Origin of the sequence: uncultured Arcticibacterium sp., assembly GCF_964021845.1 — a bacterium.
Lineage (GTDB): Bacteria > Bacteroidota > Bacteroidia > Cytophagales > Spirosomataceae > Arcticibacterium.
The window spans coordinates 57,672-115,342 of the sequence record NZ_CAXHZC010000008.1; the positions used below are offsets into that span (position 1 = coordinate 57,672).

Here is a 57,671-nt window from a genome sequence, read left to right on the forward strand (position 1 = left end):
ATTATTATTCGTTCAGAGATATCCTTAAATTCTTTATTGAAGTATGATGGCGAGGAAAGCGAAGATTTTATATCTGTGAGGCTTGGTAAGGTTCCAGATTCGCTTTTAAAACCCGCTAGTGTTGAAAAACCTTTTACTATTTTCAATGAAAGGGAGTTGTTGTATCATTTACCAGATAGGCTGAAAATGTATGTTGCTAATGGGAATGAGGTAATTATAGAACCCCTTAATCAAAACATAGAGGAAGTCTTATTGTATTTCTACTCTAATGGTTTGGCCGCAGCTCTATATCAGAGAAACCTAATCCCATTCCATGTTTCAGGTGTTTGCCTTAATGAGTCGGAGGTGGTATTAGTAGCTGCACCCTCTCGAACAGGCAAGTCAACAATGGCAGTAAAGCTTCAAGAAAGAGGATTTCCTATTTTTACCGATGATACGGCTGTGCTGATTGTAGAAAATTCGCAAATTTTTGCTCGAGCTTCTTACCCGATGACGCGACTTTGGGAAGATAGTATTGAAGAGCAACACATTTTTAAGGATGGTGAAAAAATACAGGTTTACTGCCAGGCTGAATCTGACAAATATGGTTTTCATTTTCATGATAATTTTGCTAGTGGGAAGTACAAGGTAAAAGGTTTAGTTTTTCTGGAAATTTCTGGGATCGGAGTAGAGTTGGAGCCTTTATCAAAATCTAGAACAGTTAAGTTGCTAGGTCAAAATATATACAGAGGTCAATGGGTAGATGGAATGAAAATGGGTGATGAACAGTTTAGATTGCTGTTAAATATTGCGAATGCCGTTCCGTCGTTTTTGGCATCTAGGCCGGCAGGAGAGAAGTCTTTTGACGGTTTTACAGATTTGATAGTGAATGAGGTATGTCAGAAAGTAAACAAATAAAGAAAAGACTAGTTTGGTTAGTTTCTTATCCGAAATCTGGGAATACTTGGATTAGATTATTTTTATCGGCCCTATTAAATAAAGGGCAACCGGATATTAATGGAGGATTAGGTGCCATATATTCTTCTTATTTGCCAGAAAGTATTCTTGACCTAGATATGGATGGTTTATCTCTTTTTGATAAACACCATTATCGAATTAAAGCTTACGAATATTTAAATGAACAAATAAATTCTTACCAATTTATTAAGGTTCATGACTCATATATCGACCCAGATTTAGGTTTAGGGTTACTTCCTGTAAAGTCAACAAACCTTTGCGTTTATATCGTGAGAAATCCGCTTGCAATAGCTCCTTCTTTAGCAAACCATATGAATGAGAGTATAGATTTCGTTATAAAAAAATATTTAACTAACCCTAAGGCGAGATTGTCTATCAATACAAAAAAACCATCTGGCCAAATGGAGCAATTTTTAGGAACCTGGCAAAGCCATGTCAGATCTTGGACGTCTCAAACCGATGTGCCCGTGTTGGTTATAAAATATGAAGAGTTGAAAAGCGAGCCGCTCTCTACATTTCGGTCTCTAGTGGAGGCTTTAGGGCTAAGCTATGGTGACTCTCAAATTCAAGAGGCTATTGATAACTCGTCATTCGAAAAAATGCAAGATCTTGAGAGAAAGATAGGGTTTGTTGAAAGACCGTATACTTCAAGGTTTTTCTTTTATAAAGGTCAAAGCGATTATTGGAAGGAGGTATTGACTAAAAGTCAAATTGACAGTATAGTGGAATTTAACAGAGATATGATGTTTAAGTATGGTTATTTAAAACAATTTTAGAACTATGAATTATAAAGTCAATACCGAAAGAATCTTATTCTCTCCTTTGGGTGAAGAAGCGGTAGTGTTTGATCGTGAAAAGAATGAATATATAACTCTAAATGAAACAATGTTTAAAATTTTTCAATCAATACACAACAATGAAGAGCTAGAAGCTATAAAAAATATGCTCGTTAAAGAATATAATGTAGATATGGATATATGCAGTAAGGCGATAGAAAGGGCTCTTTCTGAGTTGTCTGAGAAAGGATTTATACTAAAATGTTAAAGAAAATTGGAACATTTTTCGAGTGCTCTAATCGAAAAAAAATATTATTCATACATGCCTGTATAGTAGGTTATTATGCTTGGCTTTTAGATGTTTTTTTTCAGAGGAGGCTGCGTTTAGGTGTGGAGTCCTTAAACAAGATTAGTGCTAGAAACTTGCCTAATTATTCTTCAGAGAATTCGTCGCAACTAGTTAAAGATATCGGTTGGAGTATAAAATTAGCTCATAAATACATTTTAGTTAATAATGCATGTCGTCATAATGCGTATCAGGCAAAAATTATGTGTAAGAAATACCGTCTGGATAGTACTATATATGTAGGGGCAAAGATAAACGAATTAGGGGAGGCCGAAGCTCATGCTTGGACCGTTGTGGATGATTATATGGTAACAGGTTTCTGCCAAGCGGAAGAGTATTTAGTTTTAAACACTTTTATAAATGAGATTAAATAGAAGAGATATAGGCTATCTTTATTTTCTGAAATAATGGATTTGTAAGAAAAATATGGAGCACACCAAAGAACGCAATTTTGTAATCCATCTGCTTAAACTTTTTTTGGGGAGAACTGATAAGCTTTATACAGAGCTTGAGGATTTAGACTGGAGTGCTGTTTTACAGATTGCTCGTTTTAATAAAATAAGACCTTCTATATATCATGTCTTAGCTAAATACTATACAGAGTTTACTAATACAGAAGTGGTAAGGTTAAAAATGGAGGTCTTGGGGATTACGGCTTTTAACTTACAGCAGCTAACGGAGCTAAGTGCTTTAATTAAGCTTTTAAAAGACAATAATATTGAGATAATACCCTATAAGGGATTGGTGCTGTCGAAGGCTGCATTTAATGGTTTTGGAATGCGTGAGTTTTCTGATATTGATTTTCTTTTTCAAAAGAAGGATTTTCATCAAGTGAAAAGACTATTATTGGAAAAGGGTTATCAAACAGAAAAAAAGATTCCTAGAACCTTTGAGAAGGTATACTTATATCATCATTGTGAGTACAATTTTTTATTTAAAGAACACAATCAAAGGAAGTTCTTTGTAGAGCCGCATTGGTTTTTGGGTACTAGAATGCTCCAAAATAACATTTCTTTTAAACAAGTAAAACAACTTACAGCTACTGGGACTTTATCGTCTGCGGATGCCACGAACCTATTAGGGCCGGAAGGGCTTTTACTTACAACTTGTATTCATCATACTTCCATAAGGTATCCTACTTTCAAGAGTATTATGGATGTTGCTACACTCTTGGCAAGGTATGCTGATGAAATAGATTGGAAGAAAATTCTAGCTGTCTCGAAGGAGTGGGGAATTCAAAATATACTTCTATTTTCAATTCATTTGGCTAGCACCGAACTGGAAGCACCACTTCCCGAAAAAGTAAAGGTTTTAGTAGGTGAAAAACTGTCTTCGCAATTATTGAGTAATTATAAAAAACATGTATTGGATACTGGGGTAAAACCTTTTACCGTAAAGTATCACTATAAGCGAATTCGACTGCAATTTCTCCTGAGAGATAGCCTATATACCAAGTCTAAAATCTTGTGGTTTACTTTTCTATACTATGCTACGTTTAAAGTCTTTTTCCGCAATAAGGAGATATAAATAATATTAAAACACTTAGGAAAAAATAGTTTTAGGATGGTAAGTATATATTTAGAGTATCACATGAAGTTAAATTGAGACCGTTGCAGAGAGTTAAGGATAATTAGGCATAAAATTCATGTCTTTTAGATATGGAATTAGTGCATCATCATACTCTAGTAGATAGCATTGGCGATCTTCGTTCTCGGAAAATAACGCGAACATTTTTTGTTCAAATCAGCACGTTAATTGACTGGAAATCTTTCGTTTCTATAATCAATCTTCATTACACGAAAGGTAAAAGTGGCAGAGGCAAACCAAGCTGTAGTGGCTTGCTGCTTTTAGAAATGAGAATCTAGTATGGTTTAAGTGATTACGAAGTAGAAGGCCGTGTAAATGCCTGTATTTTATTTAGTTATTTTTGTGGCTTAAGCATTGATAGTGTAGCCCCCTAAAATAGCACAATCGTCGATTTAGAAGTATAATGATTAAAGCCAAAGCTTATGAACCCTTATTCAAAGAAATAAATAGGCAGTATGAACTCATGGTATTACAGTAAAGACAGGGGCAATAATAGACGCTAGTGTAATAGATACGAAATTAAAACTTAGGGGAAAAACAAAGCATGAAGTAACCCAGGATAGAGAAAAAGAGGTAAAGGTTGAGAAATTATATGCTAAAAGGGTAGACCAGGACGCAGTATGGCTAAAGAAAGGGGTGAGTATAGGTATGGTTACAAGAAACATCATACGAGTGACCAAGAAGGTTTGGTTCTCGGTGTACTCACGACAATGGCGAGTACCAATGAAATAGCGAACTTGGAAGATGGGCAGACTTACCAGAAGGAATTCCTCTAAAAGCAGACAAAGGTTACCAATCAAAGAATAATGGGAAAGTTTTAGCAAAGCGAAAGCTAAAAAACACAATCTAAAAAGCTAAAATTCACCTCAATTTTTGAAAGCAAAATAAAAGCTCACAAACCTGACCGTTTTACAATGGTCTTAAATTCTGTTATTTTACTGCGGATTATAGAATTCCATATATTCTTTATTTTAAAGTAGGTTTTTCTATATTTTTGAAATCTTTCTAATTTTGATTAATCTAAGAATGAATAAACTCCCTAATAAAATTAAAATTTCCGAGGACGTCCTTATACAGGATTTAGTCAATGAATCTGTTATTCTTAATATGCCAACGGAACATTACTATGGCCTTAACGTGGTTGGTCAGTATCTATGGCAAATGTTTTCTAAATACGATGATGTAGAATACGTTTATAATTTAGCCCTCGAAGAGTTTGATGTGAAGCCAGAAGTTTTGAAGTCTGATATGTCTTCTTTTATTAAGGAACTTTCTGATGCAGGGTTGATTTCTATTTCTTAATGGGAAAGAAAAAAGACTTTGAACTATTTGAAACAACACTAAAAGGTCATAGTTGGCGACTTATTAAGTGTCATGGTCTTATTTCGTTAATTGAAGTTGGTCTATATTTTATTGGTTTAAAAAGTACCTCTAAAGTATTGCAGTTTTTTTCAAAAAAAGTAAATGACGATTATTCGAATAAAGCAGCATATTTAGATAGTTCAATTACAGTATTTAATCAAATTAAAGAAAGGGGCTTTTTTAAAGGTAAGTGCCTTTCTCAGTCGCTTGCTTTGCGATTTTTACTTCAGCGTAGAAGGATTAGCACAGACCTTGTTATTGGTACCTATATAAAAGAAGGGAATTTATTTGCTCATGCGTGGTTGGAGAAAGATGGTGAAGTTGTGAATGATCACCCATTTGTGATTGAACAATACAAAATATTAGCTAGGGATATAACCTCAGTTTTAATCAAATGAGTGGATATGTTGGATTCGTTGCACCGGTAGTTCTAGATCATCATTCAAAGACCCTAGACTATTGTCATCAGGAAATTATTAAAACCTGTAGTGATTTTAGTGGTTGTTGGAAAAGCGATAAGATTGAACTTCGTTTTGGCTTATTCAATGTTCTTGGTGATACAAGAAAAGAAGAACTGCCTTATACCCAAGATCAGAACTTAAGAATTGTTGGAGACGTTCGTCTTGATAATAGAGAACTTCTTATTGCTGATTTAAATAGAAAATTTCCGGAACTTAATAAATTATACCCAGACTCATATATTCTTTTGCATGCGTATATGCTTTGGGGAATAGATTGTGTTAATCGTATTAGTGGCGACTATTCATTTGCTATCTGGAATGAAGCGGAGAGTTCACTTTTCTGTGCAAGAGACCATTTTGGGCTTATTCCTTTCTATTATTCGGAAACAGAGGAAGGAGTTTATTTTTCCAATTATTATACGTCGCTTAGAAAGGTGCCCGGTCTTATGACCGAAATAAATGAAAAGGTACTTAAAAGTTATTTCATTAGAGGTAATGATGGCAGCTTTAGTCAAACTATTTATAAGAAAATATTTAAACTACCTCCGGCACACGTTTTAGTATTTAAAAATGGTGAACTTGTAATCAAAAGGTACTGGAATCCCAAACGGCCAGTAAAATTGGTAAGATATAAAAAGACGGAAGACTATATAGCACATTTTACACGACTTTTTGAGAAATCGGTATCGGAACGTTTACGAAACAATAGGGTCGCTTCACAACTTAGTGGTGGAATGGATAGTTCGTCAGTAACAGCAATGGCTAAACATGTTCTTGCCAACAATTATCTTCAGGATTATGAACTACAGGCGTATAATCTGACATATAAAAACCTTGTTAAAGAAAGTGAAGGGTATTACGCTAATATGATTGCAAGCCATCTGGATGTTGAGCTAAAACAATTTACTGCGGAAGAATATTTAAATAAATTAACACTTACGTTAGAACACTGGATACCTGAACCAGCAGGAGTGCCAAATGCTATTCCAGAAAGAGCAATGGTTAAGGATGCTTCAAATTCTTCTTTAAACGTGTTATTGACAGGTTTTGGGGCAGATGTCCTTTTTGATTATGACGGACAGCATTGGCTCAAAATGCTCAGGTCGAGACACTTTAGTCAGTTTTTTCTGGATGGTTTAGACTTTTTTAAAGCACATGGAGAATTGCCATCTATTGGTATAAAAAGAGTAATTAAGAGATTGATTATGGGAGGTAGGAAAAATCATAATCTTTTACCTACTTGGTTCTATCCTACGTTTATAAAAAATGATTACTTAGAACTACAAAAGAAGAATGGTTTATCTTCAAAATCTAAAGTATTTGCTTTGTTTACTAATAGTTTTTGGCAATCTATTCTTGAGACTGGTCATCAGGGATTTAGCGAAAATAGAGTGAAGCTTCGGCATCCCTTTTTCTCATTAGATCTTCAAGAGTTTTTATGGGCTATTCCGCCCCACTTACTTCATAACAAGTATTTACTTAGGCTCAGTATGCAATCCTTTTTACCTATAGAAGTGGTAAGGAGACCTAAAACACTTCTATTTGGAGGAGCTCACTTCAATAGTCTGAAATCAACTGGGGTTTTAAGTGAATTGGAAAATGTAATTGAGGAAGAAGATGAGTTTTTAAAGGATAAAATAGATGTTAAGGTTTTACTTAACATAATTCGAAAACCAGATAGTATATTATTAAGTGACCGTCGTTTAATATTATATCTTATTTATGTATTAGCGTGGAAAAAAAAGAACTAATTTTGGGTTTTATAAGAAAGTAGTTAATTTATGATATTACTTTTTGTGGTAATGCCGTTATTTAAAAAAGAGTAAATTCAATGAAAAAGAAGGAATATATTTCACCTGAATTAAAAGATTTTGGAAAGTTCGCAGATGTAACTAAAACTACGGGCTCTGGAGGTGTTGATGATGGTGGTGGAGTCACTGCTTATACTTCGTGATTGACTTTTAATTAATTGTTTAATTTAAAGTTTTTGAGTCTGGGCGATTTTTCTAGTCTTGTGGATAGAAAATATTTTGAGATTGTTCATAAATCTAGGCCACATAAAGGTTGGTATGAGCGAATATCTCAATGTTCAGAAAACGAAAAGGATTACCTGATTGAATATTGTTTTCATGATGAAGTTTGGCTTTCTTTCAATCTGAAAGCTAACAATAAACTGGTGTATTACGCCCAGAAAAAGTCAGTATCGCAAGAAACAATTGACGTAATATCAAAGGGAGCTGTTTTGAAATTATGGTTTCAGATTAATCAGATATATGCTTTGCACGCCAGTGGTATTAGAATTGGCTCTGAAATCATCCTATTTGTTGGCCCAAAAGGAGCTGGGAAGTCTACCACGGTGGCCTACTTCGGCTCAATGGGCTATCCAATTTGGTGTGATGATTATTGTGTTCTAGAGAAAAGGGAAGGACAGTTTTTTGCTTTTCCAGGTGAATCATCAGTTAAAGTAAAAAATGATACTATTGAGGGTTTATCGCTTCCCACTTGTCACATAAAGTCTTTATATCTTCCAGAACCTGAAATTGAATCCCTTACTATTCCAGTAGATACGTTTAAATTATTGTATCGCAACAATGTAGATTTAGTCGGGCGTATACCGCTAAAGGTTAGGAGTGTGTATTTTCTAAAAGAAAAGGGTGTAGAAACCGTAATTAGGCCTTACAATGTAATAGAAAGCCTGAAAATGCTAATGAAGGAAATTATGATTCCGGAAGTAGTCTCAAAAGAGTATAGAAGTTATTATTTCAGTGAAAGTATAAAGTTTTTAAATGAAACGGAATCTTATGAAGTACACGCATCAAACAATTTGAGGGAAATGCAGGTTTTGTTTAAATCTATTCTTGGAAGGAAATAGTAATGAATGGTATCGCTAAGTATAATTCACTTTCTAATTATCTTGATTCTTTTTGGTCAGAATTACCTGTTTCCTTAGTAAGTAAAGCTCAGTTAAGACGTTTGCGGGATAGGGCTCACTTTTTCCCTCCTATACTTCGTGTAGGATTGGAGTGTAGGTTGAATGAAGACACTCAGGTAGATTTACAACAATGCCTAATTAGTGGGGATAACACAGTTGTACTATTAGAATGGTTAGAGAGCCAGAAAATACCAGATAGCGAAGAATGGGCTTTGTTTTTTGATTTTTTTCGAATGTGGTTAAACAACTGCAATGAATACCATAAAAATATAGAGGAAATATTTTTTGAGATGGATGTTTTTTCAGAAGAGAGAAATGTTCCACTAATGTTTTTTTCTTTGTCTAAGAAATCAAAAAATAAGAATAATGCTTTTTTACATAACGTACTGAACGGAACATTAGGCAAGAACCGTCCCTTTTATCCTATTTTGGATACTTGTATGATTTGTTGTCCAGAAAACGCTTACATCTTCTTTGCTGGTATTCAATTTTCTAGAGAAGTTGATGTAATACGGATTAATATAAAAAATATGTATGCTGGTCAAGTCATTCCTTTTCTTGAGGCTGTAGGTTATAGGTATGAAACAGAGAATATTGAAGATTGGGTAGAATTTATTTTTAGTGTTTCTGATAGAGTTAGGTTATGTCTTGACCTAGGAGCGTCCGTTTGTAAAAAAATTGGCTTTGAGTGTTTTTGGGATGATCAACCTAATAAGGAAACAAGGTGGGCTTACTTTCTAGATGAGTGTGTTGGGAAAAAGATTTGTTTACAAGAAAAGGCCAAAGATGTTTTAGCTTGGGAAAAGGAAATGTTTCCAAGCTTATTGACAAATTGGCCAAAACCTCTTTGGTTAGAGTCCTTGAGAAGATCAGAGGAAGAGTTTAGCTATTTGAAAAGAGAAGTGTCTCATCTGAAGTTAAGTATAAAGCCCTCTGGTAAGCCTGAATTAAAGGCATATTTAGGTTATGGTAATCTTTGGCTAAATGTAAATAGCGATAAAAACAAAGGGATAGTATTTTCAAAAGCGGAAAACATAGAAAGTGCTAAAGAAAAGGGGGTTCAATTTTTGCTCGAGTCACAATTACAGTCAGGCTTTTGGATTGATTTTACATTGCCCGCAGGGAAAAGTGATGAATGGGTTACAGCTTATGTAGGATATTATCTTTCTTTTTTTGAAAGAGAGAGTGTAAAGGAAAGTCTTCAGCGGGCATGGTTAATTTTAAAAAAAAGATGTAGGACAGGTTCTGGGTTTGGATATAATGTATTGACTCCTGGGGATGCGGATAGTACCATTTGGGCTTATCTTTTTTCAAATCGTTTATCCAAGAATGACGATTTGCATCTCCAAGGCATTTTGAAATTATACTTTAAGGATGATAATGGGGTAACAACCTATCTTGAAAGGGATAAACTTCAGAAACTTACTAAGCTTGGGGAAAAAGCATCTTTTAGTGGTTGGCAAAGCCCGCATTTATGTGTTACGGCGGCTTATGCTTTATCTGGGAACAAAGTTGCATTAAGTGCAATTTTAAATAACCAAAATGAAGATGGCTCTCTTAAGTCCTACTGGTGGGCAACAGATGAATATGCCACTGCACTTGCAACTGAAGCTATGGCCTTAGATTTAGGAAATAACATAGAGGAAATTGGAAGAGCGGTTTTCTGGGCCAGAGGGAGAATAGTAAATGAACTTGATTCTTCTCAGCCCTCTCCGTTTAAAATTTCACTATTACTACGTATACTACTTTTTTCGGAGAATATGAGTTTGGATATGGTCAACATTACTTTAGGGAAGGATTATCTTTTAAGTAGCCAACTTAATGATGGTAGCTGGGGTTCTCATGCGAACCTTCAAGTCCCGATGCCTGGGACGATTAGCCCAGATAGTAGTGAGAATAATTGGTATGTTACCGACCAAAATAAAGTTTTTACAACTGTTACTATCCTTTATGCTTTATATAGGATTAAGGAAGTTTAAAAGGTTTCGGTTCTCCTTTTTAAGAATACCTACTTATATATATTCACTAAAAAATAGTTTTACAACTTTATTTAGTTTTTAAACTACTTTTTTGGCTTTTTATCCATCGCATTTTCCAATCAACATTAAAGGCCTTTTCTAGCTCTTCAACGCTACAAGTTAAGTTGTGGTTAGGACTTATGATTTGCAAATGTTCTAGTGAAATAGGATTTTCGACTAGATTTTCACTCCTCAGTTTTTTAATGAGTTTTAATGCGTTTTGGACAGACATAGAATACTTTTAAAGGGACGTAAGAAAGTTAGCTCGGCAGTTCTGAGCTAATCAAAACAAGTTAATTATCCAACAATTCCACTTTTCTATGCCACGTTTAAAGTGTTTTTCCCCATATATTAAACCCTCTTAGAAATATTATCGTGCATTTGACTCAAAGTAGTTTTTAAGTCATACTTCCAATCCCATGTTGGGTAATGTTCTTTAAATCTGCTTAAATCAGAAATGTACCAAATGTGGTCACCACTTCTGTTGTCATCAGATAAGCTGTAGTTCATTTTGTTTCCAGTGATTTCTTCGCAAAGAGCTATTCCCTCTTGCATAGAGCAGTTTGAGAATCTTCCGCCACCAGCGTTATAAACTTCTGCTACTCTTGGGTTTTGGTAGAAATGCCAGAACATGTTCACTAAATCCCACGAGTGGATGTTGTCACGAACTTGCTTTCCTTTATAACCAAAAATAGTGTAATGGTTTCCTGTAATGGCACACTTCATAAGATAAGCCAAGAAACCATGTAGCTGAGCACCGGAGTGATTAGGGCCTGTCAAACAACCACCTCGAAATACACCAGTTTTCATTCCAAAATAACGACCGTATTCCTGAACTAATACATCTGCCGCAACTTTAGAAGCTCCAAATAAAGAGTGTTTAGTATGGTCAATGCTCATTTGCTCATCAATACCATTCTTAAAGTAGGCGTGGTCTTCTGCTATTTCCCAACGAGTCTCATGTTCTACCAATGGAAGGAAGTTTGGATTGTCTCCATAAACCTTATTTGTAGAAGTAAATATGAAAACAGCTTCTGGGCAGTGTAGACGAGTCATTTCTAACATCACCAAAGTACCATTTGCATTTACCGTAAAATCCATGAATGGCTCCCGAGCAGCCCAGTCATGAGATGGCTGTGCAGCAGTGTGAATGATTAGTTTAATGTCTTTTCCATATTCTTGGAAAATTTTTCCAATCTCTTCTTCGGAACGAATATCTGCCTGATAGTGCTTGTAGTTGCTGAATTGGTCTTCAATTCTCTTTTTGTTCCACTCCGTAGAAGCTTCATCACCAAAGAAATACGCTCTAAGGTTATTGTCAATACCTATGACTAAATCAAACTTATCAGACATGAAGGCAACAGACTCACTACCAATTAAACCGGCCGAACCTGTAACTATAGCTATATTCATTTTTTATATTGGGTATATCAAAAAAAGCGAACTCCAAGACGTCGTTCGCAATTAATCGTTATCATTTTTTATGGGTGAGGTTTACTCACCGTAAATTTTTACTCTTAAAGCCGCTGCTCTAGCAATATCTTCCGGAGTAGCCTCATATTGTTTGGCAAGTTGACGTGCCGGTGCATCAGGACCATCACCATAAATTCTTTCGTCACCTTCGTGTACGTCGGCTTGTTTGATGGTGTTGTTTTTCTGATAGTTACAAGAACTAAGAACTGCGGTGGCCGCTACTAATAATAAAAAGCTGATTTTTTTCATTGCTTATCGCTCAATAAATAAATTTGCACAAATTTAAGATTGCCAGCCGAACGGGCAAAATATATTGTACTTAAACTTTAATAAGCATTTCATGAGATATGATGTAGTAGTGATTGGTGGAGGAATTGTTGGCCTAGCCACAGCTTTAAAAATAAAAGAGCAGAAACCTCGAACCAGGTTGTTGGTACTTGAAAAGGAATCTGGGCCAGCGAAGCATCAAACAGGAAATAATAGCGGCGTTATTCATTCAGGACTTTATTATAAACCAGGAAGTTTAAAGGCTTTGAACTGTATCTCTGGTTATAATGAATTGTTGAAATTTTGCGATAAAGAGGGTATAGAGTACGATTTATGCGGTAAAATAGTGGTGGCAACGCGTGAAGAGCAGTTGCCTATTTTAGATACACTTTTCCAACGAGGGGAAGAAAACAGTTTGAAAAACTTAGTATATCTGAGTGGTGATGAGATGAGAGAAATTGAACCTCATGTAGCAGGAATCAAAGGAATAAAAGTGCCGCAGACAGGTATCATTAATTATAAGAAAGTCAGTGAAAAGTATGCTGAGAAAATTTTAGAACTGGATGGGGATATAAGATATAACGAAAGAGTGACCTCGGTTTCTGAATTAAATGGAGTGTCTACCGTCGTAAGTTCTAAAGGAAGTTATGAAACCACTTTGGTGGTAAATTGCGGAGGTTTGTATTCTGATAAGGTCGCAGAAATGACTCAAGACGAAAAAGTAGATCTTAAAATAGTGCCTTTTAGGGGAGAGTACTATGAGCTAAAGCCTGAAAAACAGTATTTAGTTAAACATCTAATTTATCCAGTTCCTGACCCTAATTTTCCTTTTTTAGGAGTGCATTTTACTAGAATGATAAATGGAGGAGTAGAGGCTGGCCCTAATGCAGTTTTAGCTTTTAGAAGAGAGGGATACAAAAAGACAGATTTCAAATTTTCTGAATTGGCTGAGACTTTGATGTGGCCAGGCTTTCAGAAAGTAGCCGCTAAATATTGGAAAACGGGTATGGGGGAGTACTATAGGTCTTTTTCAAAGGCGGCATTTACCAAAGCTTTACAAGCCTTAATTCCAGAGCTGAAAGCAGATGATTTAATCCCAGGTGGAGCAGGGGTGAGAGCCCAGGCTTGTGACATTACGGGTGGCTTGCTAGATGACTTTAAGATTATTGAAAACACACAGTCTATCAATGTTTGTAATGCACCATCACCTGCGGCCACCAGTTCATTGGCTATTGGTCAAACGGTTAGTGAGATGGTTTTGAAAAGGTTAGATTAACCTATCTCACAGGTTCCCGCAAAATGGTTTTAAGCTTCTCCGGTGCAGTTTTTCTGAAATCAGAAAGATAGATTTCGTGGTGTTCGCCATTTTTCTGAAAACCATGTTGTTTACAAAAGTTTTGAATTTTAATTAAGGATTCAGGTTCTGTATCAAACGGGCCAACGTGTAACATCTGTACACATTTCCCTTCGTTCATGGTATGCCATGATAATTCTTGTAAAAAGGGGATGTCGCCTTTTTTGCCTTTGACAGTCTCTTTAGCTTTTGCTAACATTTCTTTCTTTACAAAATCTGGCATGCGAATTAATAGACGATAGAACCATTTGCTCCTTGGAATCTTTTTTGGAGCATTTTCCATGGTAATACCCTCGTACTTTTCTAGGTCAAAGGACCAAAGCCCTTCTAGTTTTGGTAGTACAAAGTCATTTCCATCGGCTTTACAGTCAAATTTTATGGTGTATGCTACTGGATAAAGAGCTGCTATTTTTTGAGCAAATTCTTCGCCAGATGGGTCCCCAACTCCTGTGATAGATAAGTAATTGACAGCGTCAAAATGTACTATCTCTGGCTTGGTCTTTGCCTTGTAATAGCTTTTGTAGGTTTTAATTAGGTCTAGTTTTTCCATTCTTTTTTTTGACAAAATTATTGACATGAAGTGACAGCCTTTTGTCAGCAGTCTTTTTGTTCTAGTCTTTCTAATCCTTTAAGAAGAAGGTGTTTTACATCTACTCTTAACTGGTCAGGCTCAATGATGTCAGCTACTTTTCCTAAGTATAAAAACCAATGTGCAAAGCCCATTAAGTTTCCTGTTAAAAAAGTCATTTCAATTTGTTCACCTAAATCTATTTGCGAAACAAAACCCATGTAATAATATTGGTCGCCCATGTACCTAAATCCTTTTTTGTCAATTCTCAAAACCACTTTGGTTAGGTTTTCTTTTGACCAGGTTTTATTTATGAAGGTTTTAAGTTTAGGATGCTTTTTGTCAAAACGTTCTGTTTGAACAGTTAGAGCCGTTATTTTGTCAACTCTAAAATTGCGATAATCTTCTCTTAGTCTACACCAAGCTATTAAATACCAGTTTCCATTGCTTGAAAATATGCCAATGGATTCTATATTTCTTTGGTTTGTTTCAAACCTGGAGCCAGTGAAATATTCTATTCTGATAATGTTTTTATTTAGAATAGCTTTTAAGATTTCTTTGATGTTCAGCTGCTCATTTCGTTCACTTGGTAAATATTCATTCTCTAAAACTTCAATGTGTTGATAAGCATCATCAAGCAATTCTTTGTCAGAATGTTTGAGAACAGATTTGATTTTGTACAAAGCTGAATCAAAAGACTTTTGGGTGTCATTATCAGTGAACTTGGAAACCAATTTACCTGCGGTCAAAAAGGAAAAAGCTTCATCTTCTGTGAATTGAACCGGTGGTAACCTGTATTCTTTCATAATAGAGTAACCTACACCAGCTTCGCTTAATATCGGAACTCCCGCTTCTTCCAAAGCCTTAATGTCTCGGTATACAGTTCTCAAACTAATGTCAAACCTATCTGCTATCTCTTGAGCCTTAATAATTCGTTTAGATTGTAGCTGAATAAGGATTTCTGTAAGTCTGTTAAGGCGGGGCATAAGGAGTACGGCTATTCTATTTTAGGTCAAATATACATTTTCCATTTTAGTTTAATATGACATAAAAAAGCCGCACTTTAATTAAAAAGTACGGCCTAGTGGTCTAGGTTATAGGTTAGATTTTAATAGGTCATCTTTTATGGCTGAGCGTAAACCCAACCATAAAGACGATTTTCATCAGGGTTAATTATTTCCAAAAGCCTTATCATGAAATTGATATCTAGCTTCTACAGTGGATTCAGCCGCCTTACTTTTTGTGTCTATTATCATATAAGATGGCGTGCTGTCAGTTGCTTCTATTGCTGGCCATTTAGGCAAGTCTGCTCCATTCGGTGTTCCCGTTTTTATAAAGTTAGCAAAGTAAGAAAACATTGTTTTTGACACTTTATGGTCGTCTTCTGTCCATGCAAACTCTTCTATTCTGTCTAAGTTGCCCATGGCATATTCTATCTCACATGCATGTGGTGCTCCTAAAGCTTTTGGTGCTGCTGGAGCTTTATCAGCTTTTACTGTTCCTCCCGCCAGACCAGTTGTCAAGTCTTTGTTGACCAAAGGAGGTCGAAGTTTGCTATACAAATATCTATAAACAGGTTGGTTACTGTGGTTTTTATGAAGGTCTATCCATTTCCAAGTGCTGTAAACTATAAACCTGTCTGCAGCTAAATCTGTGGCAGAACGAGCCACCTCAGCTTCTGTAGCATGAGGATATAGTTTTAATACTTCCTCATATTTCTCAGGGTAAGTTTTTTTGGTTTTTTCTATAAAAGCTGCCTTGGTGTATAGCTGACCTTGCATGTAGGCCATTCCCGGTATTTCGGCAGAGTTCCATCCAGCTAAAAGCGGGATTTGGGCCTGTTCTTCCGCTGCAAATATCTCCACTAAGCTTTTAGGTAAAAAGTAGCCATCTATCACTAGGGGAAAACCAAACCTTTTTGATTCATTGTAGATTTCATAAATATCTTTTGTGCTTAGACTTCTTAATTCGTTAATGCTTTTAATGCCGGCCTTCTCTAAAAACTCAGCTCCGTTTTTTTCCGCATCAAGTAATGTTACCGGACCCATGGTAGGAGGAATAGCCGCTCCACTTTCACCAATAGCTCCATTTATTAGCCCTTTAGCCAATGGCGATGCCATTTGAGTGCTCACGCCAATAGAACCCGCAGATTCTCCTGCTATGGTTACTTTAGAAGGGTCTCCGCCAAAAGTTTTAATGTTTTTCTGTACCCATTTTAACGCGGCTACTTGGTCTAGAGCTCCATAATTTCCTGATGCCTTATAAGAAGACTCGTTACTGAGCTCCTGATGGGCTAAATAGCCAAATATATTTAATCTGTAATTACAAGTTACTACTACGATACCTTCTTTGGCCATGTTTTCGCCGTCATATCTGGGCTCTGAAGCATCACCTGCTACGTTCCCTCCACCGTAAAAATATACTAACACGGGTAAGTTTTTTGTGTTTCTATCTGCAGGAGTCCAAACATTTAAGTACAGACAATCTTCGCTTACACCATTAGAGCGGGAGTTCATATCTCCAAATACATCTCTTTGCATAGGTCTTGGGCCAAATTCCTTTGTAATTTTTACACCATTCCAATTGTCTAGTGGCTGTGGTGCTTTCCACCTAAGTTGATTGACGGGTGGTTTGGCAAAAGGTATACCGAAGTATTTCTGAATACCTGTTTTGGTGTCGTAATTTCCTTCAATAATTCCATTTTCAATTTTAGCCTGAACGGCAAACCCATTTTTATTTTGGGCAATAAGTAAAGAAGGTGCTAATGCAAGAAGGAAAAGGAGCGTCCATCTTTTCGCTATAAGTATTTTGTATTGTCTCATTTTGTGACAATAATAATGGGCTTTGTCTAAAAATCCTATTATTTTGCAGAAAAATAATATTCACTTTGGCTGAATTAGACGGCATATCATTCTTACCAAACCTTGCTTTTGATTCTGTGGTTTTTGGCTTTTCTAACGGGAATTTGAAAATTCTTATCATGGAGTACCATAATACAGGTCTTTTTGCTTTGCCTGGTGGTTTTGTAAAGGTCAATGAGGATTTAAACGAGGCTGTTAAAAGAGGCTTGAAAGAAAGAACTGGCTTGAGGGATATTTATTTAGAGCAGTTTTACACCTTCGGAAACTTTAAAAGAAGCCAAACGGATGACATGCGGACTATTTTAAGGACAAATGAGGTTGATTTAGAGAAGTATGCTTGGCTCTTAGATAGAATGGTTTCTGTGGCTTATTACGCATTGATTAATTATGAAGAGGTAGTCCCAAAACCTGATCACCTCTCAGATTCTTGCGAATGGTATGATGTGGAACAATTGCCAGGTTTGATTCAAGACCATAAAGACATTGTAGAAAAGGCTCTTGAAACCCTTCGGGGCAATATTGATAGGAAATTAATAGGAGTTAATCTTTTACCTCAAAAGTTTACCATGAAAGAGCTCCAAAGTGTATATGAGGCTATTTTGGGTGAGAAACTTAGGCGAACTAGCTTTCAGCGTAAGGTTCTAGCATTGGGTATTTTAGAACGCCACGAAAAGCAATTTTCTGGAGCAGCTAATAAGGCTCCATTTTTATATAGTTTTAACACAAAAAAAGAGACTCCAAACCAAATTTGAAGTCTCCTCATTTATATCAAAAAAGGTATTTGATATTATTTAGCGGCAGTAGTATCTGTTTTTGCTTCAGATGTTTTTCCGTCTTTTTTATCTGCGTACTCTTTGTTAAGACCTTCTAAAACCTCGCTGGTAATTTCAAGGTTGTTTTTAGCGTATAAAACTCCACCACCTTTTGAGAAACCAATAACCATATCATAACGGTCATCTGCATTGAATTTCTCTAAGTAAGCTTGAATGTTAGAAAGAATTTCGTCTGTTTGTTTAGCTTGATCTTCAGCTAAACCGCCAGCTGCATTGTCTCTGTAAAGTAAAATGTCTTGCTCTTTTTTCTGAAGTTGTTGCTGTGTTGTTTCAGCTTGTTGCTGAGTCATTCCACCCGCTTGTATTCTACGTTGGAATAAAGCTACTTCGTTCTGAAAAGATTCAGACTTTTTCTTTAACTCATTCTCTAAAGCAAATTGCTTGTTTTGGAATTCATTAACTACGTCTTTGTAAAGTTCGTAATTGTTTAATAAGGTATCAGTATTGACATAGACAATTCTTCCCGAAGTTTGTCCGCCTGTTCCCTCTGAAGCTCCTTGCTTACACGATGCTAAAGCAGCTACCGCAAAAAGAATACATAAAATTTGTTTCATTAATATCAATAATTAGGTTCTTAAAAATGAGGTGCAAATATAGGATTTTTTTATCCCTCAGGCTTTTAAGCTGAATTAAAAAATAGCTAAGCCATGATGGAAGCTATATTTTCCTGAGTTTATAGCCTGCTAAGCCACCCAAGCCACCTATAATAATAGCTAAAATACTAGTGATAGCTAGGATGACTATTACATTGACGGGAGTTCCAAAACCTTCTGATGAGCTACTTAGCACTCCCATCATTTTATTTACCAAATTTACATCTGACTTTATGAAAACATAGCTTATATAAACTAACCAGAGTGTAAGCAAAGCTGCGGTTGATTGACCAAATGCTTGTTTTGCTGAGGTGGCTTTCCAGCGGCAAACTATGAAAGCTAAAGGTGCTGCTATCCACCAAGGACCAAAAACGCTTACAATGGCTCCAACTATTAAAATTATTAGGTATATCATTTTGATGGTTTTAATGTTTGAAGAGCCATAATTCTCTCAGAGCTTTCTTGTTCGTTTTTAAGAAAGAGTAATTCTTTCAATTCACCTTTTGACCATGGTTCTACCAAGTTGTCGTAATATTTACTTCCCGGATTTCCAGATTGACCGCCAGGGTATAAGCCATAAGCTTTTGGCCATTCCTTGTCTAATTCTACCACCATTCTCCATGATGGGCCCCATTTGTCCGTACTGGCATTCACTATTCTTTTACCACCTCCATTTTCAATGTTGAAAGTACTAAAAGCCTCAAAGGCAGGGATTAAGTGTCTAATGCCTGTTTGTTTCACTTTGTACCATTGCCATTCATCAGACTGAAGGCCATAGGTTTTATTTAAAGAATCAATAGTTTGAGTAAAGCTAGATAAAACAATATCTTCCAAAGTCTCTTTTTTGTCTTTTGTATTTATATTGTCAAACCATTTAGACTCAGGGTTATTGATAATCAAATCCAATGTTTTGTCTTCACTTGGGTGCATCAAGTTTTGGTTAGAAGGAAATTCATCATCCCAAACTTTATCCAAAAGAATGTTTATCCATGTCTCAAAAATACTTGGAGCTTTCTCGTGTGCATCGTTTCTATAGTTCCAGTTTTTCAATAAGGCTATTTCTTCGGAGTATTTGGATGGCGAGTTTTCAAGTATTTTCAGTAAAGGGGGTAAAAACCATTCGGCTGCTAGGCTATAATTGTCGTTTTGTACGCTTCTTAAGCTATCTGCAGTTCCCATGGTCATGGCGGCTAGTCGCTTATTTATTTGTGTACCTCTATATGGAGGTGCCGATATCCAATCTATGTAGTACGGGTAATCTTTAGGACTAACAATAGACTGATTTGCGGAGCTTACATAAGCTCTTTCTGGATTTTTGACATGAGGGTTTTGATTACTTGGGATAAAACCTTGCCAGTCGTGGTCTGCTCTGGTTCCGTCTAATAAGAACTTACCTTGGTCATTCCATTTTAAAGGTAGTTTTCCATTTGGAGTAATGGCGATGTCATTTTGATTACTAGCAAAAACAAAGTTTTGAGCAGGAGCTACGTAATAACTTAAGGCCTTTAAATAGTCGTCATAGTTTTTGGCTGCATTCAGACCTAAAAAACAATTTAAATCGGTAGGCGAACTGTCGTGCGTAATCCATTTCATGGCGTAACCAGCAGGAACAGATTTATTGAAATTATCTTTACTGTTTTCAAAATAGATAACCGGACCATGATGGGTAGACACCAAGGTGTCAATAACTGTTTTGCCATCTTTTAAAACATACTTTTCAGTTCTTTTCGTGGTCTTTTTCCACTGGTTATCATGCCAATATTCATCTCTATTATTGTTTTTAAAATTTATTTTATAAAAATCCATAACATCAGGGCCTACATTAGTTACGCCCCAAGCTATATCTTTATTAAAACCAATGGTGATACCAGGAGCACCTGGCAAACAAGAACCATATACGTTTACGTTAGGGGAGGTCAACTGCATTTGGTACCAAATAGAGGGGTAGGATAGGCCTAGGTGTGGGTCGTTAGCTAAAATAGGTAAGCCAGTGGCAGACTTTGAGCCAGCTATTGCCCAGTTATTACTGCCAATTTCGGGTCTTGGGTTCTGCAAACTCATAGCTACCGTTTTGTCTTCAGGAAAAGCGGTTATAGCATCTGGTGTAGCAGGAACAGGAAGTGGCTCAAATAATAGTGGACTTCCTTCCGGAATAATGGGGTCTGCCATTACGGGATAATCAGGGAAAAGCTCATTGACCACATCCATACCATACTTTTGAGCGAGCTGCGTCATTCTAAAATCAGTGCTACCTCCATTTAACTGATTACGCATGTTCATCATCATGAGCATGGTTTTTTTAGGTGACCAGGGTTCGGGCTTATAGCCTAATATTTTGTATTCTAGCGGATAATCTTTCTCGGTCAAAGTAGCCAAGTAAGCATTAACACCGTCTGCATAAGCTTCGAGGGTCTTTTTTAATTCCGGCTCTTCATCTAGTCTTGCCACTACATTTTCTGCAGCTAAGTTCATTCCGCTACGTCTATTATATTGGTCATAAGCTAAAGCTCTTTCTCCTACTATCTCTGTAAGTCTCCCGGCTGCCACTTTGGTGTAAAATTCCATTTGCCAAATTCTATCAGAGGCAATGGTATAGCCTTGAGCATAATAAAGGTCATGGTCGTTTTTTGCGAAAATATGTGGAATCCTGTTTTCATCATATTTAATGATGACTTCTTCTTGAAGCCCGCTTAAAGTCAGGTTTTCAGGTTTGTTAGGATTAGTTTCGGAGTTTTGCCAAAAACCAGTGAAAGGATTGAAGAGTTTTCCAATGGCGGGTACTGTACCGTGAGAGTTGCCAAGAAGATAGAGCAAAGCCACAAGTAATACAGTAGGCCAGAGAGCCTTTAGTATTTTCATAAAATTATATTAGTGTTAGTCTTGTTGATAATGCAAAATACTAAAAAACAATATCTTTAAGATCTCCAATAGCGAATAAGACGTTTATATATTATCTATGAAAAAACTACTAGTAGCCTTATTTTTTACCTTACTAAGCTATACTGAAAGTGTGGCTCAGGTAGAAAGTGGAACGTTTAATATTCTTCTTAAAACCATGCTTCATGAATCTGTTCCCACTATATCTGTAGCTGAACTGTCAAAGAAGAAAACAGAAAATATTGTTTTTTTAGATGCCCGAGAGAAGGGGGAATATAATGTGAGCCATTTAAAAAATGCCAGGTGGATTGGTTTTGAAGATTTTGACTTAAAACGGCTTAATGGAGTTGACAAAAAAGCAGAGATAGTTATTTACTGCTCCATAGGGGTAAGAAGCGAGAAGATAGGGGAGCGTTTATTAGAAGAAGGATATACCAATGTCAAAAACCTCTACGGAAGTATTTTTGAATGGGTTAATCAAGGAAATACTGTTTATGATTTAGCTGATAAGCCAACAAAAAAAGTACATGCCTATAACAGGAAGTGGGGTGTTTGGCTAAACGAAGGGGAGAAAGTATACGAATGAAAACGAAAAAAGGCCAAACACGTTTAGCGTTTGACCTTTTTCATAAATGTTATTTTGGCTTAAAGCTGATTAACAGATGTTGTAGTAACTACCTTTTGAGGTAGGTTAATGTTTAGCGTAAGTCTCCAAGTGTTAGCTAATGGATTTCCGGAGGTAGTAGGAATTAAATAAGCTAAATCTAAACCATATTGCTCTTTAAGCTTTAGTCCAGCTCCTACGGTTACATATTTTCTTCCTCCTTTTGAGATAGGCTCAAAAAAGTAACCAGCTCTAATGGCAAGCAAGTTTTCATAAATATATTCTGCACCTATGGAGCTTGTGATTTCTCTTAATTCTTCGTTAAAACCATCGGGAGCATCTCCAAAAGACTTGAAAATTGCTTCAAGCGTTCCATATTCTGGTAAGGTTCCATCTTCTTGCGGTGTAGCAACCAATAGTTTATTGAAGTCAAGCAAGAAGTTAAACTTGTTTTGAGCGTCGGGAGTCAAGGTAAAACAAGTACCCATTTTCAGATTCATTGGTAAAGAATACTCCAAATCATAACCATAGTTTACTTTACCGCCGACATTGCTTAGGGTCACGCCAAAAGCAATGTCCGTCTTTTTAAGTTCGTCTGTTGGTCTATCTTTATGGTAGTAGAAACTTAAATCCGCAGCGGCAGACCTTGCAGGCTTACTTGTTTGATTGTTAACTGCTGAGTTTCCAACAAGGTTGGAGTTGATGTACTTTAAATTAATACCTGCAGAGAAGTCTTGACCCAATTTCATGGCATATCCAAGAGCTAAAGCAAACTCACGTGACTGAAAACTTCCAGCGTCAGCACCGGTATTGGTAGTGAAATCAATTTGACCTTGATTAAAATAGGTAAATCCTCCAGTAATGGCTTTTCCTTCACCTAGGTTCTTATAGCCAGACAGGTTTAATAAACCCATATCGCCAACTAGGTCTCTTAGCCAAGGAGCATAAGAAAAGTTAACACCCGCACTTTTATCTATAAAGGCAAGCTTTGCGGTATTCCAATAAACGGAATTCACATCTGGAGTAGATGCTACACCCGCGTCACCCATAGCTGCAGAACGTGAGTCGGGAGATATGGTTAAAAATGGTACAGCAGAAGAAACTACTCTGTAGTCATTAGTAAGAGCCTGTCCGAACAGAATAGAAGGGAAAAGACCAATTAAAACAATCGCAGTGAAACGATTTTTCATATAATGCTTATTTATTATTAGGCTCAAGCGAGCCCCAAATTTACCACCTTTTTACAATTATTTCCAAAAGTACAATTTACCGCCTTTGCTGCTATTGTTTCTATTAGAAATTTGAGTGGCATTTATCTTATAAAAATACTTTCCTTGAATAGGGAAATAGGGTTCAAGATTCATACCAAAACTAATATTGGCTTCACAAGAATAACAATCTCTAATTTCTTGTGCCATTATTTTACCAGAAATATCTGAAAAAGAAATTTCAAAGTGTAAATCCTCGCCGGGTTTATTATGACTTATTTGTAATGTTACAATGTCAAAAGCTGGGTTTGGATATAGCAAATTATGGGTTAGAGTAAACGTTTCTTGCTCAACTGTAAAATCTAACGCCTCTTCGCTGCTGTTATTATAGACATCTGCCAATTTTAAGTAAGTGGTATAGTTTCCCTCCGGTAATTTGGAAAATTGATAGATAATTTGACCTGTTTTATAACTCTCGGTAGCCGTATAATGTTCGTTTAAGGGAATCTGCAAAGTATCATTAAGAACAAGGATCATGTTTCCATTTTCTTGATTGTTAGCGATATTGATACCGCTTTCATCAGACACGTTCACTGTTAAAGTTTGTGCTTCTTGGTCAAAAAACATTTCAAACAATGGAGGCTCAGTGTCAATTATAGGCTCGTTTGAGGAGTTGCCTATAAAAAAGTTATTATATCCACCCATAGCTTCTTTCGTGCTGTCGTTGTTTACAGCGTAAAAGTAGAGTTGAGCTTTTTCAAAGGCATCTGTGTTGCTTTTTGGAATTATAAATTCTGTTTGAAATGCTCCGTTGACAACTTTCGCCTTGCCTTCATAAAGCTTGTTTTCAATGCTTTGATAATTCATAGAAGGGTAGTTTTGCCCTCCAATAGTCTTCTTTTTTACAGCTTTATCGTATAACGAAATGTTTACCGTTCCATTAAAATTATTATCATTTACAATGCCTTCTAAAGAGACCTTCGACTGGCTAGATAAATTATAATTCTCTGGATTTTCTCGGTTTAGTGATAATAAGTTAGCTTCTAATGTAGGGTAGGCTATAGCCATAGAAGGGTCTCCCAAAAGTGAGAAGTTCCTATTGACCTCACCATCTATAGAGTTATTTTTGGTCACTTTGAAAACATCACCTAGTCTTACGGCTTCGGAAGTGTTTTTGAAAACCCTTTCATAAAAGGCTTGATTTATTTTAAAATTTGTGCTACTGAAAACGGGTCTAGTGGTAGTTAAGAGAGCTATGGGGCCACCATTTGGGTTTAGTAATGCTACTTCTGCACCAGATACTACACCTGGGTTGTCATATCTTCCAAATTCGCAAGTGGCTGTAAAAAGAATGGGCATCCTGTCTTTATTTCTCCATCTTAAAATTTGGTCAAGTGTAAGTAACTTTTCATCTGTCCAGCCGTCTTCTGAGCCATGGCCGTTATAATTTATAATTAATGAGCCGTCGTTCATTGCTTTTTCTAAAGCTTCTTTTGCTTTAGGAGAGCGGTCGCCTAAGTCGGTGCTTATTTGAGGATAGGCATCTAAATAAATTTTATTTGGTCTTATGGCTGGATTGTTTTGAAGACTTTGGTCTGAGAAAGCTTCGGCATCTCTTTGATGGATGTTTAAGTCGGCATCATCTGCCACAAAACTAATTTTCCTTTTCCAAGCACCAAGTGTGTTTTTAGAACTACTGTAGTATATCAGCTTGTCTACCAGTAGTTTTGCTTCAATTCTGTCTTTTACTGGTAGCCTACCTACTGCCACGTCGAGACTATGGTCTTTATTTGATGTGGACCGCCAAAAACCGTTCAGCGAGTACCCTTCTGGCCATTCGCCCTCATGGTCTTCTAAGAAACCGAAATAGTCGTCAGAAGAATAACTGTAGATAGGCTCTAAAGACTCTTTTCCTTCATAAGTGGGTATAAGTCGTTCTGTTTTGACATAGTTGAGGTTGTTAGAACCTTTATAGTCATAATTTGTATCGCCAAAGAGTAAGAGGTATTTGAATTTTTCAGGATTCTTTTTCCATAGTACTCTTGCAAAATCTCTAATGGCTGTGGGATCGGTTTTGCCACCTGAATACTCATTATAGATTGACTGTATTTCTGTATAAGCCACTTTTAGTCCATCATGTTTTTCTCTAAAATTGGCTAATTGGATAACTTCGTTTTCAAAGTATTTTGGGTAAATAATTAATAACTCTGGCGTTTCTATTTCGGCTATATTTTGATTTTTTACAACTTCTATTTTGGAAGGGGTAAAGACATTATCAATTTTAAAAAAGGCGAGTTTTCCTAGTTTACTATTTCTCTTAAAAGAGAATTTCGAATCAGTAGGCGGAAGCATACTAGGAGAGAAGAGATTACTTACGTCCCAAACGAATTCTCGGTCGGCCTGATGATTTAGGTCAAAAGAAACACTTTCCTTATTTATTAAATAGGCTTGATGCTGGTTAGGATAAAATGCGATAGCTCTTTCTAAAGTCAATTCGAAAAAATCTAAATAGACTCCTGAAGAAATGTCGATGTCATTCGGAAGGCTAAAGGTGTAATCAAGATTGTCTTGAATGTTAGAAATAGATTTTGTGGCTATTTCTCCTGCTCGATTATATCTTTTGTAATAGTCATTCCAGCGGTAATCTATTTTTCTTAGAGGAATGTTGTCTAAAACTTCACCTGCTGCAATTATCGAGAGTTCGGTGTTTTCAAAGGTTTGACCTACAAATTGCGAAGTAAGTTTTACTGGTTGGCTCTTTATGTGGCCATTTACGTCAAAAGAAAAATCCCACTCGGAGAAAAAATATTCCCCTAACCATTCTCTTCCAGAGTTTAGAATGTTGACAAACTCAGGCTCATAAAACTCAAAATGTGTTAATGAATTTACAGTTTCAGATGCGAGGCTTTTAGGGTTGTGGTTTTGAATCTTCTTTGATTCTGTTTGACCCATTTTCATGAAAACAAAGTTCTCATTGCTATATGGATGCTGTTGGTGTTTTAATTCAGCATTAAGGCTGTCATAGAATATTTGGTCGGGGTTTTCTGCGTAGAAAAGGATGTAATCGTTTGAGTCAAATTTACCGTCGGTATCATTTACCTTAATACTTAGTTCTTGTAATACTGCATTTCTAGGTTTTGCGTTTTCTTGAGCAAGCAGTTTGCTTGGGCTACTAAAAAGCTGAATGTGATTTGGATTGACATTTTCTGTAGCAATACCAAAACCTTCTAGCGTAGCTTTGTCTAGCTTGTAAACGCCATCTTTAGTGATTTCTATTTTGTACCAGTTACCCTCAGACAATATACTCTTCTGACTCCAAGATTTTGGAGCTAAAAAGAAAAGAGGAAGGAGTAAAAGGTAAACTTTTTTCAAATGTGTCTTTACTGAATTGCTATTAACTAACGTTCCTGTTCAAAAATCATTCTAAAGAACCTCGATTTCTGCCATCAGTGGAATGGTATATTTCCTTTTTGTTTCCAAATCAAGGCATAAGGCTCTAGTTCGCCTTTTTTCTATTTTCTGGAATTTACGGTTTTTGAAAATAAAAGATTGACCGTTAGGTACATTTTCTAAATAGACTACCTCAGAAAGGTCGCCTTTGTTAAAAGCTTTTATGGCTTTCATGAGTTTGGCATCTCTGGTAGAAGAAGCCGCTGGATTTAACATGTGAGCGGCCAAAGGCTTTAATATCTCTAAAGGAAAAACCGCTTCATTTAAAAGGGGAATCATTAAATGCTGAAAATTTGTCTTCCATTCCTTGCCATGCGGTGCGGGTCTTTTTTTTATGTTTTTCTGATATTTAATGAAAACGCGTTGGTGAGCTACTTCATGAATGTATGTAATAAGAAAATTATAAGGATTTAAATCATGATTAACAGATATGGTATGATGGCCATTTTGAAATTTATAGTTTCCTAAACAGCTGCTTCTTGTTTTACTAATTGAAAAAGAAAAGGGAGCTTCTTCCCATAGATTTGTACAATATTCCAATGCTGCAGAAGGTACTTTTTTACTTAAAGCGTCATTAAATATAGCTTTTGTCAAAACCGGTTTTGATGCCCTTTTGACAGTTCTAGGAGTGTTAGTGTTTTTTCTTTTTATAAAATCAAACATGATCGATGCAATGTTGCCAAAAGGCGTATGTCTTCTTCAAAGAATTTTTATTGCATCAAATTTAAGAACTCAAACTAGGATTGTTTGCCTTTTAGTGAAGTTCATTAATGTCAAATGACTTAGATTTGCATCGAATTTAAAAAGACCGAATGAGAGAGCTCAAGATTTACAACACGCTTAGCAGAGAAAAAGAAGTTTTTACACCTTTGACAGAGGGTTATGTAGGCATGTATGTTTGTGGACCTACTGTTTATAGTAATGCTCATTTGGGTAATGTGCGTACGTTTTTGACTTTTGATGTGCTGTTCAGGTTTTTGCGAAGCATAGGCTATAAGGTAAGATATGTAAGAAATATTACGGATGTAGGTCACCTGGTAGGAGATGGAGACGAAGGAGAAGATAAGATTGGTAAAATGGCTAAGCTACAGCAGATAGAGCCCATGGAAGTGGTACAGCGATATACCAACGATTTTCATGAGGTTTTGCAGCAGTTTAACTTTTTGCCGCCAAGTGTAGAGCCTACGGCCACGGGGCATTTGATTGAGCAGATAGAAGCCGTAAAGGATTTGATAGAAAAAGGTTTGGCGTATGAGTCAAACGGTTCGGTGTATTTTGATATTAATAAATACAATGAGCAAGGGGGTAATTATGGTAAGCTTTCTGGAAGAATTCTAGAAGACTTATTGAATGAAACCAGAACATTGGACGGTCAGTCTGAAAAAAGGAATCCTTTAGATTTCGCGATTTGGAAGAATGCTTCGCCAGAACATATCATGCAGTGGCCTAGCCCTTGGGGAATGGGATTCCCAGGTTGGCACCTAGAATGTAGCTGTATGAGTGCGAAGTATTTGGGTAATCAATTTGATATTCATGGCGGAGGTATGGACTTGAAATTTCCACACCATGAGTGTGAGATAGCTCAAGGAACCAGCCTCACAGGGCAGGAGCCAGTGCGATATTGGATGCATACTAATATGCTTACCGTTAACGGTCAAAAGATGTCGAAGTCTTTGGGTAATAGTTTTTTGCCGGCTCAGCTTTTTAAAGGAGACCATGAGCTTTTAGAACAGGCTTACAGCCCAATGACGGTTAGGTTTTTCATGCTTCAGTCGCAGTACAGAAGTACCCTAGACTTTTCAAATGATGCTCTTAAGGGTTCTCAAAAAGCTTTTAGAAGGTTACTTAATGGTTTTAGAATGATTAAGTCGATGACCTTTGAAAGTGCAGACGTAGAGATTGACGAAAAGAAAAAAGGAATTGTAGAAGATGCCATAGAAGGTTTTTATACTGCCTTGGGTGATGACCTAAATACTGCTGTGGGAATAGCTCATTTATTTACATTGCTGAAGTATATCAACATGATGTATATGAATCAGCTTCAATCTGCCGCATTAGGTGAAAACACCTTTAATAAGTTAAAGACAAAGTATCAGGAGTTTTTTGCTGATATTTTAGGCTTATCAGAAGAAGAAAATGGTACTGATGTTTCTGTTCTTAATGGAATGTTAGAACTGTATAAAGAATATAAAGCAAACAGGCAATTTGATAAAGTAGACCAAATTAGAGCCTACTTCAAAGAAAATGGCATGGTGATTAAAGATTTAAAGCACCGTATTGACTGGGCTTGGGAAGAGTAAAAGGATTAGCGAGAGCTATTATAGCTCTCGCTGTTTTTTAATTTTGGTTTTTAATGCCCTGGGCTATCCAATTAGCCATGGCTTGACGGTTATTAGGAATAAGAAGTCTTCTTTGGTCAAATTCATTAGTGATGTTTCCCAGTTCAATGTAAACTGCGGTGGGTTTTGTTTCATTCAACATCCACAAACCACGTGATTTAACTATCCCTTCATAGCCTCTGCTGCTCTGATGTTCGTCATATTTGTTTTTGACAGTATGGTAAATAGAGTTAGCTAAGTCTTTACCAGAAGAACTGTACTCATTATGATAGAAAAACACGTCTACCTTTTTGTCATGATACCTAGAGTCCACATGTGTAATGATAGTTCTTTGAGTATGATAGCCTTTGGCTTTGTTTTCGTCGTAAAGTCTATTGATGATTTCCGTTCTTTGACGGAGCCTAGCACCTTGATTTAAAGGCATGCTGGCCCCACCCCAAACGGTTTCGTCTTTATCTGGAGCAAGAATTTTCTCGTCTCTAATGCCGTCGTTTTCGTCGCGGGTAATCATGTAAACCCTAGCACCATGACCTATTAAGTTACGGGCTATTCTTAAACTTACGTCATACGCATATTCATCCTCGCAAAGCCAGTCTTCTCCTTTTTTTACCATAGCACCTGGGTCTGGTCCGCCATGGCCACTCACTATATAATAGGCGTGGTTTTTTAAGGTATTGTCTAAAATAGGTGTTTTGGCGTATTCTTTGCCAAAAATTGAATAATTGACGTATCTAATGACTGACTTTTCGTTAGGTTTGTCATCGAAAGCAGAAAGGAATAAAAGGCATGATAATGCGACAGCTGCCGCCATTGTCTTTTTCATAGAAACATGTTTTATTAGAAAAGCAAGTCCAATTAAGGACTGTATATTGTAATCAAAGTTAATTAGATGAAAGCAACAATCAAAATTTTAAGTTTTATTCTGGCAGTTTCTTTTTTTAGTTCTTGTACGTCAAACACAACGGAAGAGACTAAATCAAGTGTGGAGGATGTTAAAAAACCTAGCGTCTTAGCCCCTGATTTTAAGTCAGTTTTAGCTTATGAAAAAATTAAAGAACAGTTAGACTTTGGCGTCAGATTACCTAATACTCTAGGTCATAAGAAGTGTGGTGACTGGATAGTAGAGACTATGAGGTCTTATGGTTTGGAAGTAATCGAGCAAGAGTTTGAAGCATACTCTTTTAAAGGGACATCTTTAGATGCTAGAAATATTATAGCCTCTTATAATCCTACAGCCAAGAAAAGAGTTCTTTTGGCAGCACACTGGGATACTAGAGAAGTGGCCGACCAAGATGATGAGAGAAAAAATGAGCCAATTTTAGGTGCAAATGATGGTGCCAGTGGCGTGGCGATATTATTACAAATTGCAGAGACCATTGCTCAATCAGCTGATAAACCAAACATTGGTATTGATTATATATTTTTTGACGCTGAAGATGGCGGAAAACCAGAATCTTTTGAAGGAAATGCTTTAAACGATTATGGTGGATATTTGATGGGTTCGGATTATTGGGCGAAAAATCCTCATATTGAAAATTATACTGCTTTCTACGGAGTATTGCTCGATATGGTAGGAGCAAAGGGTGCTACTTTTTATAAAGACAAAATTTCAATGCGAGTAGCTCCATCTGTGGTTAATAAAATTTGGAATGTGGCTAGTGCTAAAGGTTACAGCTCTTTTTTCTTATCTGCAATTGGCGGTGATATCTTAGATGATCACATTCCTGTAATTCAACATAGAAATATCCCTATGATTGATATCATTGACCAAAAATTAGGAGGAAATCAAACGTTTTTTGACCATTGGCACACCCATGATGATAACTTAGATGCCATTGATGTGAATACATTAGAAGCAGTAGGTGAAACCATGATACAAACACTTTACGAAGAGAATGGCGTAATTCAGTAGAAAGGTTTAAGCATAAAAAAACGGGTCACTTAATTTCTTAAGGACCCGTTTTTTTTATGTTCTGAAAAGATTATTTAATGTCAAAAGTTGTTTGACCAATTCTATATCCTTCAGAGTATAATTCTACAGTGTAAGAGCCAGAGTTGTAAGCAGAACCACTGTCATAAATGAATTCAACAGTTTGACCATCATTACTGAACATAACTGTTTGCTTTGCTGTATAAACTGTTTCTTTTCCACCAAATTTGAAAGTTCCAGAACCTGTAGCCATATCAGAAATGACAGCACCAGTAGGGTCCATTAATCTCATAAAAATGTTTTTATTCTCTTTCTTGGTTAATGGATTTTCAGCAAGTTTGAAAGCTACTTTGATTTTTTCAACACGCTTTGCTTTAAACTCAGCACCATCTCTTTCTCTACCTCTAGAGTTAATAGCAGAAATAGCATAGTTCATAGGTCTTAATGCAGATGCTAAAGATACCTTTTCGCTTAATTCTGAGTTTTTAACATTGATAGCGTATACAGAATCAGATAAGGCTGTTTTGGTGTTTTCCAAAGCAGTATTAGTCTCAATCAATTCAGTTTTTTCACTTATCAAAGTCTCGTTTTCGTTGGTAAGAATAACGTTAGCTTCTCTTAATTTAGCTATTTCGTTGTCTTTTTCTGTAAGTACAAGCTCGTAGTTTGAAATTTTGTCTTGATAATCTTTTAGGCTTACGTTTTTAGAGTAAATAAGGTTTCTTTTATCTTTTTCAAGCTGAGCTTTAAGTACCTGAAGTTCGTCTACTTGGCCGCCTAAAGCTGAAATTTCCGCAATTTTGCTGTCTAACTGAGTACCGATAGAGTCAAGTTTAGAGCTAGCAAGCATTAAGTCTCTATTTACTTCACTTACTTCTACAGTCTTGGCATCTACTTTTTGTCGTTCTTGAAAATAAAGGTAGCCTAACACTGCTGCTAGAGCTAATGCTACAATTAGACCAGCTTTTAGTCCTGAATTGTTGCTTTTTTCTGAATGTTCCATTTTTTTGATTTTTTATTAGTCAATTTTTTTAGGGAAAAGGAATGCAAAGATAAGCTTTTATTTACCATTGATAGCTCGCTCATGGTAGCTCCTAGTCGATGAATCAGTTTTTCTATGTGACGAAACGGCTATTTTTTAAGTTAAAAGTGCATTTCCACTACATTAACTGTACTTTAGGTTCAATATTATATTAACGAAAGTTTTTTTAAGAAAAATTTAAGAAAAGCGAAAACTGTATGGCTTTAATATCAAAAAAGAAGATACCTTATAAAATAAATCCTCCCCTAAGATCTTATTTGGAAAGGTATGGTAGGGAGCGAGAATTGCCCTTGAAATACAAAGATTTGCTACGGTTTGATAATAGGATTCCTCTTTTAGATAAAAACAATAATGACACACTGTGGGAAACGGTCTTTTATTCGCAGTCTGACCTGAGAGAAATTTATGAGAACCTTAAAGTCATTTATGCCGATTTAAAAACAGATGGAGACGAGTCTGTAATTCAGCATTTAGTGGTAGACAGGGTAGATACTTGCACTTATGCCAATACTTCGCCTTTTAGAATTAGAATTATTAATAAGGTAAATGACAACTACGACTATTTCTATATAAAGAATGCTGATTCTTCAAGAGTTTATGGATTAGAACTGGAGCATTTACTTTCTCCAAATGTTTTGAGTTATATCACTCATGCTGATACTTTGGTAGAGGAGCATATTGCTGGAATTCCAGGAGATATTTTTATGGAGTTTCACTTAAACGATCTCAACCTTAATCCTATCAGACTAGCTAAAGAATTTATTAAGTTCAATGAGCGGTGCTTTGCCAGGCTTTTGGGAGATATGCACTCTGCCAATTTTGTTGTAATTATTACTCCTGACTTTGAAGACTTTCACTATAGAATTAGGGCTATTGATTTTGACCAACAGTCATATGAGGGGAGCAAGTCGGTTTACATGCCTCAATATTTCAGAGAAAATAATGCGATAATAGAATTAGGTATTAAATACATGACGCCTGAGTCTGTAAAACAATATCAAAAAGAAGAAAGAACCTTAATAGGAAACAGAATAAAATCTGAAAAGGAACGGCTTAATAATTTGATGGCTGTAATGCGAGAAGACAATAATTATTTGCCAGAGAACTTAGTTAAAATAAAAAAAGAGCTAAACGAGCATCATAAAACCAAGGTTTTTGCTAAATGCAAAAGCATGGCGGAGGTTTTGGAAACCAACTTAACGCTGCTAAGTACTTGAGCCTATTTTAAGAAAGACATAATTAAAAAGAACCAGCCTAATATTAAAAGAGAGCCACCTATGGGTGCTACGGCACCAAAAGTTTTAATGCCAGTAAAGCATATCAAATAAAGAGCTCCTGAAAATATTATAGTTCCCATAAAAAAGGAGTAACCGGCATAGTTGGAGTAATTGCTAGGAAATTCCTTGAAAAGTATTCCTGTCAAAACTAAAGCCAAGGCGTGGTAAAATTGATACTTTACTGCCGTTTCGAAAGTAGCCATGTTTCCCGCTTTTTCTAAGGTTTCTTTAAGTGCATGAGCACCAAAGGCTCCTACAAGTACACCCAAAAGGCCTAAAATTGCTCCAAAAATCAAAAAAGTCTTATTCATAATCTTTTACCAAAAATTGCACTACCTACCCTTATTAATGTACTACCGTTTTTTACAGCCAGCGGCCAATCCCCACTCATTCCCATAGATAATTCTGTCAGAGGAAGTTCTGGGTTGTTATCTTTTACTTCGTCAAAAAGGTTTTTTAATCCTTTAAATTCTGTTTCAATTTCGTTTTCGTCATTGGTTAAAGTACTCATTCCCATCAATCCTATAATTCGAACATTGGAAAATATATCTAAGCCAGTTTTTAAAGCCTCTATAAGTTCGTTTTTGTCAAAACCTGTTTTTGTAGATTCTTTCGCAATATGCACTTGAAGCAAGCAGTCAATCACACGTTCGTTTTTGAGAGCTTGTTTGTTAATTTCTTTCAGGAGCTTTAAAGAATCTACAGAATGGATAAGACTTATAAAAGGAGCAATGTATTTGACTTTATTGCTTTGCAAGTGGCCAATCATGTGCCATTCAATATCCTTAGGTAACTCTTCTTGTTTTGAAATTAATTCTTGAACATAGTTTTCGCCAAATCTTTTAAAACCAGTATTGTAAGCCTCTAGTATTTTATCATTACCTTGTCTTTTAGATACGGCAATAAGGCGAGCCTGATTATCTAATTGACTTTCTATTTCTTTTATTTGATGAGCTATTTGATTCATTAAGATAATAAGCTTTTTAAATCTGCAGGCGAGTAGTTTACACTTTTAAGAGTTTTGTGGTCCCCCTCTCTATAAACTAAAAATTTGTCACCGTCTTTTTTATAATAACTTTCTGTCCCTTTTTCTTTGTAATGCTTTTGGGTAGCAATAGCCTCTTCCTCAGAATTACAAGCTTTGCTCATATTGGAACGTTGTACCTCGTCAAAAAGAGCTTTAAATTTATCTCCCAAGCCAAATTCTAATATAGCACCAGAAAGTACATATTGAATATCACAAAGTGCATCAGCCACTTCAATAAGATCATCGTTTTCAATGGCTTCTTTTAACTCATTAAGCTCCTCCGAAATTAATTCTACCCTCAAATCACATCTTTTTTTTGCCGGAATAGCAGGTTTTTCAACTATCGGATGACGAAAGGTTTTATGGAATTCTGCTACTTGAGAGAGGGAATCTGGGGATTGCATTACTATATTATTTGTTTAACGTGCCGTAAAATAAATTATCAAGACTATTGTCTTGCAAAGTTCTTGAAATTCGCCTAATATTGCTAAGAAAACATAAAGTCAATTAAATCTTAAAACTTTAAAAAAATTATGAACAAAATAGTTAGGCTTTTTAGCGTGCTGGCCTTAGCTTCCACAGTAGCTTTTGTAGGATGTAAAGGAGATACTGGAGATCAAGGTCCTATCGGTCCAGCTGGTCCTACAGGACAAAATGGTGTTGATGGTCAAAATGGTACAGACGGTACAGATGGTGTTGATGGTGTTGATGGTGTTGATGGTAATGCAAATGTTAAAAGCTTTATGGCTACAGTTGCTGTAGCTGACTGGGCTAATGTAGAGCGTTCAGGAATAGGTACTTCTACTACAAGTACTTGGGGTGGAGCTGCTGTTTCTAGTGATTTAATTACTGCTGATAAAGCTGTTTTTGTGGCTTTAATTTCAGGTGAAGAAAAAATTTCATTGCCAGTTTCTTTATCTAAAGAAATTGATGGTTCTGTGGAATCTCTATTGTTCTCTTATAAAACTGGCCAAGTGAGCTTATACTATAAGAGTCAATCTCAACTTTTTGGTGGAAGCACTTCATATGCACCAGAGATGGACATTCAAGTTAAGGTAACGGTTGTTGAGGAAGTAGAAGTAGCTGCTCTTAAAGCTGCTGGAATTTCTCTTGATGATTATGATGCTGTAATGAATTATCTTGGAAGATCGGTACAACTACCGACCCAACAATAATATATATCATTTCTTTTTTAATAGCCTTTTCAGTTTACTGAGAAGGCTATTTTATTATATAGTAGTGTGAAGAAAATATTAGCCCTTATTCTATTTGTTTTTTCTCTATCTGGAGAAACTAATGCTCAGTTTTCTGATGATATCGCCAGCAAAAAGATTACTATTAATGGTTTAAATAAGCTTTATAACCTAGAGTATAGAGAAGCTGAAAGAATACTTAAACCAGTTTTACAGAAATATGAGGAGCACCCAGTTTCTTTTTTAATTAAGGCAACCTTACTACAGTATGAGTTTGCCCCGATAGAGCAAAATGTCACACATTTTAAAGAATATATAAGCAATCTAGAGAAGTGTATTAAATTAGCCAAAGAACAATATGATGCTGGTAAATATAAAACGGATGCTACATTTTATTTGCTAGCTGCCCATGGCAATATCAGTAGAGCATATCATTATAATAAAGATTACCTAAAAGCAGGATTAGAAGCTAAAAGAGCTTACTCCTATTTAAAAGAAGGTTATGGTTTAGCGAAAGAAAATAGTGAGTTTTATTTCACAAATGGACTTTACAAGTATTACAGAGTCCAATATCCAGAAACGCATCCTTCTATTAAGCCTATCATTTTCTTTTTTACAGACGGTAATAAAATGCAGGGTTTGGCGGACTTAAGACAGGCGAGTAAATCTAGTTTATTTAGCAGAATGGAAGCTTCGTTTTTCTTGGCGGGTATCTGTCTAAAATATGAAAGCCTCACTAAAGAAGCTGTTTCTATACTGAGGGTCTTGCATGAGAAGTATCCGAATAATCCAGATTTTCTTTTAAAGTATATTGAAGCTCTATTGATAGGAGGTGAATTAGAGTTGTCCTCACAAAAACTAAAGAAATTGGAAGTTTTCAAAGGAGGAGATTATGAAGTCGCTACTTTTGTGTTTCGCGGGGAAATTAGTTTTCTTAAGCGAGATTTCAACAAGGCAAGTATATCTTTTAAAAAGGCTGTTTCTCTAAAAAAAGAAGGTGCCGAAACATCAGACTTAAAGAGTATGGCTCTTTGTCGTTTAGGTGAGATAAGTTTAGGGCTGGGAGAAAACAAAAATGCAAAAGAGTATTTTAAGCAATGTTTGGATATAGCTGAATATTCAAGAATTATAAAAAAAGCGGAACTAGAATTGAAGAGATTATAATATGGAGAACATTTTAATAAAGAACGGGAAATTAGTCAATGAAGGTAAAAGCTTCGAAGCTGATATTTTAATCAAAAACGGAAGGATTGAAAAGATTGCGACTAGTATTTCTTCAGAAGATTCTAATAAAATTATTGACGCAAAAGATCAATACGTTTTACCAGGAGTAATAGACGACCAGGTTCATTTTAGAGAACCGGGTTTGACGCAAAAGGCCAATATCTACACAGAAGCTAGGGCCGCGGTGGCAGGTGGGACTACCAGTTTTATGGAGATGCCTAATACAGTGCCAAATGCTTTAACGCAAGAGCTTTTACAAGACAAGTATGATATAGCAGAGAAGACTTCGTTGGCAAATTATTCCTTCTATATGGGAGCCTCTAATGATAATTATGAGGAAGTAATGAAAACGGACTTAAAGGCTATCTGCGGATTGAAAATTTTCATGGGAAGTTCTACTGGTAATATGCTAGTAGATAATGAAAATACTTTGGCTAAAGTATTCTCTAGTTTTCCTTCATTAATAGCCACGCACTGTGAAGATGAAGAGACAGTAAAAAACAATTTTAATAGGTTTAAAGCGGAGTATGAAAACAAAGAAATACCTTACGATATACATGCTTTAATTAGAAATGAGGAGGGTTGTTATAAGTCTTCTTCTATGGCGGTTGATTTAGCTAAAAAATATGGGACAAGGCTTCATATCCTTCATATTTCTTCGTCACAAGAGATTCCTTTATTTGATAATAGCTTGCCTTTGGCTGAGAAAAAAATAACTGCGGAGGTTTGCGTACATCACCTTTGGTTTGATGCCAAAGACTATAAACAAAAAGGCACAAAAATAAAGTGTAACCCTGCCATTAAGCATGACCATAAAGAGAAGCTTTTTCAAGCATTATTAGATGACAGGTTTGATGTTATAGCCACAGACCATGCTCCACATCAATGGGAAGAAAAACAAAAGAGTTATTGGGAGGCACCTTCTGGTCTACCGTTGGTTCAGCATAGTTTACAAGCCATGTTAGACTTTAGAGCTCAAGGTAAAATTACCATAGAGCGTGTGGTAGAGAAAATGTGCCATGCACCTGCTGTTTGTTTTGAAGTGAAAGAGCGTGGATACTTAAGAGAAGGCTATTGGGCCGATATTGCCATCGTTGATGCTGATAAACCATCATTAGTTACTAAAGAAGGTTTGCATTATAAATGCGGGTGGTCTCCTTTTGAAGGGCACACCTTTGGTTCATCGGTAAGTCATACCATAGTTTCTGGGCATTTAGCTTATGAAAATGGCATGTTCAATGAAGAGAAAAAAGGAGAGCGTCTTAGCTTTAACAGATAAAAAAAAGCCCTTCGGTAAGAATTAGAACATTCTACATCGAAGGGCTTTTTTTATATGAATTGGGATCTTCTAAAAATTTTATTCAGAAGGGTTTTGTACAGGCTGCCATATTTTTCATAGCACCATTCTTTCAAGAGATTTACTTCTGTTGGAACAAGTTGCTTCATTCCTTTCATTAACTCTTTCTCAAACAATTTGCTGTCAAAACTTACCTTCTCCAATATCATTTTTATGTATTCTAACATTGACATAAGGATTAAAGGTTTTAGGTTACTTACAACATTAGTTAATAAACTGTCCAATAAATATACGCTATAAAGAGCAAAATGTCAAATTGATTTATCTCATCATAGCTATACATCTACCATCTTTATAACGCTTTCAATATCCGCCGTATTGTCAAAAAAGGAGACTAAACGCACTAAAACTTCTTCCATTACGGCATCTGGGCAGGATGCTCCACAGGTTAGTAATATTTTTACTTTTTCCTTTTTTGGGAAATAATCTTTTGATGTTATGACTTTTTTCGAGTGAAGATCGAAGTGGGAGACTTCTGTTTTTGAAAGAAGACTTTTGTCAGACTGAATAAAATAGGTTCTATGTTTTGTCTCGCAGAGCTCTACCAGGTGAGAGGTGTTTGAACTGTTATATCCTCCTACTACAATTGCTAAATCTGCAGTTTGGTCTATTAACGAATAGGTTGCATCTTGATTGTCGTTTGTAGCATAACACAGGGTATCTCTGGTGTTTGCAAAATGCTCTTTCTCACTTTCGTTAGAAAGGTCAAAGTGTTTAACAATAACTGATTTTAAATATTCTGAAATTTCTTGTGTCTCAGAAGCAAGCATGGTGGTTTGGTTAACTACACCAATTTTTTTGAGATCTTCTTTAGGGTTAAAACCTTCCGAATATTGATTCGCAAATTCAGTATAGAAGTCTTCTGAATTCTTTTCACCAGTAATATAACCGGCTAACTTTTCTGCTTCTTTTATATTTTTAATAACTAAGGTTGGCGTTTTTGCATTACTATGTGAAAACGTTGCTCTAGTTTCTTCATGGTTCGGTTTTCCGTGCACAATCACACTGTAGCCTCTTTCTCCAATTTGAGACGCCCTATTCCAAACCTTTTCTACAAAAGGGCAAGTGGTATCAAAAGCATAAGGATTAATGCCAATTTTGTTTAATTGTTCCTGAATCTCAATGGTCGTTCCAAAAGCAGGGACTATGACAATATCTTCTGTAGATAATTCAGCCCAATCAACTAATTGGTTTCCTCCGGTATCCATCAAAAAGCGAACACCTCGAGATAGAAGGTCATTATTAACATCGGGGTTATGAATCATCTCACTTAAAAGAAAGATTCGCTTATCTGGGTTTTCATTAAGGGTACGGTAGGCTATTTCTACTGCATTTTCTACGCCATAACAGAAACCAAAGTGGCGGGCTATATAAAACACGATAGGCCCAAAGTCTAGCTTGGTAGGAGAGAAGTCTTTTTTTAATTTATCTTTTACTCTTCTCTGCTCTTTGATAGAGCCAATTATAGTGCTTTTGTAAATTTCTGGTATATCAAACTTCTTCATATAAGGTTTGGAAAGTATATTTGAAAATCTTTGATGAATTATACTTTCATAACAAAAGTACTATTTATGAAAAGGAGACTTTAATAAAAATCTCTTTAAATTTGAGTTCATTTACCCATTTACGCATATTGAGTTTACTTAGACCCCTGGTCTTCCTAATCTTACTTTCACATTTTGTCAAGGCACAGAGTGGGTTCGTAACTTATGACGACGATTATTATCATAGAATTGAACGTTTGGAGGTAATATCGGGTAAGCTCGCGAATACCTTTCATGATAATGTAAAGCCTTTTGAGAGGAAGGATATTGTTCAGTATTTAGACTCTCTTAACTTTTCAGACAGTAGTTTAACGACTATCGACAAAGAAAACTTAAACTATCTGCGTTCAGATAGTTGGGCTTACAATAGCGATACCGCTGTAGGTAAGAATAAGAAACCTTTTTGGAAACACTTCTTTAAGTATAAAGCTGATTTTTACAGCGTAAAAAATGAAGATTTCAATATTCATGTTAATCCTATATTTCAATTTGGCGGAGGAAGTAATGCTGGAGATATTGAGACGGAAGGTCAGTTTATTAATACTAGGGGTATAAGTGTTCACGGTACAGTGAATAAAAAACTAGGCTTCTATACTTTCTTTACAGAAAATCAGGCATCCACCCCTTTTTATATTAAAGATTATCAAAGGCAAACGGGAGGGTTTCCATTTACAGGTTTCACAAAAATAATTAAAGATGATTCTGTGAAGCTTGGCAGAGATTATATGCAAGCAATGGGATACTTTGTTTTTAAGCCTTCAAAGAATATCAAATTGCGTTTTGGACATTCTACTAACTTTATTGGTTCAGGAATTAGGTCAATGATTTTGAGCGACTTTAGTGCTCCTTATCTTAACCTGATGGTTAATGTGAAAATGGGTAGGTTAGAGTATCAGACACTTATCGCCAGTATGAATAATACCCAGGTGGATGTAGGCGTGGCTACCTTGGAGGCGATTCCGCCAAAGTATATGGCATTTCACCATTTAAATGTTAATGTTTCAAAGAAATTGAATATTGGGCTTTTTGAAACAGTAATGTTTGGAGAAAGAGCTTTTGATTTGAACTATTTAAACCCTGTTATTTTTTACAGGTTTGTAGAGGGTTTGAGAGGGAGTAGAGATAACGCCATTGTGGGGGCCGACTTTAAATTCATTTTGGCCAAATCATTGTCTTTTTATGGGCAGTTTGTTTTAGACGAGTTTAATTCTGCTGAAAGCAAAGAAGAAGGTTGGTACGGAGAGAAGCATGCAGGTCAGTTAGGCCTAAAATATATTGACTTTTTGGGTTTAAAGCAGTTTGACCTTCAGGCTGAGTTTAATTATGCAAGACCATACACGTATAGTCATTTTAGTACTTATACCAATGCTGTTAACTATAATGTACCTCTAGCTCACCCTTTAGGGGCTAATTTTAAAGAGTTTCTTTTATTGGCTCGTTATCAGCCTACTCCTAAGTTGTTTCTTAAAGCTACTTGGATGAAAGCCATAAAAGGACTAGATACAGAAGAAGAAAATTGGGGTGGAGATGTCTTAAGAAATTACAGAGAAGATAGGCCAGACGATTTTGGTAATTTTATAGGACAAGGTATTGAACAAGACATCTCTTTATTAAGGTTTGAAGCATCTTATATGCTTGGACATAACTTCTTTTTGGATCTGGCATATCAAAATAGGTTAGAGTCATATCAAATACTGAATGATAAAAAAACTACGCTTTTAAATTTTGGACTGCGATGGAACCTTGCCAATAGAAAACCTTTACTCTAGATAAGGGTTTCGCATAATTTCCAAGGTGCTCAACTTTGGGTTGAGCATCTTAGTGCTTATTGTTACTTTAAAGAAAGTAGCTCCTTTGCTTTTGAAGGCTTTTACATAACTACCTCGGGTTTTTATAGTTCGGTACAGTGCGGTATAGTTAAAACCGTCTAGTTCCCATCCGTTAATTAGTAAAGATTCTTTTACTGATTCAAACGCCAATGTTAGGTTTGAAAAGTAATTAAAGGTAGAGGGACTGCCTTTAATGATTACTAGATCGTGCCTAAAGTTCACTTCCACCTGAATTATTTTCGTCGTTCTCATTCTTTTTGAGGGCTTTATCTCTGGCTTGTAAATATATTGAAAAATAGTGAGACTATTTTTCAACCATGAAACATTTTGCAGGGTGTTGGCGTTTAAAGGGCATGTTTGTTTTGCTGAACTAAGTGAAACTTTTCATAAAAGTAGGTTCGAAATTTCTTTAAGAAGATTTCTTTTTCGAGCCCGACCTAATACCATTTAAATTTACGTTTTAAGATATCTAATTTATTTAGACCACTTATAAATCTGTATGCCGCGGAACAGTAGGTGCACTTGTGCCGTTATGTTACTGAAATAAAACAATACCATATGATTAGTGAAAAAATGGAGCAGATGCTCAATGACCAATATAACAAAGAAGTGTTTTCTGCACATCTTTACCTTTCAATGTGTTCGTATTTTTTGGATAGAGACTTAGATGGCTTCGCTAATTATTTTAGAATTCAAGCGAAGGAAGAACTACAGCATGCTGAAAAGCAATTTGACTATGTACATGAAGTAGATGGCAAAATTACTATTGGTGCCATAGATGCTCCAGACAGTGGGTTTAAATCAATAATTGATTGTTTTGAACAAACATTGGCTCATGAGAAATTAGTTACTAAAAGTATTTATGGTTTAGTACGTCAAGCTTTAGATGAAGGAGATTTTGCAACACATACTTTTCTTCAGTGGTTTATTACCGAGCAGGTAGAAGAAGAAGCAAGTGTTAAGGCTCTTTTGAAAAAACTAGAGATGATAGGCGATAATTCATCTGCCTTATATCTTTTGAATGATGAATTGCTTAAGCGAGTTTTGGAAGAAGAAGCTTAAGGGTAGTATTATAGATTTTGAGAGGAGCCAAGTGCTCCTCTTTTTTTTGTCTAAAATATTTAAACCTTATTTAGACTTAGTATAAATAAATTCATTAGATTTGTATAATTAAATGCAAAACTGAATTGGAAAAGAACATACTTAGCGTTTTTGACGAATCTACAGAGAACCAGAAAAACCCGTTCATATCAATGCCTTTTGATAACGAGTGCTGTGTTTTGAAGAAGTGTTGCAAGGCCTTTAAGAAGAAAGGTCGTCATTGTAAGAAATGCCCGAAGATTTAGTTCGCCATTTTACCCACCATTGTTATTTAAATTAGCTTTTGCCAAGCTTTGACGGTCTATATGAGCAAAGCATTCTTAGACTTTCACGTTTAAACTCCAGCGTGTCTCCGTCAATTATTCTGAGAATTTTAGAATGTGATTTTTTAAGAGCTCTGATGTATTTGTTGGAGTTAAAGTTTTCTCTACCACGAATCTAGCTTTGTATTTTATGTCAAAATTGCACGAATTAAGTCCTTTAAGTATGATGATAGTTAATATCTCAATTTAGTCTAATTCCCTGTTTTGGTACATTTGACTATTGTAAGATTTAGTGTTTGTGAGGCGGTAGAATTTAGTCCTGTCTCCCTAGTGTTCGAAATATTTTCTTAAACCTAAGCAAAAAATTAAACTTACTTAATTTGTTTACCTTCTTCTGTATTCACGAAAAGTATATTACACAAATCACCGTAACCTTCAAAAACTCCTGTTCCGAATCGCTTTAAAGCTTCACTTAAGAAACCTAGGATAAGTAAATCAGCATCAGGTGAGTTTTGCATAATAATGCTATTTAAAGCCACACCTTCATCTCTATCTATAAACTCAATATTCTTAGAAGAAATAGGTAGTTGACCTGAAGAAATCATTTTGGATATTTTCTCTTTCTCTTGCTGAATAGTCGCTTTAGGGAAAACATAGAATACCTTGATGATACCGTTTTTCCAGTCTGGGTGAGCAGAAATTACGTAGGCCATTAAAATCATCAGGTTTGCATTTTCATAATCTGAACTAGTAATCCAGATATGTATTTCTTTCATGAGGCCAAACTGACGCTCAGAAGTAGAAAGAATACCAATGTCAAAATTCGCGGCTTGAATAAGTTTAAAATTGTCAACAATGGTTTGAATCTCCGATGGATTATTTCTAGCATGGTCAAAAAGCAACATGTTGTTTTCCGTACCAGAAATACTTGGTAACTGCACCACTTGAGAGATAGAACCCTCTAAGTTTTGATTTATAAGCGTGTCTATATAAACCTCACTTTTGGTGGCTTGAGCCATTTTTATAATACGGTTTTTCATCAATTTGGCATCTTGATTTGCCTGCTTTGACAAGTAACCGTCTATATGATGAATGTAGGTTCCAAAGCCATATTTATGTGAAATCCATCGGGTAAGATTAAAAGCATCTAATCTTTGGAAAGTATGCGGACTTAAAAACACGGCTGAAGGCCTCCAGCTAGTATTATCTTCTTTGTCAGATTTTTGTAAGAAAACGTGAATTTTTCTACTGATTTGATACATCACCCCTTGGAAAATTACGGCAATGTTCTTCTTATCTGTTGTGAAATAATTCAACGTAAAATATAAGGCGAGCATGAAGAATATTGAAATAAACGCATAACCCGAATTCATAAAGAACATTAGACCGAAACATGCAACTGCACCAAATAAGCTGATGAACCATTTAGACTTGAATCGAGGTCGGTAAGACGGGTCGCCTGCAAAGTGTTGCATAAATGAGATAAGGCAAAGCGAGCCATAAGTAACCATGAAAAACATGGAAATTACTTCCGCTACGGCATCAAGTTTACCCAAAATGATAAAGAAAAGAGCAATGGTTCCTGTAACTATGGAAGCATTGTATGGGTCGTCTCCCTTTCCTTTTCCTTGAGCTAACCAGGTGTTTATAGCCGGGCCTGGAAACACCCTATCCTTTGCCATAGCTTGTAATGTTCTGGGTGCCACTAGAATAGAACCAATGGCGGAAGAAATGGTGGCGGCGGCCAACCCTAAAGGAATTAACCACCATCCCTGAATGGCAATGTCTGCCATCACAAGTCTAGAGGTGTCTGCCAGCATAGGAAGTGGGGCGGAATTATATAATTTTAGAGCAATCAGAATGTATATGGTCATTCCGAAAAAAGTAGCTGCCAAAGTTCCCATTGGAATGGATTTGCCAGGGTCTTTTAAATCTCCTGATAAGCCTACGCCTGAAATAATACCCGTAAACGCGGGGAAAATAATGGCAAATACGGTGAAAATAGAAACCTCAGGAATAGGGGGTGGCGGTGTGGCCAGAGGATCTACCTCTATAGGTTTACCCATAAAAAAAGCCACCAAGGCTACCGTTAATATAGCTACTACCCAGTAAAGAGTCTGAATTCCTAACTTAGCTCCTTTAGTAAGTACTATAGAAGTTAGAGCAAATAAGGCTGGAATAGCCAAAGTTTGACTTTGATGTAAAAGCCAATCTGCCCAAGGCATAAATATATAATTATCAAAAAGCCAATCGAATACTGGACTAAAGGCTTCTGTAAATGCGATAATATAAAACGCCACGCTAATTGCTTGAGAGAGATAAAGAGCTACACCAATAGTGGAACCAATCACCAAACCAAAGGAGCGAGAGATAATATAATAAGCTCCACCACCTTCTACTTTAATATTGGTGGCTATTTCAGAAAGAGCCATGGCTGTCGGTATAGTTACCGCATGACCGATAAGTACAATAATTAAAGTACCTCCTAAGCCCACTGTACCAACGGAGTAGCCGAATCTTAAGAAAAGAATGGCACCTAAAATGGTAGAAATGGCAGTGAAAAAAACGGGAGCAGTCCCGAATTTGTTTTGATTCTCGGTCATATTTTGCTTTGGGCTGAGCCTCCAAATGTAAGGAAATACTTGATAGAAACTAAAAGCAGACTAGAATCTCAGACTTTCCTTTTTAATTCAAAGTGTTTTCCTAGGTAAACTCGTCTTACCATTTCGTCGGCCGCTAACTCTTCTGCGGTGCCATGTTTAAGTATTTTTCCTTCAAAAAGTAAATAAGCTCTATCGGTTATTGAAAGGGTTTCGTTTACGTTATGATCGGTTATTAAAATACCTATGTTTCTATGCTTTAATTTCGCTACAATAGTCTGAATTTCTTCTACGGCTATGGGGTCAACTCCTGCAAATGGTTCATCTAATAATATGAATTTTGGGTCTACAGCTAAAGCTCTAGCTATTTCACATCTTCTTCGTTCTCCACCTGAGAGTACTATTCCTTTACTTTTTCTTACATGCTCTAAAGAAAACTCCTCTAATAACTCTTCCGTCTTTTCTTTCTTTTCGGCCTTGCTTAGGCCGGGTACGGCCAACTCTAATACACCATATATGTTTTCATAAACTGTCAAATCTCTAAAAACAGAAGGCTCTTGTGCCAAATACCCTAAACCAAGTTTAGCTCTTTTATACATCGGTAAATGCGTGATGTCTTGTTCGCCGAGCCAAATTTTTCCAGAGTTGGGTTTGACTAAGCCTACCGCCATATAAAACGATGTTGTTTTTCCTGCACCGTTTGGCCCTAGTAAACCAACTATCTCGCCTTGCTCCACCTGATAGCTAACCTCCTTATTGACCATTCGCTGGCCATACTTTTTAATAAGATTTTCTGTTCTAAGTATCATTTATTCTTATGAGCTCTAAAGGACTTTACGTTTCAAATAGAAAGGGAAAAGGCTCTTTTTATTGTTGTAAAACAGAAGAACACTTGTCGTCGCTATTTGTTCAAAGATAAACCCTATTTATTTAATCAATACAGGTCATTAAAATTTTATGTCTTTCAAAAACAACTGTAGGGTACTTTGATCTCGGAAGGTGTTTTCTTCTAACGTATATGCAATTTTAAAACTATCGCATTTTTTCAGTTCGTCATAAAATGCTTCACGCATGCCAAAACCTAGGGCTGTCATGGTTGTTCCTGTTTCGGGCTCTACTAATTCTAGTTTTAAGTGCTTCTCTTTTAAAATTCTAGGCTCAGCAGCCAGCTGTAAATTATCGGTTTGAAAAATAGGATGCATGTTTTTGGGGCCAAAAGGTCCCATCTGCTTCATAATTCGATAAAATTTACGGCTGAGATTTTCAAGCTTAATTTTAAGGTCAATATTTATTTGAGCTACTAGCTGCTCTTCAGTAATGTTTTCAGAAACCACCTCATTAAACTTTTCTCTAAAAGCAGGAATATTGTTAATGGGTATGGTCATTCCTGCGGCGTGCATGTGCCCTCCAAATTGTTCTAAAAGCGGAGAACAACTTTCTATAGCATTGTACAGGTTAAAGCCTGAAACTGACCTTGCAGAACCTGCGGCCATTCCATCTTTAGTTTTTGTGAAAATAACGGTAGGCCTATAAAAGTGCTCAATACACCTAGATGCTACTATCCCAATTACCCCTTTGTGCCAATCTGGTCTAAAAAGAACGGTACTCTTGGCTTCATTTAGTAGCCAATCGTCCTCTTTAATTATGCTTAAGGCTTCTTCGGTAATTCTTGAGTCATGCGTTCTTCTTTCCACGTTATGTTCCTGAATAGCATATGCGAATTCCAAAGCTTCGCCATAATCGGAGGCTAATAAAAGTTGAACAGCGGCTTTGGCATGTTTTATTCTTCCCGCGGCATTTATTCGTGGTCCAATGGTGAACACCACATTTTCAATGTTCATTTCGCCCTTTGTTGCAGCTACTTCTTTTAGAGCTTTAAGGCCAATTCTCGGGTTGTCGTTAATCTTTTTTAGTCCATAAAATGCCAAGATTCTGTTTTCCCCAATTATCGGAACGATGTCCGACGCTATACTTACCATTGCAAAGTCAAGATATGCATATAGCCGGTCTAAGACAATGTCTTTTTTGAGGCAGTATGCCGTTAATAATTTAAAGCCTACGCCATTTCCGGTTAGTTCTTTGAAAGGGTATGGGCAGTCCTTTCTTTTTGGGTCAAGTACCGCTACAGCCTTTGGGAGTTTTTCACCAGGTTCATGGTGATCACAAATTATAAAGTCAATTCCTTTTTCTGTTGCGTAGTCTATTTTGTCAATTGATTTTATGCCACAATCTAAGGCAATTATTAGCGTAGCACTGATAGATTCGGCCCAGTCAATTCCTGTATCTGAAATACCATATCCCTCTTTATATCTATCAGGATTGTAGTATTCTATATTGTCATAAAATTCGCTAAGAAAACCATAAACTAATGCTACGGCGGTGGTTCCGTCCACATCATAATCGCCATAAATGACAATTTTCTCATTTTCGTCAATCGCCTTTATAAGACGATTAACAGCTATGTCCATGTCTTTCATTAAGAAAGGGTCATGCAAATTGTCAAGACTTGGTCTAAAGAAAAACTTAGCTTCGTCAAAGTTGTTTACTCCTCTTTGCCAGAGAAGCGTAGATAGTTCTTTGTCAATACCTAATGCGGTTTCTAAGGAAGAAATAATACTGTTTTCTTCGGGAGATTGTGGGTCAGGCAGAGGCTGCCATCGTTTTTCGGTCATGCCACAAAATTAGAAAAAGTATGGCATAGAATTTGAATTGAATCAAGATAGGAAATGGAAAATAACTAGCCATAGTAAGCTAGGTATCTAACGAGTTGCTTTTAGGTCATGAAGCGGAAGGTAATTTGTTAAGTTTGTCAAAACAATAGGGTGGGCGTCATAGAGACGTCCATTTTTTTGTACATCTACTTTTCTTTTTATTTCGTAGTTGGTACAATGAAATACTTGTTTACTTTCTTCTTATTGGTTTTGGGTACATCTATTTTTGCTCAAGAAAAAACGCCTTTGCTTAGAGATAAGTCTATTTTGGCACTTCCTGTAGTTTTTAGATTTCCAGAAACTGGTTGGGGAGGGGGAGTAGCAGGAACGGCTAGTTGGTCATGGGCCAGGGACAGCGTCTGGGCAAAACCGTCGCAAGCTTCTGTGGGTTTGACCTACACTCAAAATAAGCAAGTTTTAGCCTTTCTGCCTTTTCAAGTTTTCTTTGATAACAATAAGTACTATGCAAATGCAGACATAGGTTGGTTTAAGTACAATTTCTTCTATTACGGTATTGGTGAGAATGCCGTAGCTCAGGAAAAATATGATGTCAAGTTTCCACGTGTCAAACTCTTACTTGGTAAAGAACTAAAGCCAAATCTTTATGTTGGGGCTAGAATTAACTATGAAGAATATAAGGTCACAGGAACCGAAGAAAACGGTGAGTTAAGTACAGGTCAGATTAGTGGAAGTGATTATAGCAGAACTTCTGCTATAGGCCCTGCAGTAATGCGAGACACTAGAGATGCTGTGTTCTACCCAAGGAAAGGAATGTTTGGCGAGTTTAGTGTGCTGCCTTCTACCAAGATTTTTGGAGCAGACCAAGAATTTACTCAGGCTACACTCGACTTATCACTTTATAAATCACTTTCAAAAAAGCTTGTGTTAGCTTCAAATTACTATACGGTTTTCACATTTGGTGATAATGTTCCTTTTAGCCAGTTGGCACAATTAGGCGGCCCAAAGAAAATGAGAGGTATTTATCAAGGTTTTTTTAGAGATAAAAATACTGCTTTAATTCAGGCAGAACTTCGCTGGGAGGTTTGGAAGTTTATAGGTCTAGCTGGATTTGGCTCTATGGGCTTTTTGGGAGATAGCGACACGGTTTTACGTCTTAACCTACCAAAATACACGTACGGAGCAGGTTTAAGAATATCTACAAAGAAACATTTAAATCTTAGATTAGATTACGGCCTTTCCCCTTATGGAGACGGGAATTTCTATGCTACCATTGGCGAAGCATTTTAAGAAATTAATATTTAAAAAATACCATCTGTAATTGCAATTGGATAACCTTGAGGCGTAGTTTTAAAGGCGTCAATAAAAGAGTGGAATGGAGCACTTTTACCAAGAACGGCTTCATCTTTTCCTTTAAGGATAGTGAAATAGGTGTGGCCTTCTTTTTTTACCTCAAAGGCATTTGCATCGGCAATTTTTTGAAGCATTTCATTAAAACTTGCGTCTCTAGCTTTTTCACTTTCATAAGACAGTGATTTTAGATAAAGACTATCGTCATCATTATAAACAGCGTAGTAGAAAAGTCCGTTTGGAGGATTGAATTTGACATAGCCTGTATTATCTCCGTTTTCGTCTTTGACCCTTAATCTGCCTAAATATTCTTTGTCTTCTAAAAAGCTTTGAGGTTTTACTGTCTTTGGAAGCTCGGTTTGTACTTCTGTGGATGTAGTACCTAATGATAAAACTTTAGCTTTTAAGGCTTCGGTTTCTAAAGCTTTGGTAAACGGGCAGGAGCGAGCTATTTCTTGGTGATTTCCTGCTTTTATAATTAAGAAGTAGTTTTTACCTTCTTTAATTACTTTAAACCTTTTTTCAAGTTTAATATTCTTTAAAACCGATTTGATTCCGTTATCTCTAGACTTGACTTCTTTGTAGCCTTCACTTCTAAAAAGTATGGTATTCGGATTTTCAATAATAGCGAAGAAATGAAGCGACGATTTTTTATCAGTAAACTTGATGATTCCATTTTCGTCAACTTCTTCAAGGTTTTGTAAGTATCCTTCACATGGAAGGTAGTCATTCTGTTTTTCCATAAGGCTTTGTTTTATTATTCTTAATTTAAGTACTGGTAATGAATAATTTAAATACTAAATGTTAATGTTTAGAAAAACCTTGATAAACGGATATTCCAACTTGGAATTATTAAATATTGGTGTTAGAGAGTGAACGTATTGATGTAGTGCTATTTTTCGTTTTCAGTAGATTGCGAATGTTAAGGGGTAGCCCTAAAACAAAAAGAGCCCTCAAGCATGGCTTGAAGGCTCTTTAAAGTGTTTATCAAAGCTTAAACTTTATATACCCATCCATGAGTATCTTCTAATTTTCCTTTTCTAATTCCATCTAGTTTTTCTTTCAAAATACTAGAAATAGACTTTTCTGTGATTGCTGGTAGCGGGATATCCTCACCTTCATATCCTACACCAGAAAATGGAGAAACCACTACCGCAGTACCAGCTCCAAATACTTCTGTTACAGAACCGTCTTTTATACCTTCTACAATGTCTCTCACGTAAACATCTTGTTCTGAAACTTCATAGCCTGAGTCTCTGGCAATGTTAATTAAAGAGTCACGCGTAATACCCTTAAGAATGGTGGTACTTGTTTTTGGTGTTAAAAGTTTACCGTCCTTTACAAAGAAAACGTTCATGGTTCCTGATTCCTCAAACTTCGTATGTGTTTGAGCGTCAGTCCATAATAGTTGTGTATATCCTTGCTCTTGAGCTAATTTAGCTGGGTATAGAGAAGCTGCATAGTTACCTGCACATTTTGCGTAACCCACACCACCAGTGGCAGCTCTAATGTATTCTGTTTCTATTTTGACTTTAGGCGGCGTACTATAGTATTTTCCTGCAGGGCTCATGATAATCATAAACCTGTAGTTAAATGATGGCCTAACACCTAAATATACGTCAGATGCAAACATAAACGGACGAAGGTATAAAGAGTTGTCTTCTCCTTCTGGAACCCATGCAGCATCTAACTTTAAGATTTCTTTTAAGCCATCCATGAAAATCTCTTCTGGCACCTGTGCCATGCACATTCTCTCAGCAGATATGTTAAATCTTTTGAAGTTTTCTTCTGGTCTAAACATGACTACATCACCATCTACATTTTTAAAAGCTTTCATACCTTCAAAAATAGATTGTCCATAATGAAGAGAAGCTAAAGCAGGATTATATGCAATGTCGCCGTATGGTAAAATTTCTGGTGTTTGCCAGACGCCATTAATACAGTCTGCGACCAGCATGTGGTCAGTAAAGAGTGAACCAAAAACAATGTTTTCTTGGTCTAACTGTTTAATACGACTTTCTTTAACGTGCGTTATTTTAAACGCTGTGGCTTCTTCTACCATAATTGAAAATGTTATATAAATGAATATTCAAACATCGAACCAATTGTTTGATTCGGTTTGGTGATGCAATTATTGACAATAATAATTAGAGTATCAAACCTTTTGCAGAAAAATACTTGTCTTGACAACTAAAATCTTTTTTTACGGTGTCAGCACGATAAAAAAATGTCAAAAATAGGTTACTTATTTTCCCAAGGGAATTCGGTTAACCACATTTCCTTTCTATCTAAAATTTCACTACCATAAGTTGCCTCTGGGCTTACCGCTTGGAAAGTTCCAGTGGGTGTCTTTTTTGCTTTGCTTCTAATTCTAGCCATAGTGTCGCTGCCTAAGATATCAGATAATGCAGCGTATAAAAGTGTTTCGTCAGGATCTCCAAAGGCTTTATAAGGTAGAATGGCGTCCTGTACTTCTATGTCCACGGCAAAACCTTCTTTTGTTCCATAGTCAGATTCTCCAGCGGCATTAAATGTTTTTAAAACGATTGGTTGCATTCCCCATTCCCACCTTTTGGGCTCTTGGGTATCTTTTATAGTAATGGAACCTACGTTTTTTCCATAAGTGTGCTCACCTACTAGAATAACCTCCATATAAGGTTTCAGGTTATTGATAACCATTTCACTGGCAGAGGCCGTACCATTTGAAACCAAGAAGTATACACGATCCAATGTCTCCAAGGTATTTAGAGTGCCACCAGCACTGCTGTTCGAAGTTGAAAAATAGGTTTCAAAAGAGCTCGCGGGCTTACTGGCCATTTGTTCTTCATTCCAAACTTGGCGTGTCATTAAGTTTGAGGTGTTTATGTCTTTCACTATTAATGAGCTAATAATCTCGGCAGAAGAAATATATCCTCCAGGGTTATACCTAAAGTCCACTACTAGTTCATCTATGCCTTGGCTTTTAAATTCGCCAAAAGCTTGATTGACATCTTTATCACTTGATGTTAAGAATTGATTGTATGCAAAGTATCCAACTTTCTTTCCACCAATGTTTATGATTTCATAGTGTTGTACAGCTTTGGTCTGTGTAAGTTCCTTTGTGATTTCTAATGTTTTTTTAGAGTCTACTACCTCTTGACCAACATATACACCCATGGTTAGTGTAGCCGTTTCTAAATCTTTCAAGATTGTGCCGTAATTGTCTACAGTAATAGTTTCACCATTCACTTTGGTAATGAAATCTCCTCTTTTAATCTCTAACCTTTCTGCCGCACTGTTTTTTAGGGAGTTGCTTATGGAAAAGGTAATTCTTGTTCTAGCAACGTCGGCGTAAAAGGGTTTATAGCTAAAGCCAAAAATGCTGTTTAATCCGTTTAGAGAATTAGTGAGAGCATCGGCACTTGCATACATAACGGAGAATCGGTCGGTCTCGCCTTGTTCAAATAGCAGTGATTTAAAATATGAATCAGGCTCTATAGCAAGGTCTGTCTGGCTTAGGTCTACCATTTCTTTTTCCCAATAATAATAGCTCTTCATGCTGCTGTAGATCCAATTATTGACTGGCGAGTTAGCCAGAATAGGATTTTCCTCCTTAGGCTCCTCAGTTGGATCCGTTTTATCAATAGGCTCAGGATTTTTTTCTTTACAAGCTAAAGTAAGCAGGAAGGAAATTATAGGAAGTAGATAAAGCTTTTTATTCATAATGATATTTAAAACGAAAAGTCTCGTAATTTAATACGTAAAGTTTAAGGAAAAGGATGGTAAAAGACTTTTAAGTGAATTTTTGTAAAATTATCAGTTTAGTACTGTTATTGGCTTGGAAATCTTCTTTTTCAAATGTTTTATCTGAGACACGTCCAAACAATTGATTCAGACTTTTGCTAATTGACTAAAAAAATTATCTTTACACAAAATTGACAATTTCGATTCTAAACTGTAAGACAATATCAGGATTTCATGGGTAAATCTATACGCCTTAAAAAAGGCTACGACATTAAATTATTAGGGGAAGCTTCCAAAGAAATTGCAGAAATTCCTGCCGCTGAAATTTTTGCGGTAAAACCAACAGATTATCTTTCAATAACACCCAAACTGGTGGTTAAGGTTGGTGATGAGGTTTTGGCAGGTTCTTCTTTGTTTTTTGACAAAAAAAGACCCGATATAAATTTCCCGTCTCCTATTAGTGGAGAGGTGGTGGAAATAGTAAGGGGAGCCAAAAGAAAAGTTTTGGAGATAAGAATACTGGCAGATAAAACTACCAAATTTGTCAAAACTGCAATTCCTTCTAAATTAGAAGCTCAAAATATCAAGGACACCTTAATTAAAGGAAACTTGTGGTCACTATTAAAACAACGTCCTTTTTCAATTATCCCTTCTACAGAAGAGCAACCTAAAGCTATTTTCGTATCTACTTTCGACTCGGCACCACTTGCTCCAGATTTATCTTTTGTGATTGAGCAAAATAAGGCTGGCTTTGAAAAGGGCTTAGAAGTTTTGAACATTTTAGCTTCTGGCAATTTAGAAGTTGGAATGGAGGCGGGTGCTTCACTAACTGTAAGTTCTGGAAATAAAAATGAATTTAGTGGGCCTCATCCTGCAGGGAATGTGGGTATACAAATTCATCATGTTTCACCATTAAAAGCTGGAGAAAGCGTTTGGTATCTAGATGCACAAGACGTTATTATCTTAGGAGAGTTTTTTAAATCTGGTGAATATCATGCTGACAGGATAATAGCAGTAACAGGTTCAGAAGTAAGTAATCCGTCTTATGCTAAATTAAAAGTAGGACAGTCGCTTTCTAAATTATTAGCTGACCAAGTAAGTGAAAGTAACGTAAGGTACATTCAGGGGAATGTTCTTTCGGGTGCTACTTCACATAGCGAAGACTTCTTATCTTTTTATACTTCGCAACTGACTGTGATACCAGAAGGTAATAAAGCAGAGTTTTTAGGATGGTTATTGCCTTCTACTACAAAGCTAAGTTTATCTAGAACATACTTTTCATGGCTAACGCCAAATAAGAAGTATGAAATAGATACTAATACTCATGGAGAAGAGCGTGCTTTTGTAATGAGTGGTCAATACGAGAAAGTATTGCCAATGAATATTATGCCAGTTCAGCTTTTAAAAGCAATCATGGCTGGAGACATTGAAAGAATGGAAGCTTTAGGTATTTATGAAGTTGCAGAAGAAGATTTAGCTCTTTGTGAATTTGTGTGTACCTCAAAAATTGAAGTTCAGAAAATTGTACGTGAAGGTCTTGACCTGATACGTACAGAAGGTTAATAAATAAAAAAGCATATTTTAGTGAAGATATTACACGATTTTTTAGAATCTGTTAAGCCCAATTTTGAGAAAGGGGGCAAGTTAGAAAAGTGGCATCCAGCTTTTGAGGCCTTTGAAACCTTAGCGTTTGTTCCAGCCATTACCACTAAAAACGGAGTGCATATTAAAGACGCAATGGATATGAAGCGTACCATGATTACCGTGGTTATTGCTTTAATTCCTTGTTTGCTTTTTGGCATGTGGAATGTTGGTCATCAGCATTACTTAGCATTTGGAATGGAGGCTGATTTGTTAGACAAGTTTATGTTTGGCCTTTGGAAGGTACTGCCTATTGTGGTGGTTTCTTATGCCGTTGGTTTAGGTGTTGAGTTTATATTCTCTGTAGTTGCAGGACACCCAGTGAGTGAGGGCTATTTGGTTACAGGTTTATTGATTCCTTTAACGCTTCCTGTAACTGTTCCACTATGGATGGTGGCTCTTGGAGCTGTTTTCTGTACACTTTTAGGTAAAGAGATTTTTGGAGGAACTGGTTTCAACTTTATGAATCCTGCACTTTTAGCGAGAGCGTTTATGTTTTTTGCCTTCCCAGCATTTATGTCTGGAGAGGTTTGGACGGACCTTTCTGCTGAAGAAGGTCACACTGTTTTAGACGCATATTCAGGTGCTACTAACCTAGTGCCTTTTGATACGGATATATCGGCCATGCAGTCGGCATCGGATATGTTTATAGGTTTTGAACAAGGCTCCATTGGAGAAACTTCGGTGATTGCCTGCCTTATTGGTGCTGCCATATTAGTAATTACAGGTGTAGGTAGCTTACGTATTATTTTATCTGTTTTTGGAGGAGGTTTCTTAATGGGTTTACTTATGAATGTATTAGCTCCTGAAGCGGCTAACCACGCTATGCATATGCCAGCTCTTAATCACCTTTTAGTGGGTGGTTTTGCCTTTGGTGCAGTGTTTATGGCAACTGACCCAGTGACAGCCTCACATACAGGTAAAGGGAAAATTATTTATGGTTTACTGATTGGTGCATTCACGGTTATTTTAAGAGTATTTAATCCGGCTTACCCAGAGGGGATGATGCTGAGTATTTTATTGTTCAATGTTTTTGCCCCATTAATTGATCATATGGTGGTAGAATCTCACATCAAAAAAAGATTGAAACATGCATAGTAATAAATATACATTTATATATGCCATAGGTTTGTCAATGTTGACAGCCGTGGTGTTGGTGTTAACTTCGCAGCAGCTTAAACCTTTACAGGAAGCTAATTTAGCGTTAGATAGCAAACGAAGTGTTTTGAAGTCCGTTTTGGTGACTTCTGAAGAAGATGAGGTTATTGAAACTGCTTACGATGGTTCTGTAGAAGAAATGGTAGTGGACAGCGAAGGAAACGAAGTAACGGGTGTTGATGTAGCGGATGTAGACCTTAAAAGAGAAATTGCTAAAGAGCCTTCTGAAAGACAACTTCCTTTGTATGTTTACACAGAGGATAATGGCAGTAAAGCTTACATCGTTCCTATGCGAGGTGTAGGGCTTTGGGGGCCTGTTTGGGGATATTTAGCTCTGAGTGACGATTTTAATACAATCAAAGGAGCATTTTTTGACCATAAAGGGGAAACTCCTGGTCTTGGTGCAGAAATCACAGAACTAATTTTCCAAGAGCAGTTTCAAGGGAAAAAGATTTTAGACAGCAATGGAGATTTTGCCTCAGTTAACGTACTGAAAAGCACAATGAAATCTTCATTAGATTCAGAGAATAGGGTAGACGCAATTTCTGGTGGTACCATTACTTCAAATGGAGTAGATGATATGATTAAAAACTGTGTAGCTCCTTATTTGACTTATTTTAACAATCTTAAATCAAATTAATATGGCAGAAGAAGTAGCAGAATTAAAAGAAAAGAAAGAGCCATTATTTTCGAAGAAGAATTTACAGGTTTTAAAAGACCCACTTGACGACACCAACCCGGTTTCTGTTCAGGTTCTTGGAATATGTTCGGCTTTGGCAGTAACTGTACAGGTGAAGCCTGCTATTATAATGACTTTAGGGGTACTTTTTGTAAGTGCTTTTTCTAACCTTATTATAAGTTTACTTCGTAACGGAATTCCAGGAAGGGTTCGAATCATCGTTCAGCTTATAGTAGTGGCTACCTTGGTAACTATTGTTGACCAAGTGCTTAAAGCCTTTATGTTTGACGTAAGTAAGCAGCTTGCAGTTTTTGTGGGGCTTATTATTACCAACTGTATTATCATGGGACGTTTGGAGGCTTTTGCTCTAGGTCAAAAACCATGGCCAGCTTTCTTAGATGGTATTGGTAATGGTTTGGGTTATGGTCTTATTTTAATAGCGGTAGCTTTCTTTAGAGAATTATTTGGAGCAGGTTCTGTTCTAGGCTTTCAAGTTATTCCCGAATGGGCCTATGAGCATGGTTATGTGAATAATGGTTTGATGGTGCTTCCACCGGCGGCCCTTTTCTTAATCGGAGTTTATATTTGGATACAACGTAGCCGTAATCAGAAATTAATTAACGTTTCTTAATTAGTTTAAGAATATCTATATGGAAAATCTTTTAAGTCTTTTTGTAAAAGCAATTTTTGTCGAGAATGCGGTTTTCGCTTTCTTCTTAGGAATGTGTTCATTTCTCGCGGTTTCTAAGAAAATAAAAACTGCGTTTGGTCTTGGGTTGGCTGTAATCTTTGTGATGCTGCTTACCACTCCTTTAAATTATGTAATTCTTAATTACATGTTAGGAGAGGGAGCTTTAGCATGGATTCACCCATCATTAGCTGATGTAGATCTTACTTTCTTATCGTTTATTTTGTTTATTTCTACCATAGCTGGTGCGGTTCAGTTGGTAGAGATGGCTATTGAAAAATTTGCACCAGCACTTTACAGTGCTTTGGGTATCTTTTTGCCTCTGATTACGGTAAACTGTTCCATTCTTGGTGCGTCTCTTTTCATGCAAGAGAGAGAGTATAACTTCTCAGAAACCTTTGTGTTCTCCTTAGGTACAGGTATTGGATTCTTCTTAGCCATAGTTTTATTGGCTGCTATTAGAGAGCGACTTCAATATTCTAAAGTTCCTCCAGCACTCCAAGGTTTAGG

At 36.4% G+C, this 57,671-nt stretch carries 53 protein-coding genes (2 of these 53 cut by a window edge); 29 read left to right on the forward strand and 24 right to left on the reverse strand.

Annotated elements, in window-relative coordinates; all coding sequences use genetic code 11:
• The 12 genes from AADJ06_RS19245 to AADJ06_RS19300 all read left to right on the forward strand — a co-directional run.
• Window positions 1–897, forward strand: partial view of a hypothetical protein gene (locus AADJ06_RS19245; protein WP_341228122.1) — the 3' portion only. The gene continues 24 nt to the left of window position 1, outside the view; only the last 897 of its 921 coding nucleotides appear in the window; its start codon lies beyond the left edge, outside the window; the stop codon is at window positions 895–897.
• Entirely contained in the window at window positions 876–1,733 is an 858-nt protein-coding gene (locus tag AADJ06_RS19250) for a sulfotransferase domain-containing protein (RefSeq protein WP_341228123.1), read from the forward strand. The genes AADJ06_RS19245 and AADJ06_RS19250 overlap by 22 nt, the downstream gene beginning before the upstream one ends.
• Window positions 1,734–1,737: 4 nt before the next feature.
• Window positions 1,738–2,001 carry a PqqD family protein gene (locus AADJ06_RS19255; RefSeq protein ID WP_341228124.1) on the forward strand — a complete coding sequence of 88 codons (264 nt, stop codon included), beginning with the start codon at window positions 1,738–1,740 and terminating at the stop codon, window positions 1,999–2,001.
• Window positions 1,995–2,453: a lasso peptide biosynthesis B2 protein gene (locus AADJ06_RS19260; protein WP_341228125.1), complete on the forward strand. Its 459-nt coding sequence runs from the start codon at window positions 1,995–1,997 to the stop codon at window positions 2,451–2,453. Before AADJ06_RS19255 ends, AADJ06_RS19260 begins: the two co-directional genes overlap by 7 nt.
• Window positions 2,454–2,505: 52 nt before the next feature.
• The gene (locus tag AADJ06_RS19265; RefSeq protein WP_341228126.1) at window positions 2,506–3,606 is read left to right on the forward strand and encodes a nucleotidyltransferase family protein; all 1,101 of its coding nucleotides are present in this window, start codon (window positions 2,506–2,508) and stop codon (window positions 3,604–3,606) included.
• A gap of 680 nt (window positions 3,607–4,286) precedes the next feature.
• The gene (locus AADJ06_RS19270) at window positions 4,287–4,442 is read left to right on the forward strand and encodes a hypothetical protein (protein ID WP_341228127.1); all 156 of its coding nucleotides are present in this window, start codon (window positions 4,287–4,289) and stop codon (window positions 4,440–4,442) included.
• Between the two features lie 250 nt (window positions 4,443–4,692).
• Window positions 4,693–4,968 carry a PqqD family protein gene (locus AADJ06_RS19275; protein ID WP_341228128.1) on the forward strand — a complete coding sequence of 92 codons (276 nt, stop codon included), beginning with the start codon at window positions 4,693–4,695 and terminating at the stop codon, window positions 4,966–4,968.
• Window positions 4,968–5,426 (forward strand): lasso peptide biosynthesis B2 protein, encoded by a 459-nt coding sequence (locus AADJ06_RS19280; RefSeq protein ID WP_341228129.1) that lies wholly within the window; start codon window positions 4,968–4,970, stop codon window positions 5,424–5,426. The genes AADJ06_RS19275 and AADJ06_RS19280 overlap by 1 nt, the downstream gene beginning before the upstream one ends.
• Entirely contained in the window at window positions 5,423–7,240 is a 1,818-nt protein-coding gene (locus tag AADJ06_RS19285) for an asparagine synthase-related protein (protein WP_341228130.1), read from the forward strand. Before AADJ06_RS19280 ends, AADJ06_RS19285 begins: the two co-directional genes overlap by 4 nt.
• Window positions 7,241–7,320: 80 nt before the next feature.
• On the forward strand, window positions 7,321–7,443 hold the full coding sequence (locus AADJ06_RS19290) for a hypothetical protein (protein WP_341228131.1): 123 nt from the start codon (window positions 7,321–7,323) through the stop codon (window positions 7,441–7,443).
• 60 nt (window positions 7,444–7,503) lie between these two features.
• Window positions 7,504–8,361, forward strand: coding sequence for a hypothetical protein (locus AADJ06_RS19295; RefSeq protein ID WP_341228132.1), 858 nt, complete (start codon window positions 7,504–7,506; stop codon window positions 8,359–8,361).
• Window positions 8,362–8,363: 2 nt separating this feature from the next.
• Window positions 8,364–10,400, forward strand: coding sequence for a prenyltransferase/squalene oxidase repeat-containing protein (locus tag AADJ06_RS19300; RefSeq protein ID WP_341228133.1), 2,037 nt, complete (start codon window positions 8,364–8,366; stop codon window positions 10,398–10,400).
• 390 nt (window positions 10,401–10,790) lie between these two features.
• Here the strand turns inward: AADJ06_RS19300 and AADJ06_RS19305 are convergent, their stop codons facing one another.
• Both AADJ06_RS19305 and AADJ06_RS19310 read right to left on the reverse strand, forming a co-directional pair.
• On the reverse strand, window positions 10,791–11,852 hold the full coding sequence (locus AADJ06_RS19305) for an NAD-dependent epimerase/dehydratase family protein (RefSeq protein ID WP_341228134.1): 1,062 nt from the start codon (window positions 11,850–11,852) through the stop codon (window positions 10,791–10,793).
• A gap of 81 nt (window positions 11,853–11,933) precedes the next feature.
• Window positions 11,934–12,161 (reverse strand): hypothetical protein, encoded by a 228-nt coding sequence (locus AADJ06_RS19310; RefSeq protein WP_341228135.1) that lies wholly within the window; start codon window positions 12,159–12,161, stop codon window positions 11,934–11,936.
• Window positions 12,162–12,252: 91 nt separating this feature from the next.
• On the opposite strand from AADJ06_RS19310, the gene lhgO reads away from it, so the two are divergent.
• Window positions 12,253–13,455, forward strand: coding sequence for an L-2-hydroxyglutarate oxidase (gene lhgO, locus AADJ06_RS19315; RefSeq protein ID WP_341228136.1), 1,203 nt, complete (start codon window positions 12,253–12,255; stop codon window positions 13,453–13,455).
• Window position 13,456: 1 nt separating this feature from the next.
• Here the strand turns inward: lhgO and AADJ06_RS19320 are convergent, their stop codons facing one another.
• From AADJ06_RS19320 to AADJ06_RS19330, 3 genes are all read right to left on the reverse strand, one after another.
• Window positions 13,457–14,083 (reverse strand): GyrI-like domain-containing protein, encoded by a 627-nt coding sequence (locus AADJ06_RS19320; RefSeq protein WP_341228137.1) that lies wholly within the window; start codon window positions 14,081–14,083, stop codon window positions 13,457–13,459.
• A 44-nt stretch (window positions 14,084–14,127) separates the two neighbouring features.
• Window positions 14,128–15,087 (reverse strand): YafY family protein, encoded by a 960-nt coding sequence (locus tag AADJ06_RS19325; protein WP_341228138.1) that lies wholly within the window; start codon window positions 15,085–15,087, stop codon window positions 14,128–14,130.
• Window positions 15,088–15,270: 183 nt separating this feature from the next.
• The gene (locus tag AADJ06_RS19330; protein ID WP_341228139.1) at window positions 15,271–16,923 is read right to left on the reverse strand and encodes a carboxylesterase family protein; all 1,653 of its coding nucleotides are present in this window, start codon (window positions 16,921–16,923) and stop codon (window positions 15,271–15,273) included.
• Between the two features lie 65 nt (window positions 16,924–16,988).
• Here AADJ06_RS19330 and AADJ06_RS19335 point away from each other — a divergent pair, with 65 nt between their 5' ends.
• Window positions 16,989–17,714 (forward strand): NUDIX domain-containing protein, encoded by a 726-nt coding sequence (locus AADJ06_RS19335; RefSeq protein WP_341228140.1) that lies wholly within the window; start codon window positions 16,989–16,991, stop codon window positions 17,712–17,714.
• Window positions 17,715–17,749: 35 nt separating this feature from the next.
• On the opposite strand, the gene AADJ06_RS19340 is transcribed toward AADJ06_RS19335, so the two are convergent.
• The 3 genes from AADJ06_RS19340 to AADJ06_RS19350 form a co-directional block, all read right to left on the reverse strand.
• Window positions 17,750–18,349: an OmpH family outer membrane protein gene (locus tag AADJ06_RS19340; RefSeq protein WP_341228141.1), complete on the reverse strand. Its 600-nt coding sequence runs from the start codon at window positions 18,347–18,349 to the stop codon at window positions 17,750–17,752.
• 103 nt (window positions 18,350–18,452) lie between these two features.
• Window positions 18,453–18,803, reverse strand: a complete 351-nt coding sequence (locus AADJ06_RS19345; protein ID WP_341228142.1) for a hypothetical protein — start codon at window positions 18,801–18,803, stop codon at window positions 18,453–18,455.
• A complete protein-coding gene (locus tag AADJ06_RS19350; protein ID WP_341228143.1) occupies window positions 18,800–21,247 on the reverse strand; it encodes a penicillin acylase family protein in 2,448 nt (815 codons plus the stop codon). Before AADJ06_RS19350 ends, AADJ06_RS19345 begins: the two co-directional genes overlap by 4 nt.
• Before the next feature lie 97 nt (window positions 21,248–21,344).
• Here AADJ06_RS19350 and AADJ06_RS19355 point away from each other — a divergent pair, with 97 nt between their 5' ends.
• The gene (locus AADJ06_RS19355; protein WP_341228144.1) at window positions 21,345–21,851 is read left to right on the forward strand and encodes a rhodanese-like domain-containing protein; all 507 of its coding nucleotides are present in this window, start codon (window positions 21,345–21,347) and stop codon (window positions 21,849–21,851) included.
• A gap of 59 nt (window positions 21,852–21,910) precedes the next feature.
• Here the strand turns inward: AADJ06_RS19355 and porV are convergent, their stop codons facing one another.
• From porV to AADJ06_RS19370, 3 genes are read right to left on the reverse strand one after another with little or no spacing between them, the layout of a single operon-like run.
• A complete protein-coding gene (porV, locus tag AADJ06_RS19360; RefSeq protein WP_341228145.1) occupies window positions 21,911–23,059 on the reverse strand; it encodes a type IX secretion system outer membrane channel protein PorV in 1,149 nt (382 codons plus the stop codon).
• A 57-nt stretch (window positions 23,060–23,116) separates the two neighbouring features.
• On the reverse strand, window positions 23,117–26,449 hold the full coding sequence (gene porU / locus AADJ06_RS19365; protein WP_341228146.1) for a type IX secretion system sortase PorU: 3,333 nt from the start codon (window positions 26,447–26,449) through the stop codon (window positions 23,117–23,119).
• A 51-nt stretch (window positions 26,450–26,500) separates the two neighbouring features.
• The gene (locus AADJ06_RS19370) at window positions 26,501–27,190 is read right to left on the reverse strand and encodes a SprT-like domain-containing protein (RefSeq protein ID WP_341228147.1); all 690 of its coding nucleotides are present in this window, start codon (window positions 27,188–27,190) and stop codon (window positions 26,501–26,503) included.
• A gap of 149 nt (window positions 27,191–27,339) precedes the next feature.
• On the opposite strand from AADJ06_RS19370, the gene cysS reads away from it, so the two are divergent.
• A complete protein-coding gene (gene cysS, locus AADJ06_RS19375) occupies window positions 27,340–28,827 on the forward strand; it encodes a cysteine--tRNA ligase (RefSeq protein ID WP_341228148.1) in 1,488 nt (495 codons plus the stop codon).
• A gap of 37 nt (window positions 28,828–28,864) precedes the next feature.
• Here the strand turns inward: cysS and AADJ06_RS19380 are convergent, their stop codons facing one another.
• Complete coding sequence (locus AADJ06_RS19380) at window positions 28,865–29,689, reverse strand: N-acetylmuramoyl-L-alanine amidase (RefSeq protein WP_341228149.1); 825 nt, start codon at window positions 29,687–29,689, stop codon at window positions 28,865–28,867.
• Window positions 29,690–29,755: 66 nt separating this feature from the next.
• On the opposite strand from AADJ06_RS19380, the gene AADJ06_RS19385 reads away from it, so the two are divergent.
• A complete protein-coding gene (locus tag AADJ06_RS19385; protein WP_341228150.1) occupies window positions 29,756–30,778 on the forward strand; it encodes a M28 family peptidase in 1,023 nt (340 codons plus the stop codon).
• Window positions 30,779–30,848: 70 nt separating this feature from the next.
• Here the strand turns inward: AADJ06_RS19385 and AADJ06_RS19390 are convergent, their stop codons facing one another.
• Complete coding sequence (locus AADJ06_RS19390) at window positions 30,849–31,799, reverse strand: hypothetical protein (protein WP_341228151.1); 951 nt, start codon at window positions 31,797–31,799, stop codon at window positions 30,849–30,851.
• A 236-nt stretch (window positions 31,800–32,035) separates the two neighbouring features.
• Here AADJ06_RS19390 and AADJ06_RS19395 point away from each other — a divergent pair, with 236 nt between their 5' ends.
• Window positions 32,036–33,055 carry a hypothetical protein gene (locus tag AADJ06_RS19395; protein ID WP_341228152.1) on the forward strand — a complete coding sequence of 340 codons (1,020 nt, stop codon included), beginning with the start codon at window positions 32,036–32,038 and terminating at the stop codon, window positions 33,053–33,055.
• A 2-nt stretch (window positions 33,056–33,057) separates the two neighbouring features.
• Here AADJ06_RS19395 and AADJ06_RS19400 read toward each other — a convergent pair whose 3' ends face one another.
• Genes AADJ06_RS19400 through AADJ06_RS19410 form a run of 3 tightly spaced genes read right to left on the reverse strand, consistent with a single transcriptional unit; the run spans window position 33,058 to window position 34,546 of the window.
• Window positions 33,058–33,426 carry a DUF423 domain-containing protein gene (locus AADJ06_RS19400; protein ID WP_341228153.1) on the reverse strand — a complete coding sequence of 123 codons (369 nt, stop codon included), beginning with the start codon at window positions 33,424–33,426 and terminating at the stop codon, window positions 33,058–33,060.
• On the reverse strand, window positions 33,423–34,082 hold the full coding sequence (locus AADJ06_RS19405) for a YggS family pyridoxal phosphate-dependent enzyme (protein ID WP_341228154.1): 660 nt from the start codon (window positions 34,080–34,082) through the stop codon (window positions 33,423–33,425). The genes AADJ06_RS19400 and AADJ06_RS19405 overlap by 4 nt, the downstream gene beginning before the upstream one ends.
• Window positions 34,082–34,546: a nucleoside triphosphate pyrophosphohydrolase family protein gene (locus AADJ06_RS19410; RefSeq protein ID WP_341228155.1), complete on the reverse strand. Its 465-nt coding sequence runs from the start codon at window positions 34,544–34,546 to the stop codon at window positions 34,082–34,084. The genes AADJ06_RS19405 and AADJ06_RS19410 overlap by 1 nt, the downstream gene beginning before the upstream one ends.
• Window positions 34,547–34,675: 129 nt before the next feature.
• Between AADJ06_RS19410 and AADJ06_RS19415 the strand changes: the two genes are divergently transcribed.
• From AADJ06_RS19415 to AADJ06_RS19425, 3 genes are all read left to right on the forward strand, one after another.
• Complete coding sequence (locus tag AADJ06_RS19415; protein WP_341228156.1) at window positions 34,676–35,317, forward strand: hypothetical protein; 642 nt, start codon at window positions 34,676–34,678, stop codon at window positions 35,315–35,317.
• A 66-nt stretch (window positions 35,318–35,383) separates the two neighbouring features.
• Window positions 35,384–36,499: a hypothetical protein gene (locus AADJ06_RS19420; protein WP_341228157.1), complete on the forward strand. Its 1,116-nt coding sequence runs from the start codon at window positions 35,384–35,386 to the stop codon at window positions 36,497–36,499.
• Window position 36,500: 1 nt separating this feature from the next.
• Window positions 36,501–37,838 (forward strand): dihydroorotase, encoded by a 1,338-nt coding sequence (locus AADJ06_RS19425; RefSeq protein ID WP_341228158.1) that lies wholly within the window; start codon window positions 36,501–36,503, stop codon window positions 37,836–37,838.
• A 353-nt stretch (window positions 37,839–38,191) separates the two neighbouring features.
• Here the strand turns inward: AADJ06_RS19425 and AADJ06_RS19430 are convergent, their stop codons facing one another.
• Window positions 38,192–39,421: a 4-hydroxy-3-methylbut-2-enyl diphosphate reductase gene (locus AADJ06_RS19430; protein ID WP_341228159.1), complete on the reverse strand. Its 1,230-nt coding sequence runs from the start codon at window positions 39,419–39,421 to the stop codon at window positions 38,192–38,194.
• 128 nt (window positions 39,422–39,549) lie between these two features.
• Here AADJ06_RS19430 and AADJ06_RS19435 point away from each other — a divergent pair, with 128 nt between their 5' ends.
• A complete protein-coding gene (locus AADJ06_RS19435) occupies window positions 39,550–41,229 on the forward strand; it encodes a capsule assembly Wzi family protein (RefSeq protein WP_341228160.1) in 1,680 nt (559 codons plus the stop codon).
• Here the strand turns inward: AADJ06_RS19435 and AADJ06_RS19440 are convergent.
• Window positions 41,221–41,541, reverse strand: coding sequence for a hypothetical protein (locus AADJ06_RS19440; RefSeq protein ID WP_341228161.1), 321 nt, complete (start codon window positions 41,539–41,541; stop codon window positions 41,221–41,223). The genes AADJ06_RS19435 and AADJ06_RS19440 overlap by 9 nt on opposite strands.
• 306 nt (window positions 41,542–41,847) lie before the next feature.
• Between AADJ06_RS19440 and AADJ06_RS19445 the strand changes: the two genes are divergently transcribed.
• Complete coding sequence (locus AADJ06_RS19445; protein ID WP_341228162.1) at window positions 41,848–42,351, forward strand: ferritin; 504 nt, start codon at window positions 41,848–41,850, stop codon at window positions 42,349–42,351.
• A 673-nt stretch (window positions 42,352–43,024) separates the two neighbouring features.
• On the opposite strand, the gene AADJ06_RS19450 is transcribed toward AADJ06_RS19445, so the two are convergent.
• From AADJ06_RS19450 to recJ, 3 genes are all read right to left on the reverse strand, one after another.
• Window positions 43,025–45,256, reverse strand: a complete 2,232-nt coding sequence (locus AADJ06_RS19450) for an amino acid permease (protein WP_341228163.1) — start codon at window positions 45,254–45,256, stop codon at window positions 43,025–43,027.
• A 68-nt stretch (window positions 45,257–45,324) separates the two neighbouring features.
• Window positions 45,325–46,062, reverse strand: a complete 738-nt coding sequence (lptB, locus tag AADJ06_RS19455) for an LPS export ABC transporter ATP-binding protein (RefSeq protein WP_341228164.1) — start codon at window positions 46,060–46,062, stop codon at window positions 45,325–45,327.
• A 138-nt stretch (window positions 46,063–46,200) separates the two neighbouring features.
• On the reverse strand, window positions 46,201–47,925 hold the full coding sequence (gene recJ / locus AADJ06_RS19460; protein ID WP_341228165.1) for a single-stranded-DNA-specific exonuclease RecJ: 1,725 nt from the start codon (window positions 47,923–47,925) through the stop codon (window positions 46,201–46,203).
• 216 nt (window positions 47,926–48,141) lie between these two features.
• On the opposite strand from recJ, the gene AADJ06_RS19465 reads away from it, so the two are divergent.
• Complete coding sequence (locus AADJ06_RS19465) at window positions 48,142–49,212, forward strand: BamA/TamA family outer membrane protein (RefSeq protein ID WP_341228166.1); 1,071 nt, start codon at window positions 48,142–48,144, stop codon at window positions 49,210–49,212.
• An 11-nt stretch (window positions 49,213–49,223) separates the two neighbouring features.
• Here the strand turns inward: AADJ06_RS19465 and AADJ06_RS19470 are convergent, their stop codons facing one another.
• The 3 genes from AADJ06_RS19470 to AADJ06_RS19480 form a co-directional block, all read right to left on the reverse strand.
• Entirely contained in the window at window positions 49,224–50,015 is a 792-nt protein-coding gene (locus tag AADJ06_RS19470; RefSeq protein WP_341228167.1) for a hypothetical protein, read from the reverse strand.
• A 251-nt stretch (window positions 50,016–50,266) separates the two neighbouring features.
• Window positions 50,267–51,334 carry a branched-chain amino acid aminotransferase gene (locus tag AADJ06_RS19475; RefSeq protein WP_341228168.1) on the reverse strand — a complete coding sequence of 356 codons (1,068 nt, stop codon included), beginning with the start codon at window positions 51,332–51,334 and terminating at the stop codon, window positions 50,267–50,269.
• A 179-nt stretch (window positions 51,335–51,513) separates the two neighbouring features.
• Window positions 51,514–52,974 carry a S41 family peptidase gene (locus AADJ06_RS19480; protein WP_341228169.1) on the reverse strand — a complete coding sequence of 487 codons (1,461 nt, stop codon included), beginning with the start codon at window positions 52,972–52,974 and terminating at the stop codon, window positions 51,514–51,516.
• Window positions 52,975–53,229: 255 nt separating this feature from the next.
• On the opposite strand from AADJ06_RS19480, the gene AADJ06_RS19485 reads away from it, so the two are divergent.
• The 5 genes in view from AADJ06_RS19485 to nqrE are tightly spaced (at most 21 nt apart) and all read left to right on the forward strand, a layout consistent with a single transcriptional unit that may run on beyond the window.
• Window positions 53,230–54,558, forward strand: coding sequence for a Na(+)-translocating NADH-quinone reductase subunit A (locus tag AADJ06_RS19485; RefSeq protein ID WP_341228170.1), 1,329 nt, complete (start codon window positions 53,230–53,232; stop codon window positions 54,556–54,558).
• A gap of 21 nt (window positions 54,559–54,579) precedes the next feature.
• Window positions 54,580–55,734 carry an NADH:ubiquinone reductase (Na(+)-transporting) subunit B gene (locus tag AADJ06_RS19490; RefSeq protein ID WP_341228171.1) on the forward strand — a complete coding sequence of 385 codons (1,155 nt, stop codon included), beginning with the start codon at window positions 54,580–54,582 and terminating at the stop codon, window positions 55,732–55,734.
• A complete protein-coding gene (nqrC, locus tag AADJ06_RS19495; RefSeq protein ID WP_341228172.1) occupies window positions 55,727–56,434 on the forward strand; it encodes an NADH:ubiquinone reductase (Na(+)-transporting) subunit C in 708 nt (235 codons plus the stop codon). The genes AADJ06_RS19490 and nqrC overlap by 8 nt, the downstream gene beginning before the upstream one ends.
• Window position 56,435: 1 nt before the next feature.
• Entirely contained in the window at window positions 56,436–57,104 is a 669-nt protein-coding gene (locus AADJ06_RS19500) for an NADH:ubiquinone reductase (Na(+)-transporting) subunit D (protein ID WP_341228173.1), read from the forward strand.
• 19 nt (window positions 57,105–57,123) lie between these two features.
• Window positions 57,124–57,671 carry the 5' portion of an NADH:ubiquinone reductase (Na(+)-transporting) subunit E gene (gene nqrE, locus AADJ06_RS19505; RefSeq protein ID WP_341228174.1) on the forward strand. It continues 67 nt past the right edge of the window, so only the first 548 of its 615 coding nucleotides appear in the window; the start codon lies at window positions 57,124–57,126; its stop codon lies beyond the right edge, outside the window.

Bases quoted from the DNA above. Each gene is read 5' to 3' on its own strand.
- AADJ06_RS19250 (WP_341228123.1), top strand. From the start codon at position 876: ATGTCAGAAAGTAAACAAATAAAGAAAAGACTAGTTTGGTTAGTTTCT.
- AADJ06_RS19255 (WP_341228124.1), top strand. From the start codon at position 1,738: ATGAATTATAAAGTCAATACCGAAAGAATCTTATTCTCTCCTTTGGGT.
- AADJ06_RS19260 (WP_341228125.1), top strand. From the start codon at position 1,995: ATGTTAAAGAAAATTGGAACATTTTTCGAGTGCTCTAATCGAAAAAAA.
- AADJ06_RS19265 (WP_341228126.1), top strand. From the start codon at position 2,506: ATGGAGCACACCAAAGAACGCAATTTTGTAATCCATCTGCTTAAACTT.
- AADJ06_RS19270 (WP_341228127.1), top strand. From the start codon at position 4,287: ATGGCTAAAGAAAGGGGTGAGTATAGGTATGGTTACAAGAAACATCAT.
- AADJ06_RS19275 (WP_341228128.1), top strand. From the start codon at position 4,693: ATGAATAAACTCCCTAATAAAATTAAAATTTCCGAGGACGTCCTTATA.
- AADJ06_RS19280 (WP_341228129.1), top strand. From the start codon at position 4,968: ATGGGAAAGAAAAAAGACTTTGAACTATTTGAAACAACACTAAAAGGT.
- AADJ06_RS19285 (WP_341228130.1), top strand. From the start codon at position 5,423: ATGAGTGGATATGTTGGATTCGTTGCACCGGTAGTTCTAGATCATCAT.
- AADJ06_RS19290 (WP_341228131.1), top strand. From the start codon at position 7,321: ATGAAAAAGAAGGAATATATTTCACCTGAATTAAAAGATTTTGGAAAG.
- AADJ06_RS19300 (WP_341228133.1), top strand. From the start codon at position 8,364: ATGAATGGTATCGCTAAGTATAATTCACTTTCTAATTATCTTGATTCT.
- AADJ06_RS19305 (WP_341228134.1), bottom strand. From the start codon at position 11,852: ATGAATATAGCTATAGTTACAGGTTCGGCCGGTTTAATTGGTAGTGAG.
- AADJ06_RS19310 (WP_341228135.1), bottom strand. From the start codon at position 12,161: ATGAAAAAAATCAGCTTTTTATTATTAGTAGCGGCCACCGCAGTTCTT.
- lhgO (WP_341228136.1), top strand. From the start codon at position 12,253: ATGAGATATGATGTAGTAGTGATTGGTGGAGGAATTGTTGGCCTAGCC.
- AADJ06_RS19320 (WP_341228137.1), bottom strand. From the start codon at position 14,083: ATGGAAAAACTAGACCTAATTAAAACCTACAAAAGCTATTACAAGGCA.
- AADJ06_RS19325 (WP_341228138.1), bottom strand. From the start codon at position 15,087: ATGCCCCGCCTTAACAGACTTACAGAAATCCTTATTCAGCTACAATCT.
- AADJ06_RS19330 (WP_341228139.1), bottom strand. From the start codon at position 16,923: ATGAGACAATACAAAATACTTATAGCGAAAAGATGGACGCTCCTTTTC.
- AADJ06_RS19340 (WP_341228141.1), bottom strand. From the start codon at position 18,349: ATGAAACAAATTTTATGTATTCTTTTTGCGGTAGCTGCTTTAGCATCG.
- AADJ06_RS19345 (WP_341228142.1), bottom strand. From the start codon at position 18,803: ATGATATACCTAATAATTTTAATAGTTGGAGCCATTGTAAGCGTTTTT.
- AADJ06_RS19350 (WP_341228143.1), bottom strand. From the start codon at position 21,247: ATGAAAATACTAAAGGCTCTCTGGCCTACTGTATTACTTGTGGCTTTG.
- AADJ06_RS19355 (WP_341228144.1), top strand. From the start codon at position 21,345: ATGAAAAAACTACTAGTAGCCTTATTTTTTACCTTACTAAGCTATACT.
- porV (WP_341228145.1), bottom strand. From the start codon at position 23,059: ATGAAAAATCGTTTCACTGCGATTGTTTTAATTGGTCTTTTCCCTTCT.
- AADJ06_RS19370 (WP_341228147.1), bottom strand. From the start codon at position 27,190: ATGTTTGATTTTATAAAAAGAAAAAACACTAACACTCCTAGAACTGTC.
- cysS (WP_341228148.1), top strand. From the start codon at position 27,340: ATGAGAGAGCTCAAGATTTACAACACGCTTAGCAGAGAAAAAGAAGTT.
- AADJ06_RS19380 (WP_341228149.1), bottom strand. From the start codon at position 29,689: ATGAAAAAGACAATGGCGGCAGCTGTCGCATTATCATGCCTTTTATTC.
- AADJ06_RS19385 (WP_341228150.1), top strand. From the start codon at position 29,756: ATGAAAGCAACAATCAAAATTTTAAGTTTTATTCTGGCAGTTTCTTTT.
- AADJ06_RS19390 (WP_341228151.1), bottom strand. From the start codon at position 31,799: ATGGAACATTCAGAAAAAAGCAACAATTCAGGACTAAAAGCTGGTCTA.
- AADJ06_RS19395 (WP_341228152.1), top strand. From the start codon at position 32,036: ATGGCTTTAATATCAAAAAAGAAGATACCTTATAAAATAAATCCTCCC.
- AADJ06_RS19400 (WP_341228153.1), bottom strand. From the start codon at position 33,426: ATGAATAAGACTTTTTTGATTTTTGGAGCAATTTTAGGCCTTTTGGGT.
- AADJ06_RS19405 (WP_341228154.1), bottom strand. From the start codon at position 34,082: ATGAATCAAATAGCTCATCAAATAAAAGAAATAGAAAGTCAATTAGAT.
- AADJ06_RS19410 (WP_341228155.1), bottom strand. From the start codon at position 34,546: ATGCAATCCCCAGATTCCCTCTCTCAAGTAGCAGAATTCCATAAAACC.
- AADJ06_RS19415 (WP_341228156.1), top strand. From the start codon at position 34,676: ATGAACAAAATAGTTAGGCTTTTTAGCGTGCTGGCCTTAGCTTCCACA.
- AADJ06_RS19425 (WP_341228158.1), top strand. From the start codon at position 36,501: ATGGAGAACATTTTAATAAAGAACGGGAAATTAGTCAATGAAGGTAAA.
- AADJ06_RS19430 (WP_341228159.1), bottom strand. From the start codon at position 39,421: ATGAAGAAGTTTGATATACCAGAAATTTACAAAAGCACTATAATTGGC.
- AADJ06_RS19440 (WP_341228161.1), bottom strand. From the start codon at position 41,541: ATGAGAACGACGAAAATAATTCAGGTGGAAGTGAACTTTAGGCACGAT.
- AADJ06_RS19445 (WP_341228162.1), top strand. From the start codon at position 41,848: ATGATTAGTGAAAAAATGGAGCAGATGCTCAATGACCAATATAACAAA.
- AADJ06_RS19450 (WP_341228163.1), bottom strand. From the start codon at position 45,256: ATGACCGAGAATCAAAACAAATTCGGGACTGCTCCCGTTTTTTTCACT.
- lptB (WP_341228164.1), bottom strand. From the start codon at position 46,062: ATGATACTTAGAACAGAAAATCTTATTAAAAAGTATGGCCAGCGAATG.
- recJ (WP_341228165.1), bottom strand. From the start codon at position 47,925: ATGACCGAAAAACGATGGCAGCCTCTGCCTGACCCACAATCTCCCGAA.
- AADJ06_RS19465 (WP_341228166.1), top strand. From the start codon at position 48,142: ATGAAATACTTGTTTACTTTCTTCTTATTGGTTTTGGGTACATCTATT.
- AADJ06_RS19470 (WP_341228167.1), bottom strand. From the start codon at position 50,015: ATGGAAAAACAGAATGACTACCTTCCATGTGAAGGATACTTACAAAAC.
- AADJ06_RS19475 (WP_341228168.1), bottom strand. From the start codon at position 51,334: ATGGTAGAAGAAGCCACAGCGTTTAAAATAACGCACGTTAAAGAAAGT.
- AADJ06_RS19480 (WP_341228169.1), bottom strand. From the start codon at position 52,974: ATGAATAAAAAGCTTTATCTACTTCCTATAATTTCCTTCCTGCTTACT.
- AADJ06_RS19485 (WP_341228170.1), top strand. From the start codon at position 53,230: ATGGGTAAATCTATACGCCTTAAAAAAGGCTACGACATTAAATTATTA.
- nqrC (WP_341228172.1), top strand. From the start codon at position 55,727: ATGCATAGTAATAAATATACATTTATATATGCCATAGGTTTGTCAATG.
- AADJ06_RS19500 (WP_341228173.1), top strand. From the start codon at position 56,436: ATGGCAGAAGAAGTAGCAGAATTAAAAGAAAAGAAAGAGCCATTATTT.